The sequence below is a fragment of the Thiohalophilus thiocyanatoxydans genome, from assembly GCF_004366735.1.
Classification (GTDB): Bacteria; Pseudomonadota; Gammaproteobacteria; order UBA6429; family Thiohalophilaceae; genus Thiohalophilus; species Thiohalophilus thiocyanatoxydans.
The window spans coordinates 56,897-105,221 of the sequence record NZ_SOQX01000009.1 but is presented as its reverse complement, the minus strand read 5'-3'; the positions used below and the strand labels follow the sequence as shown (position 1 = coordinate 105,221).

The 48,325-nt window shown below is 54.8% G+C and carries 38 protein-coding genes and 2 pseudogenes (1 of these 40 only partly in view); 14 read left to right on the top strand and 26 right to left on the bottom strand.

Translation table 11 applies throughout. The features are described from left to right. Positions 1–117 precede the first annotated feature (117 nt). The 21 genes and pseudogenes from EDC23_RS13260 to EDC23_RS13165 all read right to left on the bottom strand — a co-directional run bounded on the left by EDC23_RS13260 (position 118) and on the right by EDC23_RS13165 (position 19,156). Positions 118–1,671 carry a nitrite reductase gene (locus tag EDC23_RS13260; RefSeq protein ID WP_134085245.1) on the bottom strand — a complete coding sequence of 518 codons (1,554 nt, stop codon included), beginning with the start codon at positions 1,669–1,671 and terminating at the stop codon, positions 118–120. 16 nt (positions 1,672–1,687) lie between these two features. Further along, positions 1,688–2,911, bottom strand: coding sequence for a heme d1 biosynthesis radical SAM protein NirJ (gene nirJ, locus EDC23_RS13255; RefSeq protein WP_134085244.1), 1,224 nt, complete (start codon positions 2,909–2,911; stop codon positions 1,688–1,690). Between the two features lie 9 nt (positions 2,912–2,920). Then, complete coding sequence (gene ahbB, locus EDC23_RS13250; protein ID WP_243830795.1) at positions 2,921–3,427, bottom strand: siroheme decarboxylase subunit beta; 507 nt, start codon at positions 3,425–3,427, stop codon at positions 2,921–2,923. Between the two features lie 16 nt (positions 3,428–3,443). Continuing rightward, complete coding sequence (locus EDC23_RS13245; RefSeq protein ID WP_243830794.1) at positions 3,444–3,893, bottom strand: Lrp/AsnC family transcriptional regulator; 450 nt, start codon at positions 3,891–3,893, stop codon at positions 3,444–3,446. After that, positions 3,883–4,461, bottom strand: coding sequence for a siroheme decarboxylase subunit beta (ahbB, locus tag EDC23_RS13240; protein WP_208321387.1), 579 nt, complete (start codon positions 4,459–4,461; stop codon positions 3,883–3,885). Before ahbB (EDC23_RS13240) ends, EDC23_RS13245 begins: the two co-directional genes overlap by 11 nt. Beyond that, positions 4,452–4,919, bottom strand: coding sequence for an Lrp/AsnC family transcriptional regulator (locus EDC23_RS13235; RefSeq protein WP_134085242.1), 468 nt, complete (start codon positions 4,917–4,919; stop codon positions 4,452–4,454). Before EDC23_RS13235 ends, ahbB (EDC23_RS13240) begins: the two co-directional genes overlap by 10 nt. After that, positions 4,916–6,094 carry a cytochrome D1 domain-containing protein gene (locus EDC23_RS13230; protein ID WP_134085253.1) on the bottom strand — a complete coding sequence of 393 codons (1,179 nt, stop codon included), beginning with the start codon at positions 6,092–6,094 and terminating at the stop codon, positions 4,916–4,918. The genes EDC23_RS13235 and EDC23_RS13230 overlap by 4 nt, the downstream gene beginning before the upstream one ends. A 5-nt stretch (positions 6,095–6,099) precedes the next feature. Next, on the bottom strand, positions 6,100–6,435 hold the full coding sequence (locus EDC23_RS13225) for a c-type cytochrome (RefSeq protein ID WP_134085240.1): 336 nt from the start codon (positions 6,433–6,435) through the stop codon (positions 6,100–6,102). Next, a complete protein-coding gene (cobA, locus tag EDC23_RS13220) occupies positions 6,425–7,216 on the bottom strand; it encodes a uroporphyrinogen-III C-methyltransferase (RefSeq protein ID WP_134085239.1) in 792 nt (263 codons plus the stop codon). Before cobA ends, EDC23_RS13225 begins: the two co-directional genes overlap by 11 nt. Before the next feature lie 136 nt (positions 7,217–7,352). Beyond that, positions 7,353–9,005, bottom strand: a complete 1,653-nt coding sequence (locus EDC23_RS13215) for a nitrite reductase (RefSeq protein WP_134085252.1) — start codon at positions 9,003–9,005, stop codon at positions 7,353–7,355. 354 nt (positions 9,006–9,359) lie between these two features. Beyond that, a pseudogene (locus EDC23_RS14445) lies at positions 9,360–10,295 on the bottom strand (4Fe-4S binding protein); the annotation flags it as partial. 105 nt (positions 10,296–10,400) lie between these two features. Beyond that, positions 10,401–10,874, bottom strand: a pseudogene (locus EDC23_RS14440) (FMN-binding protein); the annotation flags it as partial. A gap of 312 nt (positions 10,875–11,186) precedes the next feature. Beyond that, a complete protein-coding gene (locus EDC23_RS13205; protein WP_134085237.1) occupies positions 11,187–13,034 on the bottom strand; it encodes a nitric oxide reductase activation protein NorD in 1,848 nt (615 codons plus the stop codon). A gap of 226 nt (positions 13,035–13,260) precedes the next feature. Then, entirely contained in the window at positions 13,261–14,265 is a 1,005-nt protein-coding gene (locus EDC23_RS13200) for a 4Fe-4S binding protein (RefSeq protein ID WP_243830793.1), read from the bottom strand. Positions 14,266–14,293: 28 nt separating this feature from the next. Continuing rightward, on the bottom strand, positions 14,294–14,695 hold the full coding sequence (locus tag EDC23_RS13195) for a hypothetical protein (protein ID WP_134085234.1): 402 nt from the start codon (positions 14,693–14,695) through the stop codon (positions 14,294–14,296). Then, positions 14,676–15,494: a CbbQ/NirQ/NorQ/GpvN family protein gene (locus tag EDC23_RS13190; RefSeq protein WP_208321385.1), complete on the bottom strand. Its 819-nt coding sequence runs from the start codon at positions 15,492–15,494 to the stop codon at positions 14,676–14,678. The genes EDC23_RS13195 and EDC23_RS13190 overlap by 20 nt, the downstream gene beginning before the upstream one ends. 10 nt (positions 15,495–15,504) lie before the next feature. Beyond that, complete coding sequence (locus EDC23_RS14185) at positions 15,505–15,765, bottom strand: cytochrome C oxidase subunit IV family protein (RefSeq protein ID WP_166668877.1); 261 nt, start codon at positions 15,763–15,765, stop codon at positions 15,505–15,507. 55 nt (positions 15,766–15,820) lie between these two features. After that, on the bottom strand, positions 15,821–16,408 hold the full coding sequence (locus EDC23_RS13180; protein ID WP_134085232.1) for a cytochrome c oxidase subunit 3 family protein: 588 nt from the start codon (positions 16,406–16,408) through the stop codon (positions 15,821–15,823). A 68-nt stretch (positions 16,409–16,476) separates the two neighbouring features. After that, positions 16,477–17,865 (bottom strand): cbb3-type cytochrome c oxidase subunit I, encoded by a 1,389-nt coding sequence (locus EDC23_RS13175; protein ID WP_134085231.1) that lies wholly within the window; start codon positions 17,863–17,865, stop codon positions 16,477–16,479. 14 nt (positions 17,866–17,879) lie between these two features. After that, positions 17,880–18,314 (bottom strand): c-type cytochrome, encoded by a 435-nt coding sequence (locus EDC23_RS13170; RefSeq protein WP_134085230.1) that lies wholly within the window; start codon positions 18,312–18,314, stop codon positions 17,880–17,882. Positions 18,315–18,472: 158 nt separating this feature from the next. Continuing rightward, positions 18,473–19,156 carry a Crp/Fnr family transcriptional regulator gene (locus EDC23_RS13165; protein ID WP_134085228.1) on the bottom strand — a complete coding sequence of 228 codons (684 nt, stop codon included), beginning with the start codon at positions 19,154–19,156 and terminating at the stop codon, positions 18,473–18,475. Positions 19,157–19,265: 109 nt separating this feature from the next. On the opposite strand from EDC23_RS13165, the gene EDC23_RS13160 reads away from it, so the two are divergent. Further along, positions 19,266–19,520: a thioredoxin family protein gene (locus EDC23_RS13160; RefSeq protein ID WP_134085227.1), complete on the top strand. Its 255-nt coding sequence runs from the start codon at positions 19,266–19,268 to the stop codon at positions 19,518–19,520. A gap of 113 nt (positions 19,521–19,633) precedes the next feature. Next, on the top strand, positions 19,634–20,122 hold the full coding sequence (locus EDC23_RS13155) for a DsrE family protein (RefSeq protein ID WP_134085226.1): 489 nt from the start codon (positions 19,634–19,636) through the stop codon (positions 20,120–20,122). A 47-nt stretch (positions 20,123–20,169) separates the two neighbouring features. On the opposite strand, the gene EDC23_RS13150 is transcribed toward EDC23_RS13155, so the two are convergent. Together EDC23_RS13150 and EDC23_RS13145 are read right to left on the bottom strand one after the other, a co-directional pair. Beyond that, positions 20,170–20,958, bottom strand: a complete 789-nt coding sequence (locus tag EDC23_RS13150) for a sulfite exporter TauE/SafE family protein (protein ID WP_134085224.1) — start codon at positions 20,956–20,958, stop codon at positions 20,170–20,172. Between the two features lie 3 nt (positions 20,959–20,961). Beyond that, a complete protein-coding gene (locus EDC23_RS13145; protein WP_134085223.1) occupies positions 20,962–22,206 on the bottom strand; it encodes an APC family permease in 1,245 nt (414 codons plus the stop codon). 105 nt (positions 22,207–22,311) lie between these two features. Here EDC23_RS13145 and EDC23_RS13140 point away from each other — a divergent pair, with 105 nt between their 5' ends. Continuing rightward, positions 22,312–24,000 carry a sensor domain-containing protein gene (locus EDC23_RS13140; RefSeq protein ID WP_134085222.1) on the top strand — a complete coding sequence of 563 codons (1,689 nt, stop codon included), beginning with the start codon at positions 22,312–22,314 and terminating at the stop codon, positions 23,998–24,000. A gap of 271 nt (positions 24,001–24,271) precedes the next feature. Here EDC23_RS13140 and EDC23_RS13135 read toward each other — a convergent pair whose 3' ends face one another. Then, entirely contained in the window at positions 24,272–25,639 is a 1,368-nt protein-coding gene (locus tag EDC23_RS13135) for an NAD-dependent succinate-semialdehyde dehydrogenase (RefSeq protein ID WP_134085221.1), read from the bottom strand. A gap of 165 nt (positions 25,640–25,804) precedes the next feature. Between EDC23_RS13135 and EDC23_RS13130 the strand changes: the two genes are divergently transcribed. The 7 genes from EDC23_RS13130 to EDC23_RS13100 all read left to right on the top strand — a co-directional run bounded on the left by EDC23_RS13130 (position 25,805) and on the right by EDC23_RS13100 (position 33,605). Further along, on the top strand, positions 25,805–26,770 hold the full coding sequence (locus tag EDC23_RS13130; protein WP_134085220.1) for a complex I NDUFA9 subunit family protein: 966 nt from the start codon (positions 25,805–25,807) through the stop codon (positions 26,768–26,770). Between the two features lie 130 nt (positions 26,771–26,900). Further along, positions 26,901–28,124 carry a multifunctional CCA addition/repair protein gene (locus EDC23_RS13125; RefSeq protein WP_134085218.1) on the top strand — a complete coding sequence of 408 codons (1,224 nt, stop codon included), beginning with the start codon at positions 26,901–26,903 and terminating at the stop codon, positions 28,122–28,124. Between the two features lie 2 nt (positions 28,125–28,126). Next, positions 28,127–28,972 (top strand): class I SAM-dependent methyltransferase, encoded by an 846-nt coding sequence (locus EDC23_RS13120; protein ID WP_134085217.1) that lies wholly within the window; start codon positions 28,127–28,129, stop codon positions 28,970–28,972. A 676-nt stretch (positions 28,973–29,648) separates the two neighbouring features. Next, on the top strand, positions 29,649–31,004 hold the full coding sequence (gene rimO / locus EDC23_RS13115; protein WP_134085216.1) for a 30S ribosomal protein S12 methylthiotransferase RimO: 1,356 nt from the start codon (positions 29,649–29,651) through the stop codon (positions 31,002–31,004). Between the two features lie 267 nt (positions 31,005–31,271). Next, on the top strand, positions 31,272–31,532 hold the full coding sequence (locus EDC23_RS13110) for a hypothetical protein (RefSeq protein WP_134085215.1): 261 nt from the start codon (positions 31,272–31,274) through the stop codon (positions 31,530–31,532). A gap of 217 nt (positions 31,533–31,749) precedes the next feature. After that, entirely contained in the window at positions 31,750–32,496 is a 747-nt protein-coding gene (locus tag EDC23_RS13105; protein ID WP_134085213.1) for a hypothetical protein, read from the top strand. A 143-nt stretch (positions 32,497–32,639) separates the two neighbouring features. Next, the gene (locus tag EDC23_RS13100; protein WP_134085212.1) at positions 32,640–33,605 is read left to right on the top strand and encodes an MBL fold metallo-hydrolase; all 966 of its coding nucleotides are present in this window, start codon (positions 32,640–32,642) and stop codon (positions 33,603–33,605) included. Positions 33,606–33,804: 199 nt separating this feature from the next. Here the strand turns inward: EDC23_RS13100 and EDC23_RS13095 are convergent, their stop codons facing one another. Both EDC23_RS13095 and EDC23_RS13090 read right to left on the bottom strand, forming a co-directional pair. Next, on the bottom strand, positions 33,805–37,551 hold the full coding sequence (locus EDC23_RS13095) for a translocation/assembly module TamB domain-containing protein (RefSeq protein WP_134085211.1): 3,747 nt from the start codon (positions 37,549–37,551) through the stop codon (positions 33,805–33,807). After that, entirely contained in the window at positions 37,551–39,290 is a 1,740-nt protein-coding gene (locus EDC23_RS13090) for an autotransporter assembly complex protein TamA (protein WP_134085210.1), read from the bottom strand. The genes EDC23_RS13095 and EDC23_RS13090 overlap by 1 nt, the downstream gene beginning before the upstream one ends. A gap of 833 nt (positions 39,291–40,123) precedes the next feature. Between EDC23_RS13090 and EDC23_RS13085 the strand changes: the two genes are divergently transcribed. The 4 genes in view from EDC23_RS13085 to EDC23_RS13070 are tightly spaced (at most 25 nt apart) and all read left to right on the top strand, a layout consistent with a single transcriptional unit that may run on beyond the window. Beyond that, entirely contained in the window at positions 40,124–43,582 is a 3,459-nt protein-coding gene (locus EDC23_RS13085) for a PAS domain S-box protein (RefSeq protein ID WP_134085208.1), read from the top strand. Positions 43,583–43,602: 20 nt separating this feature from the next. Beyond that, entirely contained in the window at positions 43,603–45,030 is a 1,428-nt protein-coding gene (gene kaiC, locus EDC23_RS13080; RefSeq protein WP_134085207.1) for a circadian clock protein KaiC, read from the top strand. Between the two features lie 25 nt (positions 45,031–45,055). Continuing rightward, complete coding sequence (gene kaiB, locus EDC23_RS13075) at positions 45,056–45,376, top strand: circadian clock protein KaiB (RefSeq protein ID WP_134085206.1); 321 nt, start codon at positions 45,056–45,058, stop codon at positions 45,374–45,376. Between the two features lie 18 nt (positions 45,377–45,394). Beyond that, positions 45,395–48,325, top strand: partial view of a bifunctional diguanylate cyclase/phosphodiesterase gene (locus EDC23_RS13070; RefSeq protein ID WP_134085205.1) — the 5' portion only. 141 nt of this gene lie beyond the right edge of the window; the window shows 2,931 of its 3,072 coding nt (coding positions 1–2,931); the start codon lies at positions 45,395–45,397; its stop codon lies beyond the right edge, outside the window.

The window sequence follows — 48,325 nt, the reverse complement described above, 5'->3', positions numbered from 1 at the left end:
TTCCTCGCAATGACCCCAATATTTTCGGTCATTGCGAGCGAAGCGAAGCAATCTTTTGAAGCACGTGACCTGGTATTCGGAACGCTTATTTAGCCCCTAGCATCTAGTCACTGTTCGTTAGTGACTGGTGCCTTCGGTATAGCGGGTTTTGTTGTAGACGTTATATTTGCCCGACGGCTTGTTCATGGGCAGGCGCTTGACCTCTTCGAGTGTTTTCGCATCGTACACGATGACATAGCCTTCCTCGTCCCAGATACTCAGCAGCGCGTGACGGCCGTCGCGGTCGAATTCGACATGGGCGGCGGTCTTGCCCGGTTCGGGCTTCAGGGTTCTGACGATCTCCAGCGTTGCCTTGTCGATGATATGCACTTCATCCTTGTTCGGACCGAAGAAGACATCGACCCAGGCGTAGGGGCTGTTTTTATGACTGCGCATGAAAAACCCCGGACCATGGGTCTTGATCCGCTTGATGGTCTCCCAGTTCTGCATATCAATAATACTGACTTCCCCTTTTTTCAGGTTGGGTGTGGCCAGGACGGTTCGGCCTTCATATTCCCAGCTGATACCCGAGCCCAGGTGCGGCAGTCCCTGCAGATCAATATCGGCAATCTTGCGCCCCACGATCAGATTCACCACCTGTCCGTTGTTGGCATTGCGTGCCGCGCCGATCAGGTGTTTGTAATCCTGGTCGAAAAAGAAGTCATCCAGATAGTCGTCCAGCACGATGCGCCGCAGCGGGAACGGACCGCGGTCCATATAACCTTCTTCGTAACGATAGTCATGCATATACCCGGTGGCGACCGGTTCCGGTTCATCCAGGTAGCTGATCTCCCAGACTTCCTTGACGTCTTTCAAAGCCGCGATGAAACTGCCCCGTGGCGGGGCCGTATACACGGCGCTGACCCGGGAAGAGCGGCCCTGCTTATCCTCCACGTCGAAAATCCGGATCGGCGTCAGATCCTTCGCATCCAGCAGCACCAGGGTATGCGGCAGATAGTTGCCGACCATGACATAACGGCCGTCTGCCGATACCGCAAGATTGCGCGTATTGATGCCGGCGCGGATCTCGGCCACGGTTTTGAGATTGTACATATCGAACTTGCTGATCCAGCCGTCCCGGGAGGCAAAATAGACAAAGCGACCGCTGGGTGAATACTTGGGACCGCCATGCAGGGCAAAGCGGGTTTCGAAGCGGTGGATTGGCTCAAACGTATCACCATTCAGTACGGTCGCGTGATGATCGCCCAGCTCCACCACGATGAACAGATTCAGCGGGTCCGCATCGAATACCGGCTTGTTACCCAGTTTCGCCTGCTGATGGTGAATCTGGTGCGACTGTTCGATCTCTTCCTGACCCCATTGCGGCGGGCTGGGCAGCGGCGTGTAAATATAGTCGACCAGTCCCTCAATCTGCTTTTCGCTGAGCTGGTCGCCAAATGCCGGCATCTGGCTGGCGGCTCGCCCGTCACGGATCACCTCGGCCGCCTCGCCGGTTTTGAGACGCTTGAGATTACCGGGCAACAGGGCCGGTCCCATTCCACCCAGGCGCGTGGGCGCATGACAGCTGGCGCAATGTTGCTGATACACCTTGTCGACCGGTGCGGCTGACGACAGGCCCGTGATGAGACCCAGGGTTGTGACAAACAGAAAACGACAGACAGCAGGCAGCATTATGGTGTTGGAAGACCTATAGCTTCTGTTTGGCAAGATTGCCGCTCCTTGAATAAGGATAGAGCTGCAGTCGTTCGTGTAACCCGGTGTAGCCAATCTCTTCATCGCTCAGATAGCAGGCCGGATCTTCCTGCCAGGGATCGCCGCTCAATTGCCAGGCGCGTACCCGGGTATTGCCGCCACACACGGCCAGGTGCTTGCACTGGGCGCAACGGCCCTTGAGGGGACGCTGTTCGGCCTTGAGACCGGCCATCAACGGATCGCTGGTGTCGTCCCATATTTCAGAGAAGGGGCGCTGTTTGACATTGCCCAGGGTGTAATCCCACCAGAAGGTGTCGGGATGGACATTGCCCAGGTTGTCGATGTTGGCAATATTGACGCCCGTGGCATTGCCACCCCACTGTTCCAGACGGGCCTGCATGTATTCCAGATGCTGCGGGAAATTACGCGCAATCCAGAACAACAAATAGACACCGTCGGCGTCGTTGTTGCCGGTGACGAATTCACGTTCGACGCCGTTCTGAATATTTTCCCAGCAGGTTTCGAATAACAGATCCATCGCATCCCGGGTCAACTGATGTACCACATCATCCTTGCGGTTCTTGTTACCGCGGCCGGCATAGTTGAGATGTGACAGATAGAACTTGTCGATATTTTCCTGTTCCATCAGCTCCAGGAGCCGGGGAAGCTCGGTAGCGTTATCCATGGTCAGCGTAAACCGCAGTCCGACCTTGATGCCATGATCACGGCACAGGCGAATACCGTTCATCGCCTCGTCAAAGGCGCCCTGTTTGCGCCGGAAATAATCATGTGTCTCTTTGACACCGTCGACACTGATACCGACATAGTCATAACCCACGTCCGCGATCTGTTCGATATTCTCTTCGCTAATCATGGTGCCGTTGGTGGACAGCCCCACGTAGAATCCCATGGCCCTGGCGCGGTGCGAGATATCAAAAATATCCTTGCGCATCAGCGGCTCGCCGCCGGATAGAATCAGAACCGGAACGCCATATTGTTTCAGATCGTCCAGCACGTTGTAGACCTGTTGCGTATCCAGTTCGCCGGGGAAGTCCTTGTCTGCCGAAATGGAGTAGCAATGTTTACAGGTCAGGTTGCAACGCCGAATCAGATTCCAGATCACCACGGGCCCCGGCGGCTGACGCCGGGGAGGCAATATAGCATCGGCACCCTTGACGAGCTTGTCCAGCTCCTTCATGTATTGGGTTATTCTGAACATAATGTCCTCCTAGGGTGTCAGCCGCATCCCGGTTTTTTTCAGAATGCGACGACTGAATAATATGTCGTGGCCTTGATCATTGTCGCCCAACAGACGGGCTATTTCCGCCACCTTTTCCAATGCCTCGTCACGACTGGTGGCATGCACCATGGCAAACAGGTTATAGGGCCAGTTCGGCAGATGGCGCGGCCGCCGATAGCAATGGCTGACAAACTCCAGCGCGCCGATCCGTTTTCCCAGTTTCTCTATAGACTCATCGGGTACATTCCAGACACTCATGGCATTGGCGGTATAACCCAGCTGGTAATGGTTCGGAACGGCGGCAATACGCCGGATGACTCCGCTATTGAGCATACGTTGCAGACGCTGCATGACTTCCCCGGCACTGATTCCGATGTTCCGCGCAATGACTGCGTAAGGCCTGGGGTCCAGCGGCAGCCCCTCCTGGGTAGCCAGAATGAGCCGGCGATCGGTTTCATCGAGCATTGCCGTGTCTTCGTGCTTGATTGCCTGCATTAATTTCATTTCCGGTTCAAACCACGAGTTTCAGTTTGACAAAATATTCGTCCTGCTTGGGCATATTGTAGCAACTATACCCGCTATCCAGCTCAATTTCGGTTAACACGTCATTAATACGTTTCGGATTATCCGTTGCCACCACAAACCACATATTAAAATGGTGTTCACGCTCGTAATTATGCGCAACTTCCGGAAAACTGTTGACAATATCCGCAACCCGCTCAAAGTCATCATCCCGGACGCTCATCGCTACCAGGGTAAATGCGCCGCCCAGTTTTTCCGCCTGAAACATCGGTCCGAAGCGGGTCAGAACCCTGTCGGCCAGGAGCCGTTCAAGGCGCGCGATCAGTTCGCTCTCACTCAGTGACAACCGCTCCGCCACCTCGGCATAGGGCTGTTCCGTAACGGGAAAACCTTCCTGCAGGGAATTGATAATCTGCCTGTCAATCTGATCAAGTTGCACAGTGTTTTTCCTGTCTTTTCTGCGTATGACGCATATTGTCCGCTCGGTACACCGCGCCGCGCTGTTTAAAACGGCGGCGACTGAACAGGACATGATGCGGCAATGATTCCAGATGACACTGCTCGATCAGCCAGTCGATACGTTGCAGAACATCCTCCCGGGACTTGCCATGGATCATGCAAAACAGATTATAGGGCCAGTCGGGCAGGACCCGCGGCCGGCGATAACAAAGCGTAATGAAATCGTACTGGCTCAGACAGCGCCCCAGCTCCGAAACCCGCTCGTCGGGCACATCCCAGACCAGCATGGCATTGGCCCGGTATCCCAGCTCCCGATGACGTACGATAACGCCCATGCGCTTGATCACACCCTGTTGCTGCAACCCGGCCAGGCGGGCCAGTACTTGCTGCTCATCGATCCCCAGCTGGCGGGCAATTTCCGCGTAAGGACGGGAACACAGCGGCAGTCCGTTCTCAATAGCCCGGATCAGGGCATCGTCAATCGCATCGAGCTGGGCCAGATGCTGGTTGATGCTTTGCAGCTGTTTGCTGAAGGTTTTCATGTCCATTGAAGATCAAACCCCAGATCAATGTGGTAGTCCTCGAGGAGCGGAAGTGCAAGGATGGAATGGCTGGTTCTCTCTTCCATCTCCCCGAGGACTGAACACAACTCGGCTTCACTACTGGCGGTGGCGACAAACCACAGATTGAACTCGTGTTCACGTTCGTAGTTATGATTCACATGCGGATAGCTGCTGATAATTTCAGCAATCGACTCCAGCTCACTCTCATCGACCGACATCGCGGCCAGGGTGCTGGCGCCGACCCGATTGGGCCGAAATACGGCACCAACCCGGCTGATCAGCCCGTCGCGATGCAACGTATCCAGGCTCTCCAGTACCTGCTTCTCGCTGACCCCGAGCTGTTCGGCCATATCGGCATAGGGTGTCGGTGACAACGGCAGGTCGTGCTGATAATCGTTCAGCAAGTGGCGTTCCAGTTCGGTCAGATGACGAGTGTCTGTCATAAACCTATCCGATGCGCTCTGTTGGTGAGAAAAATCCCGCTCGGTGATTCCATCTCAATGCTGGTGATCTCGCGCCGCGTATAGACATCATAGACCCGAATCCGGTTCGCGTCGCGTACCGAGACCCACACCTCCTCGCCACGAGGGGTGAATTCCATATGCAGTACAGCCGGCCCCGGCTTGAGCGTGTCGACCACTTCCAGGGTCGCAACATCGATTACCTGAATCGTGTCGTTGTCCGGATGGGCGAAATTGACCCAGACACTGCGCTTGTCCGGACTGGCCATGACAAATATCGGCTGGCTATGCACCGGGATACGCTTGACCAGTTGCCAGTTCTCCCGCTCTATGACCAGCACTTCGTGTCCGCCTACTGCCGGCACCAGGGCATAATTACCGGCCATGGCCCAACCTTCCAGATGCGGCATCTTGTAGACGGGCAGTTTTTCCTCGCCGCGACCGTAATCGCCCAGAATTCGTTTGACGCCGGCCTGCGGTTGCCACAAATCGAGTAGCGCCAGTCCATCCTCGCCAAACAGGCCCGCGATGTAAAATCGCCCCTCGGCCGTGATCAGCGCATCATAAGGCTGTTCACCCACGTCCCGGTAACGGGTGATCTCCGGCTTGTCCGATTGGCGCATGTCGGCAACCCAGATTTCATCGGAGTCATAAAGACTGAAGACAAACCGTTTTTGCGGGGCGTCCACCAGTCCCACGACCTTGGAACGTTTGCCGTTTTCTCCGACAGCCGGAATATCGGCCACCAGATCCAGCGTTTGCGCATCAAAGACTTTGACGCCACCGGGCTCGTAATTGGAGACGGCGATGAGTGAACCATCCTGGGAGATCGCCCCGCCGATGCTGTTACCGGACTGGATGATGCGCTTGTCGATCCGTTGCAACAACATATCCACTTTGGTCAGGCCGCCATCACGCCCGAACACATAGGCATAACGCTCATCCCGGGAATAGACCACGGAAGCGTGAGAGAGATCGCCCAGCCCGTCGATCCGGGCCACCGCGCTCCGGCTGCCGGTGTCGATGATCTGTACACTGCCCGTGGCTCGCTCGATCACCAGGCCGAGATCACCAGTTGCCCGCGGCGCCAGATTCTGACACCCCGTCAATAACAGGGTTGCCAGCACCAGCAGATAAACACGATAGCGGGGTAACATCCGACTCATGGCTCAACTCCCCGATACAGCAGTTCAACTATCCAGCGGGCTTCTTCCCGGCTCAACAGGTTGGACCAGGGCGGCATGGGTGTACCGGGTCGCCCGTGCAGTACGGTCGCGAGCATGGCATCTTTCGGTTTGTCACCCAGGGCCTGCGGGGTCAGCGCCGGCCCCAGACCGCCTTTGAGCGTCATCCCGTGGCACGAGCCGCAATCCTGAATCACCATGTGACGCAGTTCGTCCGCGCGCTTGTCTGAAATCGACTCGGTGCTCCAGCCGGTGGTGGTTATGGTGAACATACCGGCAATCAGCAACACGCCGAGCGAGATTCTAGAGAACATGGTGTGCATCCTCTTTCACATGTGTCTGTTGCCGGGGCAGATACCAGTCCATTTGTTCGGCCAGCGCAACCACCTTGCCAATCACAAACAGCACCGGCGGTTGAAACGCCTGTTGTTGTGTCTCCTCCGCCAGCGTAGCGAGCGTGGTAATCAGGCGGCGCTGCCGGGGCGTGGCCCCGTCCTGGATGGCGGCCGCCGGCGTACTCGCGGGCAGGCCGGCCTCGATCAGCTTGCGGGTAATATAATGAACATTGGCCAGCCCCATATACACCACGAGCGTGGAATCTCCGTTAGCCAGCTTCTCCCAATCGTGCTGCAGATCAAGATTGTTGCGGGAATGACCGGTAATGATCTGCACCCCGGTTGCCAGACCCCGGTGGGTCATGGGAATACCCGCATAGGTGGTAGCCGCGGTCGCGGCGGTCACGCCGGGCACGATTTCAAAATCGATATCGTGTCTGGCGAGATAGGTCGCTTCCTCGCTGCCGCGACCGAAGACCAGCGGATCGCCGCCCTTGAGGCGGACGATCGTTCTGGCCTTGTGGGCCATTTTCACCAGCAGGGCATTGATTTCGTCCTGCGGCAGGGTGTGATGATCCGTGGCCTTGCCGACAAAGATACGGCTGCTGCCGGCGGGAATCTGCTCGAGAATCGGTTCGGATACCAGCCGGTCATAGACAATCACATCGGCCTGTTTGATCAGGCGCAACGCCTTGACCGTCAGCAGGTCCGGATCGCCGGGTCCGGTACCGACCAGATACACACAGGACTTGTTTTTCATGACGCACCAGCCTTTGGTGTTTCTTACAAACCTTGCAGGTCGGGATTCAGGCCGTTTGACGGGGATGAACCCCGAACTGCAATTTCTGTAAAGATGGCAGGCAGAGCCAGTTGGCCCTGCCTGCCGTTTTCAACGTTTAGTAAACGTCCTTCATGGTGTTATACACATTGAACTTGCCGGTCGGGGTCACAAGGCTCTTGTCCTTGATGACCTCTTTCAGCTTCAGGGTCTTGTCATCCACGATTACCAGCGCGGACTCCTGCTCCTGACCGTTCCAGACCGAGAACCAGACCTCGTCGCCCGCCTTGTTGTACTCGGGCTGAACAACACGCTTCGGCCCTTCGCCAAGGTCGGCCCATTCGGCAATCGGCAGTACCTTGAAACCTTCATCCAGATTGCGAGTATCGAATACGGCAACCGACTGGCTGATTTTCTCTTCCGGATTCAGTGCCGTATCCACATACAGATGATGCGACTCGGGATGGGTCTTGATAAAGAGCGAACCGCCCCCCTGGCCTTTCAGCGTCCGAACCACCTTCCAGGCATTGTCCTTATGGTTCTTGGGATCGGTACCGATCAACGAGATAGTATCGTCACCCAGGTGACTGGTCGCCCAGACCGGACCGTGTTCGGGGTCAACAAAGTTGGCGCCACGACCGGGATGCGGAATCTTGCCGACATCGACCATCGCTTCCAGCTTGCTATCCTTCGAGTCGATTACCGCAATCTTGTTGGAATTGTTCGCCGCTGACATGAAATACCGTTCATTGGCATCCCAGCCGCCATCATGCAGGAAGCGCGCGGTAGCAATATTGGTGATCTGCAGGTTATCGAGATCCTCGTAGTTCACCATCTTGACTATGCCGGTTTCCTTGACGTTGACGATAAACTCCGGTTTTTCATGCGAGGCAACGATCGCCGCCACACGCGGTTCCGGATGGTATTCCTGGGTATCGACAGTCATACCACGGGTGCCAACAACCTTTTTCGGCTCCAGCGTATTGCCGTCCATGATGACAAACTGCGGCGGCCAGTAGGTTCCGGCGATCGCGTACTTGTCTTCATAGCCCTTGTACTTGGAGGTTTCTACCGAACGTGCTTCCATGCCGACCTTGATTGTGGCCACGGTATCCGGCTTCTTCATCCAGAGATCAATCAGATTGACCTTGGCATCACGCCCGATAACGAAAACATAACGACCTGAATGGGACATACGCGAGATGTGCACCGCATAGCCGGTATCCACCGTCGTTATAATCTTCTTGCTGTCGCCGTCGATCAATGCGACCTGACCTGCATCGCGCAGGGTAACCGAGAAGACATTATCAAGATTATACTTGTTCTGTTTCTTGTTCGGCCGTTCTTCCGGTGGCACGATAACTTCCCAGGTGTCCTTCATATCGGCCAGGCTGAATTCCGGCGGAGTCGGCGGCTCATGCTGCAGGAAGCGCGCCATCATGTCGATCTCTTCTTCACTCAGTTCTCCGGACGTACCCCAGTTGGGCATCCCCGCCGGTGAACCATAATTGATGAAGGTCTTCAGATACTCCGTCCCCTTCTTCCGCGTCTCATCCACGGTCAAAGGTTTACCGGTCGCACCTTTGCGCAGTACCCCGTGGCAACCGGCGCAACGCTCAAAGTAGATCTGCTTGGACCGGGCGAATTCCTGCTCGGTAATTTTCGGGCCTGAAGCACCACGGGTGTCCCCGGTTTCCGACTCCGGAACCGGTGCGCCCTTGTAGCGCATCTCTTCCTCGGGCGTACCGGGATGGCCGCTGTCTTTGGCCATCAGCGGTCCGGCGGTGAGTGAAAGGGCAAGTGCCGCGCATACGGTTGCGACAGCTTTGCCTGTGTTGAGGTGTTTCATGGTCGTCCCCTCCTGAGTGATAATTTGGCTTCACTGTTGTTTTATGACTTTCACCACAATGGCGCCTTGACATCGATCAAACTGTGGAATTTCGATTACGTCCGCTTATTCTGTTCAAGGCTAGTTGGCTATTCATGCATTTCAAGCTGCGATTAAATTCATTAATCCATTCTGCTTTCCTGCTGGAACAAAGACCACAAAACGGATGATTAAACTGCCTACAGCAAATAGCCTTTTTTGACCTCGGCTGTACAGAAAATATACGACCACGGCCGTTCAGGTTGGCGGATCAGACGGCGTCACCTTGGTCACCACCCCTCCCGCCTGGCGGCGGTGTCGATCCTGTCGACGGCGCTTGTCGATCAGCGGCGGGCATTTCTGAGTATTCCAGTAGGTTATTTGGCAGGCGAGACAGTAGTGACATTCGGTCTCGATGATCTCGCCAGTCCCGCGAATGGAGCCCACTTCGCACTCGTTGCGGCATATCTGGCAGGGATGGCCGCACTCCTTGCGCCGACGCAGCCAGTCGAAAATGCGGAATCGGGAAGGAAAAGTGAGGGCCGCACCCAGTGGACAGACATAGCGGCAAAAGAATTTGCGATTGAACAGACTCACCAGCAGCATCAATAATGCATACAGAACAAAGCCCCATTCCCGTTGAAAACGCATTGTAACGGCGGTCTTGAACGGCTCCACCTCGGCATAGGTTTCCGCCAGGCTCATCGAATGCAGTGACAATCCGAACAGTCCCATCAGGATAATGTACTTGATCGCCCATAACCGTTCATGCACCACTTCCGGAAACTCGAACGAGGGGACTTTTAAATAGCGTCCCAGGCGAAAGACAAACTCCTGCAGGGCACCGTAGGGGCACAACCAGCCGCAATAGACCCCGCGTCCCCACAATACGATAGTGACAGCCACAAACGACCAGAGAATGAACATCGCCGGGTCGATGAGAAAACTTTCCCAGCTGAACTCCCGGAACAGGGAGCGTACGAAGGTCAGCACATTGACAATGGACAGCTGGGCCAGGGAATACCAGCCGATGAATAACACCGTATAAGCCAAAAAGCCGGTGCGCAGCCGCTGCAGCAGGCGTGGATGCCGTGCCAGCCAGTCCTGCATGATCAGGATAAACAACAGGACAAGCAGCCCCAGTGCCAGTACAACGATTTGAAAAATACGGTCCTGCCAGACCTGCACCCAGATAGATGCATAATCCCCTGACGTTGCCCCGACTGCGCCCGCCTTATCAGAGGGACTCACCCCGTCCGACAGAGTCAGGGATTTGCTCACCTCTTCCAGGGAGCGCGTGATACTCGCGTTAAGCACCATCACCGTGATGGTCGCACCGCTTATACCATCGAGCACCGTCGTTCCCTGCCGCGAGCGGCCGCCTATCTTCAGGGTGTCATCAACACTTTGCCCGACGTATTGATCGATAAACTGCTGCAGATCCTGCTCCGTGATCCCGACCACCAGGATCGGTTCCTCGTGCGCCAGTATCCTGACCCCCGTAATCGTGCCCGCAGTATCAATTACAACCAGTGTATGAATCGGCTCGCCGGAATAGGCCGGGATGGGAACGATATCGGTGGTGACAAAGGCATAACCCAGCAACACATCGCCCCGGTAGATTTGTGTAACCGGCGGCTTCCCTTCCGACTCGACAAGCCGATCGGCAACCGGAAAAAACTCCCGCACCTGCGACAGCTCAAACTCCGCGCTGTCCGCCGACAGCGGCCCGACGACAAGCAACAACAGACAGGCGACAACCGTTTGTTTCATCACTGCCAACAATTCCGCCCCCGGTTTTTAAATGGCAAGATCTGGTACCTTCAGGCACGCTTACAGTCTAGTCAAAATCCCGCAAATGTCGCCTTGATACGAATCAACGTCACCGGTTCATCTCTCAAACACCGGAAACTAACGCGGAGTTCGCAGAGACGCGGAGGCGCAGAGAAACACAATGCAACTTTGAATTCTTAGTATTGAATTAATACACACTCACAATTCAAAATTTAAAATTCAAAATTATATCTTTCGTCTTTGCGTCTCCGCGCCTCCGCGTCCTCCGCGTTGATTCCCAGTAAATTTCTATTAAACGCTGTGCTGGGTGATGCGGGCGTAGAGCAGCGGCAGATCGCGGGGGAGTTCGGCCGGTTTACGGATCACCACGAAGGCGTCGTTGCCGAAGATATAGGGCAGATAATCGTTGCCCTGCTCGTCGATGGTCACGCAGAACGGCTGGATACCCTGCTTGCGCGCTTCGATGATGGCCATGCGGGTATCCTCGATGCCGAAGCGGCCTTCGTAATGATCCAGGTCGTTGGGCTTGCCGTCGGTCAGAATCAGCAATAACTGATCATGGGCGATCTGTTTGCCCAGAGTCCGGCTGGCCTGGCGAATCGCCGTCCCCATGCGGGTGTAAAACCCGGGCTTTATTACGTTGATACGGCCCCGTATCGCGGCGTTGTGTTTCTCGGCGAAGGTCTTGATCGTGTGAAAGCGGACATGATCCCGGTAGCGCGAGGAGAAGCCGTAGATGGCAAACCGATCGCCGCTGGCGGAGAGGGCCTCGGAAAACAGCATCAGGCTGTCGCGAATGATGTCGATCACCCGGGACTCGTTGTTCACCCAGGTATCGGTGGAAAGAGAGAGATCGGCGAGCAGCAGGCAGGAGAGATCCCGGCGGCCGCCGCGAAAATCACGATACAGGCGCTGTTCGGCCATGGCCTGGCCGCGCAGGCGCTCGCTGGAGTGCTCCAGATAGGCGTGCAGATCGATCTCGCTACCGTCGCTCTGCTGATTGAACCAGACCCGCTGCGGTACCAGAGACTCGAACTGTTGCTTCAGACGCCGTGCCGTGGTGAGAAGATGGTCGGGTAATTCGCAGGCGGCGGCATCATTGGCGATCATCGGCAGCACACAGCAATGGTCCGCCAGCCAATCCTGTTTGCGGTAGTCCCATTCCGGCAGCAGTATGCCTTCGCCGATCGCCCGGTCATCGTCATCCTCGCCCGGCAGATCCAGATCGAAACGCAGCCGCTTGGCGGTACTCTTGCTGTCCCGGGCGACGCTCACCACTTCCATATCATCCAGAGTCTGCTGGGCGCCGTCGATGTCGTCATCCTCCTCGGTGCTGCGATCCACCTTGACGTATTCGGCCCAGCTGAGAATATTCTCGAACCGGTCCAGTACCAGCCCCTTGTCCCCGTCCGGCATATCGACCTGCTCGGCCCGATGCCGGCGCTCGTCGTCCAGTTGTTCGACTTCCCCTTCGGTCTCGGGCAGATCGTCCTGCGCCGGCTGTTGCCCGGTGCGCCGATCCAGCGCCCGCGGCGGCGCGGGATGCAGCCACAACAGGACCGGGTGCGGCGGCTTCCCGGCCTCGGGCAGATCGGCGATCTCGCCGGGGCTGATCAGGGCCGTGCGAATCGCCTGCTCCCGGGCCGCCTCGTCACGCGGCAGACTGGACGGCTCGGGACGCCGCGCCAGCTCGGCCTCCACCAGCCGCCGATAACGGGCCGCCAGGCCCGGAAAACGCTGCAGAACCTGGCGGGTCAGCCACTGGCTATAGGTAAACCAGGCCTCGTCAGTCGGCCGGTATTCGGCCGCCAGGGCCGCCAGCCAGAGATAGAGATCACGGTTCAGATGGCGTTCGGGGTAAGCGTCGACCCGGGCCGGCAAAAACAGCGACTCCTCGGTGCGCCAGCACAACTCGATCTTGTCGCCGCTGCCGGCGATACGCTCCAGCAGACTGCGGCGCCCTTCGTGCTCGGTAGCACTGGTCGCCTCGATCCGCAACCCGCCCTCACCGCCGGAAGCGCGGAACAGTATGCCGATGATCTTGTTAACCTCGGCCAGCGTCACCGCCTGTTCGGGATAGCTGCGCTGCGCCGAACGGGTGATGAAGCGATGCCACAATTTGCCGACAAATTCTTCCATTATTTTAAAAGCCTCACCGCAGAGACGCAGAGTACGCAGAGTACGCAGAGATAAAAATTATTTGTCACCACCTGCCTGAAACCTGACTTGGGTTGTACTACTAACATTCCGGAAGATCACAATTTAAAATCGACAATGGCATTGTTTTCACCCCGGTCCTATATTGCTTTTATAAAAAAATAAACCTCTGCGCCCTCTGCGTCTCTGCGGTGAATGCTCTTGATCTCTAACGCCGGTAGCAGTCACCCGGTACGTTGGGTTTGATGCCGAAGTCGCGCTCGGAGGTATCTTTCGCACATTCGTCCTGGATCCATTGCAGCAGCGGGGTCTGGATCTTGCCGCTGTTGCCCGGCCCGCCGGCCTGGACCTGTTCGCAGGCTTCCAGGCACTGGGCGCATTCAGTGCAGGTGAACATGTGGCGCTTGATGTCACGTGGCTTGAGTCGCATCGGGCAGGCCTGCTCACAAGCGGCGTTGCAGGTGCGACAATCGGCGGCGCGGCTGCGATCGAAACCGACCACCATGGCCTTCTTGTTGGCCATCCAGACGAAGCTCTGGAACACGCCTACGGCACAGGCGAAACGGCAGAACAAATGACGGGCAAACAGAAACTCGATGCTCAGGACGATTGTCGCCGCACTCAGGAAAATGGTTTCGTTGCGGGTCAGTTCGAAACTGACTAAATGGGAATAGACCTGCGCCGGCGGCAGCAGGTAGGTGAGAAACACCACCGCCCATAAAAAGGCAAAACCGATCGCCGCCAGCCAGACCAGCGGCCAGAGGTTGCGCCGGGTGGGAATATAGCGGCCGTCGGGGCGCAACTCGTCGGAGCGGGTCTTGTCCCAGATGCTGAACTTGCCGCTGGCGCGACGCATCAGGTTGTTGATGGTTTCCACCACCGAGAAATGGGGGCACAGCCAGCCGCAATAGAGGCGACCGTACTTCCAGGAGGTATAGGCAAACACGGTCACAATCAGCGCCAGCGGGATCAGACCGCGCCAGATGAGATTCCAGGTCGCCTGTGCCGTGCTCAATTCACCGCTCTGCCAGGCCGCCAGGCCCAGGGTCCAGTCCTGACCGAACAGGATCAAATGCCCCAGGGTCAGGTCGATGCGGAAAATGTCGAACACCGGCGCCAGGATAAACAGTACGAAAAAACCCACCTGATACAACCGGCGTTTACGCTGAACATGCGAATAATGGCCGTCACGATTCAGTGCGTCGAACTGCACAAACTGTGTATTACCCTGATTTTTTACTCTACAGTCCATGACACTTTTTACCAAGCAGAGGGTATTCAAACGGTTTGCCGGCCATGGCCTTGGCCAGCCCGATGGTACCTAGAATAACCAGCGTCGTATGCACGGCGGTGAAATAGAGCACCAGTACCACCCAGGTATAGGCGGCGTCATAGCCGCCGAGTAACAGAATGGCGATATTGGCCAGAATCAGCAAAACCCCGGCCCAGAGACTGGCAAACAGTGTCTGCTCCAGATGACAACGGGCCAGCGGCGAGGTCTGGCCGATATGCCGCCAGTAAAGCAGCAGCAGGGCGATAAATGCGAACCCCGGCAACAGCAGCAGATTCACCAGATAGAGTGATTCGGCTACGACGGCCAGTGACTGGCCCGGCGGAGGTTGTTCATTGTCCGTAGGTTGCATAAACCACTTCCATTAACGCTTCGACGGTCTCCTCGTCATCGGTCAGTGGCTCGATCATGGCAGCACGACAAGCCTCGGCCGGCTCGAAACCACTGCGAATCAATGTGGCGGTATAGACCAGCAATCGCGTGCTGGCGCTCTCTTCCAGATCATGTTCTTTCAGCTTGCGCAGGGAGTGGCCCAGCGAGACCAGGCGTTTGGCGTTGAATTCGTCCACCCCGCCTTCCTGCATGACAATCTGCTGTTCCTGTTCAAACGGCGGATAATCGAAACGCATGGAGACAAACCGCTGGCGGGTGCTGGGCTTCATACCCTTGAGCAGGTTCTGATAGCCCGGGTTATAGGAGATCACCAGCATGAATTCCGGCGGCGCCTCCAGTTCCTCGCCGGTACGTTCGATCGGCAGAATGCGCCGGTCATCGGAGAGAGGGTGCAGCACCACAGTGGTATCCTTGCGCGCCTCGACCACCTCATCCAGATAGCAGATGCCCCCCTCGCGTACCGCGCGGGTCAGCGGTCCATCAACCCAGTAAGTGGAGCCGTCACCGATCAGATGCCGCCCCACCAGATCGGCCGAGGTCAGATCGTCATGGCAGGAGACCGTATATAACGGCCGACCCAGCTGCGCCGCCATATAACTGATAAAGCGCGTCTTGCCGCTTCCGGTCGGTCCCTTGATCAGTACCGGCAGCTGGTTCTTCCAGGCATGCTCGAACAGGGCGATCTCGTTGGCGGTGGGCAAGTAGAACGGCTCGTCGTTCTGACTCTGTCCGGCCATCTGTTTTGCAAATTCACTCATATCGCCTCTCCTATACGTTTCCCAGCCACCAGGCCAGCCCGATCAGGCCAATCACGCCGACCAGGTAGACAGTGACTATCATGCGCCATAACAGCCGGCTTTGTCTCAATCCCATGAATATATCGGCTACCAACTGGGTTTTTATGAGGGTTGCGACCAGCAACAGGGCCACCACGTTGCCGCCTGACAAACCCATCTTCCCGACCACCAGCATCGCCAGGGTCAGCCCGACCAGTGCCAGCCACACCAGTGTGCAGGGACGCAGCGTCATGCTCCCGCGGTGTGAGACAGAGCTTTCGTTATGTGGCTGATTCATTGGCCTTTTCTCAGCGTATGACATAGACCAGTGGGAACAGAATAATCCAGACCAGATCCACCATGTGCCAGTAATTGGCGCCGGTTTCCATGCCATCATGTTCCTGCGCGGTGTAATCACCATGACGAATTTTGGTCGCCATAATGGTAAGAATAACCAGTCCCAGTATGACATGCATAAAATGGAAAAAGGTCATGGACAGATAAAACATGTAGAAAGTATTACTACTCAGCGTAATACCTTCATCGTATTTGGTATAAAACTCGAACAGTTTTATGACAATAAAGATACTGCCCAGCCCGATCGCCGCCCACATCCATCTGGCCGCCTGTTTTTGCAGGTTTTCACGGATTGCCGCGATGGAACGAACAACAAAATAACTGCTGGTAATCAATACGAGCGTATTGATCGCACCGGCGGTGCGGTTTAGCTCCAGCTGGGAAGCATTGAAAAGTTCGACATTCTGACTGCGCGCAAAGGCATAGGATAAAAAGAAAATACCGAATGCCAGTAATTCAGCATAAATGACAATCCAGATAACAAAATCGCCCGGCGGATAATCCTCTTTGCCTGCTGTCAATGCTGTCGTTTGTTGCATAGCCTGTTTGGAGAAAGTCAGGGCCCGGCCAACCGACCGGGCCCTGATTTTTCGGGACTTGCCCGACCTTATGCCTTGGCCGGCGCAGTCCGCTCCTCGCCTCCTATAAAGAAGCTGATGACGTACAGAACCAGGCCAATGAGGAAGATTACACCGGCCACTTCACGCATCCAGTAGAACAGGGAGATTTTTTCCTGTACCACCATGAAGGACTGGGGATTTTCACCGATCCGTTGCAGCCAGATCTGTAGAATCCCGGCCCCGGTCAAAAACAGCGTGATGAATACCATGGAGACGGTCATCAGCCAGAACGACCACATCTCGATAACCTGAGACTTGTCGCTGTTGGCGGCCGCCCGGCCCCGCAGCATCGGCATGGCGTAGGAGATAATCGCCAGGACGATCATCACATAGGCACCGTAGAAGGCCATGTGGCCGTGGGCCGCGGTGATCTGAGAACCGTGGGTGTAGAAGTTCACCGGCGCCAGGGTATGCAGGAAGCCCCACACGCCCGCACCGAGAAACGCCATTACCGGTGTCCCGATGGCCCACAGCATGGCCGCCTTGTTGGGATGCTGGCGACGCCGCTTGTTGGCCATATTAAAGGCGAAGATCACCATCATGAAGAACGGAATCGGTTCCAGAGCGGAGAAGATAGAGCCCCACCATTGCCAGTATTCCGGTGTGCCGATCCAGTAGTAGTGATGCCCGGTCCCGATGATCCCGGTCAGCAGGGTCATGGCGATGATGACATACAGCCATTTTTCCACCACCTCGCGGTCCACGCCGGTCAGCTTGATCAGGACAAAGGCCAGGATCGCGCCCATGATCAGCTCCCAGACACCTTCGACCCAGAGATGGACAACCCACCACCAGTAGTACTTGTCCAGTACCAGGTTGTGCGGATTATAAAAGGCGAACAGGAAGAAGATGGCCAGGCCCCACAGACCGAGTAACAACACCCAGCTGACAACCGTTTTACGCCCCTTGAGGATAGTAATGGTGGTGTTATACAAAAAGCCCAGTATCACGAGCACCAGCCCGATCTTGATAATGGTTGGCTGTTCCAGGAACTCGCGCCCCATGGTCGGCAATATCTCGTTACCGGTGATTCTGGCCAGCGTGGCATAGGGCACCAGCAGGTAACCCAGCACGGTCACAACGCCGGCTCCCAGAAAGATCCAGAACAGTATATAGGCCAGCTTGGTGCTGTGCAGCTCCGTTTCCGCTTCTTCAGGGACCAGGTAATAGGTTGCCCCCATAAAGCCGAACAACAACCAGACGATCAGCAGGTTGGTGTGCACCATACGCGCCACGTTGAAGGGAATCTCGGGAAACAGAAAATCCCCGATGACGTACTGCAACCCCATGATCAAGCCGAACACGATTTGCCCGACAAACAGAAGGATCGCGGCAATAAAGTAAGGCTTTGCCGCCATTTGTGATTGATATTGCATAATGGATTCTCCCCTTAACCCTCAATAGTCGGCGGCCAGCCGGCAGCATCAATTTCCGAGGCATATTTCAAAAATGCGGCCACGGCCTTGAGATCCTCTTCGGACAGATTGAACTGCGGCATACTGCGTCGTCCGGCAATACCATCCTGAGGTCGACTCTTGATAAAGGCGATAATTGCCTCTTCGCTGTTGCCGAAACGGGTATAGACATTCCCCAGTTCAGGGGCGAAATAAGCCCCTTCACCCAATAGGGAATGACAGCCGACACAGTTGTTCTCTTCCCAGACCGTTTTGCCTCTGGCAACCTCGGTGGTAATCGCCTCGCGGTTATCCCGTTCAGGCAGTGCCTTGCTGGTATCGAATGTCAGGGCCAGGAACAACAGGAAGAAAAATACGGCACTTCCATAAAACATGTTCCTCGCCATGGACTTGGTGAATTTTTCGCTCATGGTTTATCCCCTTCCTCCATCGAGTGGCGGTTGTATTTATACCTGTAGGGTATAGTCAAGAACCTTGATCTGCGTCAAACCGAAATTGCCATTTCGGTTAACAACTTGGTATAAAAAAACAAATATATGGGGCGGGGATCAGATATATGGGGCAGGGATCAGAGCAGATCGCGAAGTCCCGGCACGTCCAACAGGCTGATATCATTGCCTTTCACCTCGATCAGGCCCGCGGCGGACAGCCGGGTCAGAATACGGGAGAAGGTTTCAGGTTGTATCGAGAGCCGCGACGCGATGACACTTTTCGGGGTACTGAGATGGATTTCCGCCAGTTCGATGGCGTCCTCCGGAATTTGCTCCAGCAGGAACACCACCAGTCGATAGGTTGCATTGTGCAGGGTGAGATTGCTGATCTCGTTGATCCGGGCGTGGAGGCGCCGGCTCATTCCGGCCATCAGGCGAAAACAGGTCTGCTGTGACTCTTCCAGGATCTGTCGAAAGCCTTTCATATCGAAGCTGTACAGCACCGTATCCCCCAAAGCCTGTGCCGAAACCGGATAGCGTTTGGCCTGCATGAACATGATAGCTTCGGCAAAGGTATTGCCCGGATAGAGGATTTCCATGACTTTTTCATCCCCGTCGATGGAAAGGCTGAAAAGCTTGATCTGGCCCTGGTGAACCAGGTAAAAGCGATCGGCCGGCTGCCCGGCCTCGAACAGAAGGGACTTGGCCGGCAGGCTGACCCGCTGCGAATTACGCAGTACCCGCGTCAATTGCTCATCATCAAGCTCTTCAAACAGATACACATGATGCAGTTCGTCAAGTAGTGCCTGATCCGCTTCCATCAGGTAGGGCTCCTGTCGCCAATCGGGAATTGATCAGGGTCAAAGCCTAGCACACCTTATCCGGCCCAGAATAGCCAATCGATTTATTACAGGCCGGCATGACACGACTATGAAGCTGCAGCTGCTTATTGCCGGACAACTGCCCAGTTGTCTGGAAACCCGGGATGTCTGGCAATCTGTCTGTGCCCAGCACGGGGTTGGGCTGGAGATCATCGAGGTTGAAGATGAGCACGGTCAGGCGATGATCGACAAGCTCGGTATCAAGAGTTTTCCGGTTCTGCTTGCCGATGGCAAAATCAGGGCGGTCGGACGACCGGATCCGCAACACGCCGCCGACATTCTTCAGAATTTGCTAATATCTTGAACTAGCCTCCCCGGCCGAATTAAACCGGATTACTGAACTTTTTCTGCTCTTTGGCGACTTAATCTGGTATACCTTGGATCTTCAAGAGTTGCCATGCCTTGCCGGAGACCCTCATGCCATCTCTACGACACGGGTTGTTGCTTGCCATTGTGCTAATTCCCGTCACCCTGTCGGCCAACAGCGAACGGGCCGTGACGCATATTCTTCAGCAAAACGAAGCCCCCGAGGGGGTGGTTTTCGAGATCGTGACGGCCGACAGCGGGGGGCTGGAATGGGCATTGCCGCTGACCCGCTCCTATATCAAACGCTTGCACGAACAGTTTCCCGACCTGCCGGTTGCGGTGGTGACCCACGGCCAGGAGCAGTTCGCCCTGCAAACCCGTCACAACGACAGTCAGGAGACGGTACACGACCAGGTCCAGTCGCTTACCGGCAACAAGGATATTCCGGTGTATGTCTGTGGGACGTATGCCGGCTGGCGGGGCTTGAGTGACGAGGACTTCCCCGAGTATGTCAATGTCGCCGCCGCCGGGCCGGCGCAGATCAACGACTATATCGCACTGGGTTATACCCGGGTGCTGGTTCGCCAGCGACCGGATTAACCCCCCTCCCGACTGATAAAGCTGCCTGTCAGAACGACCGACGGGACTTATCCCAGCAACATCCGGATTCCCAGCGCGTATAACAGCAGGGCAAAGATCCGTTTCAAATGCGCCTGCGGCAAACGGTGCGCCAGGCGCGCGCCAAGTGGCGCAAACAAAACGCTGGTGACCACGATACCGACAAACGCCGGCCAGTAGACATAACCGCTGCTATAGGCCGGTAATCCCGCCTCCCCCCAGCCGTTGATCACAAAGCCCGCCGCCCCGCCCACGGCGATGGGCAGACCGCAGGCGGCGGCGGTCGCCACCGCCTTGCGCATGGCCACATTGCACCAGACCAGAAACGGCACACTCAGGGTCCCGCCGCCGATACCCACGATAGCCGAAATCGCACCGATCAGGCCTGAGGCCAGCGTCAATCCCGGTAATCCCGGCAAAACCCGGTGCGGATTCGGTTTGTAGGCCAGGATCATCTGGGTAGCGACGGTCAGCTCGAAAATCCCGAACACCCATTTAAGTATCCCGGTCGGCATCCAGTCGGCAATCACCGAGCCGAGCAGGGCACCAGCGACGATCCCCGGCACCATCCGCCTGAATACCGGCCATAACACGGCACCATGACGGTGATGGGCACGCACCGAGGAGAGAGAAGTCAGAACGATCGTCGCCAGCGAGGTACCCACCGCCAGATGCACGATAAGCCCGGGGGCGAATTGTTGCTCCTCGAAAATAAACACCAGCACCGGGACGATGATCAGACCGCCGCCGATGCCCAGCAACCCGGCAGCAATGCCGGCAATCATCCCCAGCAGCAGATAGAGCAGGTAGTAATCCATAAGTCAGTCTATGACGAATTCGTAAACCTGGGCGACCAGAAATAACACACTGACCACCGCCCCGATGCCCGGCACCCAGAGCGGGACCGTGAATCCCTGATAAGTCTGTTCCCCGCGCCGCTTGATTCGCCACAGGGCAAGATTCATCAGGATAAAAATAATCAGTGTCACGAAACTGGTCAGCCTGGCCAGGCTCAGCAACGGTAATATCCAGGCAAACAACAGAATTGCCAGGATTACCACCAGGATAGCCGGTAGCGGCGTACGGGTACGCGGATAGACATAACCGAGCCCTTCGGGCAGCCAGCCCTGCCGACTCAGGCCGTACAAGACCCGCGAGGCCATGATGATCTGGATCAGTGCCCCGTTGAGCACCGAGACCAGACTGATCAGGGTAATAAACAGCGGTGCCCTGCCGGTCGCCTGCTGGTAAACCAGCGCCAGCGGTGCCTCGGTTTGCGCCAGCCGTTCGGGCGCCACAGTCAGTATGCTGGCCAGCGTCACCAGCAGGTAAAAGAGTGTCACGATCGCCAGCACCAGAACAATCGCACGCGGCAGATTGCGGGAAGGCTCGACAACCTCCTCGGCCACATTCACCATATCCTCGAAACCGATAAATGCATAAAACGCGATGAAAGCCCCGAGCAGCACACCGAACCAGACAAAGGGTTCGCCCGGCGCCAGCAGTTCCGGTACACGGACGGGAAGCTGGGCAAGGCTGTCGCCGGCCACCCAGATAATCAGCAACAGACCGCCTATTTCAAACAGTGTCATGATCACCGCAACCCGCACCGACTGGGCTATCCCCCAGATCACCACCGCGCCCAGTATCAAAAGCATGACCAGAATCACCAGCCAATCTGGAAACTGAACATAGACCTTCAAATAACCCGCAAAACCGTGCATCAGGGTGGCGGTGGAGACCACCCCGACCAGCACCATCAGCAATCCGACAAACAGTGACAACCGGGGCCAGCCGAATCCCGCCTGGGCGTACACCGCCTCGCTGGCACTTTTGGGCAGGCGTGCGGCCAGCTCGGCATAGGAAAACGCGGAAAAACCGGCAATCGCCGCCGCCACAAGAAAAGCCAGCGGTGTCAGCATCCCGGCAATGCCGGCCACCTTTCCTATCAGTACGTAAATACCGGCGCCCAGAATGGTGCCGATACCATAGAATGTCACCAGCGGCAATGACAGAGTGCGTCTGAGCGTCGCAACTTCCTGCGTGCGGAATTTGTCATTTCTCATGCGGATATTCTATGCTTGAAACAGCAGTAACACATCTATAATAGCCAACGTTTCTACTGGGAATTTAACCCCCGGCGCAGGGCAGCGCCACACCGGAGAGCAACTGTGTCGGACAGCGTTCGAGACAAACCCGCGCGCCCCTATATCAGCAGCGAACAACTGCTTAATAATCTCAGTGACGGGGTTATCGGGGTAGATCGTGAAGGTCGCGTTACCTTTATTAACCAGGCCGCCTCGCTATTACTGAACCAGCCCCGGGAGCAGGCTTCAGGGCAGACACTCAGCGCTATTTTCCAACCGCAACCCGATAATCAATCCCTCGATACCGATTTTATTCGGCTATCTCTGGCGAAAGAACAGCCGCGTACCTCTTTTACCTCCCAACGGGTGAAGACTGCTGATAATCAATCGAGGCTGTTCGACTACAGCCTTATCATACTTGACAAGGATACTCTGGCGATCATGTTCCATGATCTCAGCCATATGGAAGAACAAGATTACATCCAAATCGAGCCGCATGGTTATGACCCGCTTACCAAACTTGCCAATCGCGACACCATTCATCAAACCCTGGTTCAGCTGCACGATCAACACAAAAAAAACTGGACACCCTACACGGTTCTAATGATTGACCTGGATCGCTTCAAGCTGATTAATGACAGCCATGGGCATGCTACCGGGGACATTATGCTGCAACAGTTTGCCGACTACCTGACCCGGCTTGTCACGCAGCCTGAACTTGTGGGGCGCTGGGGTGGCGAGGAATTCCTGTGCATACTTCCGCAGATGGATCTTGAAGCCGGCATGAAAAAAGCCGAACAAATACACAGGCATATCGCCGACTTTTCCATCCATTCCGGAAAACAGGATATCTTCACGACCTGCAGTATCGGTGTCGCAAATTATCCGCAAGACGGTAAAGCCGTATCCGACATTCTAAGAAGCGCCGATGCCGCGCTGTACGAGGCCAAACGAGGTGGTCGAAACCGCATCGCCAGCAGCCTGGAAAATCGCGGCTCGTTTTTAGGTATTGCGACACAGCTGGAAAATGCGTTGCAGGAAAACCGGATTATTCCGGCCTATCAGCCCATTGTTAACCTGCAAACCGGTCAGGTAGTTGCCGATGAAGCACTGGCCCGGATTGTAAATCCCGGCACTGCCCCCGTTCCCGCCAAACAGTTCATCGATGCCGCTGTCCATCTCCAGCTGGCCCATCGTATCGATTTCGAAGTAAGCCGGCAGGCGATTATGCACTGCAGTGACAGTGTTCGCCGAGGCAATAACCCCCATCCGCACTTCGTCAACATATCGGCCGAGTTACTCAGACATCCGGACCTGGTCCAGGGCATCCTGAATACCGCCCTGGAACAGTGCAAGGTCTGCGGGACGCGAATTGGCAGTGAGAAACCGCTGACCATCGAAATCACCGAACAGGCCCTGCTGCACAATCTTGGCGACACGAGAGAGATTCTTGCACCGTTTCTCGATTTCGGCCTGCGCCTGGCAATCGATGATTTTGGCGTCGGTTATTCATCACTCAATTACCTGGCCGATCTGCCGGTCTCTTTTCTCAAGATAGACGGAACACTGATACAACGCGTCGCCAGCGAGAGCCGTATACGCGCCATCATCAAGGGCATACAAAGTATTGCCAATGATCTCGAGCTGATCACCATTGGTGAATATATCGAGAATCAGCAAACCCTGGAAACCTTGCGCGAAATCGGTGTCAACTGGGGGCAGGGATACTACTTCGGCAAACCCCAAATCCTCCACGAAAGGTTCGACATCTGAACCTGGCTCTTTTCAGCGTACTGGAAAATAACGCGGAGACGCGGAGTAATTTTTATTGCAGTTCTGTTAACACCAGTAACACTGCATAACCTTGAAACCACTGAAACACTTATGAATCGATTTATTAGTTTGTTCCGTGAATTCAGTGCTTTCAGTAGTTTGAATTTATCAAACCTGTCCTTTTTTCAGCTTTTCTCTGCGCCTCTGCGCCTCTGCGAACTCTGCGTTATCCAGACCTGCAACGAAAAGAGACTCGCGGGAAGAATAGCCGCTATTTAATCCACACGGTCTTGGCATTGACGAATTCGTGGATTCCGTGGTGGGACAGTTCGCGGCCGTAACCGGAGTTCTTGATCCCGCCGAACGGCAGGCGTGGATCGCTTTTGACGAAGCTGTTAACGAAGCAACAACCACAGTCCAGTTGCCGGGCCAGTCGTTCACCCCGATCACTGTCCCGGGTCCAGACATTGCCCCCCAGTCCGAAGGTGGTGTCATTGGCAATCCGCAGGGCGTCGGCCTCGTCCCGCGCCCGGATCACGATCGCCACCGGCCCGAACAGCTCTTCGCTATAGGCGCGCATGCCGGGACCGACCTGATCCAGAATCGACGCTTTATAATACGCCCCGGGCATATTCTCGTAGAGATCGCAGCCGGTGACATTGACCGCGCCCGCGGCCAGGCTGTCGACCACCTGCTTGTGCATCTCCTCGCGTAAATCGCTGCGCGCCATCGGCGCCAGGCTGGTATTTTCATCCAGCGGATCACCGGGTTTCAGGCTCTCGACCCCGGCCTTGAAGCGAGCAACAAAGTCCTCGGCAATCGCATCCACCACAATAAAGCGCTTGGCGGCGATACAACTCTGCCCGGCATTGAGAAACCGGGAAGCCACGGCATTTTTGACCGCTTCATCCAGATCCGCGTCCTCCAGCACCACAAAGGCATCGGACCCGCCCAGCTCCAGGACGCTCTTTTTCAGGGCCGCCCCGGCTGTTGCCGCCACCTTGCGCCCGGCCGGTTCGCTGCCGGTCAGGGTAACGGCCTGCACCCTGGGATCCTCGATAACCTTTTCCACCTGTGAAGCACGGATCATTAATGCAGTAAAAACCCCATCGGGAAAGCCCGCTTCACGGAATATCGCTTCGATGGCCTGCGCACACTGCGGCACATTGGAGGCGTGCTTCAGCAATCCAGTGTTACCGGCGCAGAGTGCCGGCGCCGCAAAACGAAACACCTGCCAGAAGGGGAAATTCCACGGCATCACCGCCAGCACGGTGCCCAGCGGTTGGTAGGCCACATAGCTTTTGCCTGCATCGCTTTCAATTGGCTCGTCGTGCAGGAACTCGGGGGCCTTGTCCGCATAATAGTCGCAAACCCAGGCACATTTTTCGATCTCGCCCCGGGCCTCGTTAATCAGCTTCCCCATCTCCCGGGTAATCAGGGTGGCATACTGCTCCTTGTTGTCGCGCAGTACTCGCGCGGCCCCGCGCATCAGTTCACAACGCTCGGTAATGGTCAGGGCACGCCATTGCGGCGCGACCTCGGCCGCCTGTTCCAGCGCCTGATCAATCCGGGCGTCCTCCCAGGCCGAAAATTCACCTTCCTTCTCGCCAGTTGCCGGGTTGATGACTTCGAAACTCATGCGGACTCCTTTATCGTTCGCGTCTGTCGTTCATACATATTAAAGTATAGACGCCATATTATCGCCCATACTCTGGTTATATGTGCTCTCGCATTTGAACCATTGCCATGCCTATAATAGGGACAAATAATGACAATGCAACCGGACAACAAAGGTGGTACATCCATGAGACGACGCATCTGCATCCTCGGCGGGACCGGATTTGTCGGAAAGTATTTGATCAACCATCTGGTCAGAGAGGGGCACAGCATCCGGGTCCTGACCCGGCGTCGCGAGGCGCATCGGGAACTGCTGGTCATGCCGACCGTTGAAGTCTTCGATGCCAATGTGCATGATGAAAATGCCCTGAACCGATTTTTCGCCGATCAGGACGCGGTGATCAATCTGGTCGGTATTCTCAACGAGCCCCGCGACAACGGCAAGGGCTTCTATCGCGCCCATGTCGAGCTGAGCGACAAGGTCATCCGGGCCTGTCGCAAGCACGGCATACAGCGCCTGCTGCATATGAGTGCGCTCAACGCCGATCCGGGCACCGGCAGCAGCTATTATCTGCGCAGCAAGGGCGAAGCCGAAAACCGGGTTCATGCCGCCCCCCAGCTCAATGTCACCTCATTCCGGCCTTCGGTGATCTTCGGCCCCGAAGACAGCTTCATCAACCGCTTCGCCTCGCTGCTGAAGAAAACACCCTGGTTGTTTCCCCTGGCCTGTCCCGACGCCCGCTTTGCCCCGGTTTATGTGGGCGATGTGGCCACCGTCTTTACCCGGAGTCTCAACGATCCGGCCACCTACGGTCAGCGTTACGACCTGTGCGGTCCCCACGAATATACCCTGCAGCAGATTGTCGAACGCATTGCCGATACGCTCGACATCAACCGCCGTATTATTCCGCTGGGTCGTATCGCTTCCACCCTGCAGGCCAATCTGCTCGAATATGCCCCCGGCAAACCTTTCTCCCGCGACAACTACCGTTCCCTGCAGATGGACAGCACCTGCCCCGAAGGCGATAAAATCCTGCGCGAGGTATTCGGGATCGAGCCGGCCGCACTGGAGTCCGTCATTCCCCAGTATCTGCGTCACAAGACCTACCGCGATCGCTATCAGGTTTTCCGGCGCAAGGCGCGGCGGGAGTGATACAAAAAAGATTAACCACGAAGACACCAAGACACGAAGTCAAAAAATTCAATTGTGTCTCAATACCCCGTCTTAAAACCTTGCTCGAAACCGGTTCGAATTTGTCATCGGGCGGGAGTATGATCGCGGTATGGAAACGTATCAGGTAGGCGGCTGCGTCCGCGACAAACTGCTGGAGCTGCCGGTCAAGGACCGCGACTGGGTGGTGGTCGGCGCCACGCCACAGGAAATGCTCGACGCCGGCTATCGACCGGTGGGCAGGGACTTCCCCGTTTTTTTACATCCCGAGACCCACGAGGAATACGCCCTGGCGCGCACCGAGCGCAAGACCGGCCCCGGCTATACCGGCTTCAGCTTTCACGCTGCCCCCGAAGTTACCCTGGAGCAGGATCTGGCCCGCCGGGATCTGACCATCAACGCCATGGCCGAAACCGACACAGGGGAGATCATCGATCCCTTCGACGGCCGGCAGGATATCAAGGATCGCCTGCTGCGCCATGTCTCGCCCGCTTTCGTCGAGGATCCGGTGCGCATCCTGCGCGTGGCGCGCTTCGCCGCCCGCTTTGCCGGGTTCGGCTTCCGCGTGGCCGACGAAACCCGGACGCTGATGCAGCAGATGGTCGACAACGGGGAGGTCGACGCCCTGGTTCCCGAACGGGTCTGGCAGGAAACCCTGCGCGCCCTGCAGGAGGACCACCCGGAAACCTTCTTTGAAGTGCTGCGCGAGTGCGGCGCACTGGCCAGACTGTTTCCCGAAGTCGATCGCCTCTATGGCGTGCCGCAACCGGAACAGCACCACCCCGAAATCGACACCGGGGTGCACACCATGCTGGTACTGCAACAGGCGGTCAAACTCTCCGATGATCCGGTGGTACGCTTCGCCGCCTTGGTGCACGATCTGGGCAAGGGCACTACGCCTGCCGAGGAGCTGCCCTCGCACATCGATCACGAGGAACGCGGCGTGCCGCTGGTCGAGGCATTATGCGATCGCTATAAAATCCCCAACGAGTTTCGCGAGCTGGCGGTAATGGTGACCCGCTATCACCTGCACTACCACCGGGCCGGCGAACTCAAGGACACGACTTTATTAAAAACCCTGGAAGCGCTGGATGCCTTTCGCCGGCCGGAGCGCTATGAGCAATTCCTGCTGGCCTGCGAGGCCGACTCCCGCGGGCGCCCCGGTTATGAGGACCGGGTCTTCGATCAGCCCCGCATCATGCGCGAAACCTACGCCGCCGCCAGCGCCATCGAAGCCGGACCGTTCGTCGAACAGGGCCTGCAGGGCAAAGCGATCGCCGAGGCCCTGCACAGGGCGCGGCTGACCGCGATCAAACAGGTGCACCGCGCGGCCTGAGCATGGCCTTCGCCGATCACTTCTCCCAACAGGCGGCGGAGTACACCCGCTACCGCCCCCACTATCCGCCCGAACTGTTTGATTATCTCGCCTCGCTCTGTCCGCAGCATGAACGTGCACTGGATGTGGCTACCGGCAATGGCCAGGCCGCTGTTGCATTAGGCGACCACTTTGGGCAGGTCATCGGTTGCGAACCGAGTCTGGCGCAACTGCGCAACGCGCAAACCCAGCATGCTATTACGTATGTTTGCAGCACCGCCGAGCAACTACCGTTTAGTGATAACTCGCTTGATCTAATCAGTGTCGCGCAAGCCGCGCACTGGTTCGATCACATCCGCTTCAATCGTGAGGCCACCCGCCTGCTCAAACCCGGCGGCGTACTGGCGATCTGGGGTTACGGCCTGTTCTCGATATTCCCCGCGATCGATGCACTGATTCACGACTATTACACCAACACACTGAAAAATTACTGGCCCGAAGAACGCCACTGGATTGAACAAGGCTACACCGACCTGCCCTTTCCCTTCCCCCGGCTCGACACCCCGGCCTTTCATATCCAGGCCCAATGGACCCTGACCGAAGTTATCGGCTATCTCGCCACCTGGTCCGCCACCCGGCGCTACCTCGCCGACCACGATCACAACCCGCTGCCCGATCTCGAACAACGGCTTGCCAAACAGTGGCCCGATCCCGCACAACCCAAACCGATCCAGTGGCCGATCTACTTGCTTGCTGGACGCAAGCAAGTGGAGGGCCGAGGGACGAGTAACGAGGCAAGTCCTGAACCACGAAGACTCGAAGACACGAAGAAAGATTTCAGCTCACAATCCATGTCGCCACGGGGGTAGGCCGGACATAGCAAAGCGGTGTCCGGCACCCGGAGCATTGCCCGATACCGCGGAGTTTATTCCCGCAGGGTGCTATATCGGACCTACCTGCTTCCTGCTTGCTGGACGCAAGCAGGAGGGCCGAGGGACGAGTAACGAGGAAAACCCTGAACCACGAAGACACGAAGACACGAAGCAACATTGTAGGCCAGGTTGCGTACAGCGCTACTTGGCGCCTCTACCCCAAGGTGAATGTCACGCAGGTTACCACCAGCGTGACCTACGCGACTGCCCGAACTCGAACAACGGCTCGCCAAACAGTGGCCCGATCCCGCACAACCCAAACCGATTCAGTGGCCGATCCACTTGCTTGCTGGACGCAAGCAAGAGGGCCGAGTGACGAGGGACGAGTAACGAGGAAAAACCAAAACCACGCATCAGGTAGGCCCGATATAGCGCAGCGGTATCGGGCAATTCCCTGGGTGCCGGACACCGCTTTGCTATGTCCGGCCTACCCCTGAAACTGTCAATATGGATATCTGCTGCGCGGGAATAACGATCAGAGCAGAATTTTTACCTTCGTATCTTCGAGTCTTCGTGGTTCAGTTTTTTTACTCGTCCCGCGTAACTCGTCCCTCGGCCCTGTCTAATAAATGGTATGATCCCACCCCTCGCAACCACAGCCCCGAATACCCCTATGTCAAACCCCGTACCCAAAGTCGGTTTTATCAGCCTCGGCTGCCCCAAGGCGCTGGTGGACTCGGAGCAGATCCTTACCCAACTTCGCGCCGAGGGCTATGACATTGTCTCCAGTTACGACGACGCCCAGCTGGTGCTGGTCAACACCTGCGGCTTTATCGACAGCGCGGTGGAAGAGTCGCTGGAGGCCATCGGCGAGGCGCTGGATGAAAACGGCAAGGTGATCGTCACCGGCTGCCTGGGCGCCAAGGGTGACATCGTGCAGCAGACCCATCCGCAGGTGCTGGCGGTGACCGGCCCGCATGCCCTGCAGGAAGTGATGGACCATGTGCACCAGCAACTGCCCAAACCGCACGATCCCTATACCGATTTGATCCCGGCCGAAGGCCTGAAGTTAACGCCGCAGCATTATGCCTATTTAAAGATCTCCGAAGGCTGCAACCATCGTTGCAGCTTCTGCATTATTCCGTCGATGCGCGGCGACCTGGTCAGCCGCCCCATTGGCGAGGTCATGCAGGAGGCGGAAAACCTGTTCAAATCCGGCGTGAAGGAGTTGCTGGTGATCTCCCAGGACACCAGCGCCTACGGCGTGGATGTCAAATACCGCACCGAGTTCTGGGGTGGACGGCCGTTAAAAACGCGTATGACCGAACTGGCCGCCGCGCTGGGCAAGCTGGCCCGCGAGTACGGCGCCTGGGTGCGACTGCATTATGTCTATCCCTATCCGCACGTGGACGAAGTCATCCCGCTGATGGCCGACGGCTTGATCCTGCCCTACCTGGACGTGCCGTTTCAGCACGCCTCACCGCGCATCCTCAAGTTGATGAAGCGCCCCGGCAATATCGAAAAAACCCTGCGCCGCATCGAAGACTGGCGCGCAATCTGTCCGAATATCACTCTGCGCAGCACCTTCATCGTCGGCTTCCCCGGCGAGACCGAGCAGGAATTTGAAGAGCTGCTGGAATTTCTCGAAGAGGCACAACTGGATCGGGTCGGCGCCTTCGCCTACTCGCCCGTCGATGGCGCCACCGCCAACGACCTGCCCGATCCCGTCCCGGAAGAAGTGCAGCAGGAACGCCTCGAACGCTTCATGCAACTGCAAAGCGCGATCAGCGCCGAAAAATTGCAAAACAAGATTGGCCAGACGATGCAGGTCATCGTCGACGGCTTCAGCGAGGACAACCTGCTGCTCGGCCGCTCCAGTGCCGACGCCCCCGAGATCGACGGCGCCGTGATTCTGGATCAGGTCGAGGACGAGGTCACGCCGGGGCAATTCATGGAAGTGAAGATCGTCGCGGCCACCGAGCACGATCTGATCGGGGTGCCGATCGAAGATGCCACTATCGACGATTGACCGCTGGGCGGTTTTGTTTTCGCTGTAAATCAGGTTTAAAGGCCGTACCCATCCTGCTCAGGGCACTATACTTTACAGAGGTCAACGCGATGCGTTTATCTGACCCCGTTCGATACTGAATCTGGAGAGCACATTGACTCAACCCGTCTATTTCAGTCTAACCCGAAAAATCCTGGCGCTTATAGCAGTGACTTTTGGTGTGGTAACGGTTTTTGCAGGCAGTCGTGTCCTGACCGGCTCTGACCCGGGGTACGTCGTCTTTTTCCCTTGCTCGTCTATAATACGCTGATGGGATTTATTTATATCGGTGTAGGCGTTGTCGCCTGGCGCAACGTTCATTACGGACGAAACGGCGCTGCGGCGGTCTTTATACTTAATCTGCTGGTCCTTGCCGCCATCTGGCTGCTTTACAACCCGGGCGGTGCCGTGGCGATTGATAGTCTTCGCGCCATGACTCTGCGGACGATTGTCTGGCTGCTGATTTTTATGGGTTTTGGCTGGCTCAGTCGTCGCGTCCCCGGAACTTGAGACCGGATCTAAAAGTTCCACTGGGCGCGACCGGAATGCCAGCAAGTCAAAATCGCGGGGTCGCAGTCGTTCAGAACTTGCCGACAATGAAAACCCGCAGTACCCTGATTAACGTCTTCAGTTAAATATCCTGCCGGTAATAATGTCATTGCGAATCATTACCGCTGATTGCTGACTTTTACATCCGCATACCAACCGGCAGCCACACGCTATGGCGATGAAACTGAAAAAATTTCTGGGTTATGAGTGGGACGCTATAGCGGGGATCCTCGCCGCGGTGATTGCCGTTATCCTCCATCTTCTGCATGTAGTGGATGAGAAGGTAGTGCTCCCGATTCTTTTTGCACTGCTGGGCTTGCTGTTTATCAACTTCATGCGCCACACCCGTAACAATGAACTGACCGCCGAGAAAGTCGAATCCACGGCACAGACGGTAGAACGTATCCAGGCCTCTCTCAAATCGCCCGATGTGGTGCTGGTCGGGCCGCGTCGCCTGCGCACGGTGAATGAACATTTCGTTCGCAACATGAGCGAAGACACGATCTGGTTCAATGTCTGTCTGTCCATGTATATTCCGCAGGCCCTGTTCGATGCATTACTCAAACCGGCTATCGACAATCCGCTGGTAAGTTCCATCCAGTTTGTGCTGGACACCTCACAGAAGGATTTATGGCAAACCCTGCAGCCCCGGATCGCGGACTGTTCCGGAGGATTCAAGGTCAAGGAGCCGCGCTGGTGCCAGCTAAGCAAGACCACCTCGTTTATTCTGGCCGACAGTCAGTCAAGCGGCGGGACCGAGGCGCTGCTCAGCTTCTGGGGCGAGCCTTTCATGGCTCAAAGCACCGAACAGGATGTGCCGCGCTTTATTTTCCATATCCAGAAAAATTCCGAACTCTTGCCTCACCTGGTCGAACTGCAGCGCGCACAATCCCGCTCATCCACACCCTCTCCCGAGAGAAAATAGAACACTGCCTGCGAGGTTTTTCTCCCAGATCAATAAATTAAATAAAATCACGCCAGTGTGCTATAACAATTAGCACAGGCTGTAACATCCGGAATTTAAAAAGCCATCCTGTCTGAATCTCACTCCCACACAGGAAGTGCATAATGAAATATCTTATCAACCTTGCTTTTGTACTTGTTTTCAACCCTGTGACAATATTTGCCCACGAACCACAACTGCCGCTTGATTTTGAGCAACACACGCTCGAAAAGGTCAGCCAGCATATTTATATAGTTCATGGTACACAGACACTCCCCAGCCCCGAAACCCGCGGTTTCATGAACAACCCCTCGGCAATTTTAACTCATGGTGGGATCATTATTGTCGACCCGGGAAGCAGCGCTGAAATCGGCCGGCAACTTCTGGCAAAGCTTCGCCATATCACGGATAAACCTGTTATCGCTGTTTTCAACACCCATATCCATGGCGATCACTGGCTGGGTAATCAGGGTATTCGTGAGACCTACCCCCGAGTGCCAATCTATGCACATGCGCGAATGCTCGAACGCGTTGAGGCCGGCGAAGGTAAAACCTGGATTCAGTTATTCATGGGCATGACCAACGGCGCGGTTGAAGGCACCCGGGTAACTGGTCCGAATATAGGGCTCAGTGGTGGGGAGGTTCTAAAACTGGACGGTATTACACTGAGGATCCATCACACCGGCCACGCGCATACCGACCATGATCTTATGATAGAAGTTGTCGATGACAAGGGATTGTTTTTTGGTGACATTGTCTCATCCCGTCGTGTCCCAAACTCGGACGTCCCGCAAGATGCCAGCTTTAAGGGTTCTATCGCCACGATAAAAACCATGCTGGATCACGACATCGCTGTTTATATCCCTGGCCATGGTCGTAGCGGTGGACGGGAGATCCCCGAATCATCTCTTCGTTTTCTTGAAACGCTATATGCTTCAGTCACCCATCACTTTAACCGGGGATTACAAAGTTACGAGATGAAGGACAAAGTGATTGACGATCTTTCTGATTATCAGGACTGGAATAACTTCAACGAGATAGGTCGGGTGATCAACTTTGTATTCCAGGAAGTGGAGCAGGATAATTTCTAAATAACTGTTCCGAACAGGTCCAGGTCAAGTAGCGCACCGCGCTACCTGACAATTTTCTTATTCCAACGAATTGCGCCTGGGCCCTGCTACTTGAGTTACGTAGGCTTCGCCAATATAACTTGCAAGGCTGGACAGCGTATAAGGTACGCAGGAATCTGGATAAATTATTTAGATATGTTTAGTCTTGAATGACCTTTCATCATCGGTCAATGGTATACAGGATATCCGCGCTCTGGTGTTCTCCACTTTCTCCCTTTATGTACCAGTGGTCGGATAACTGATAACGCACTGTGAAGGTATTGAATGACTGGATAATCCCGACGCCGTAACTGACATAGAGTTTGGGCGCCAGGTATCGCCCCATGACCAGCGAAGCCTGTTCGCCGCTGTCACTGGCCTCGACCCGCATCTCATCCAGTCCGAAACGATCCCCGATCTGACGTGCCAGGCTGTCGCCGCCACTCAGGCTCAGTGCCAGTGCCGCCCTGGCCATCATGCTCCCCTCCTCGCCGGTTGCGGTCTCCAGCGGACGGCCCAGCATCAGATAGGCGAGCACATCGGTCTGGCCCATGACCGGGATGGAGAACAGTTCCACGTCGGGATGATTGAGCGTACCGCGCACCCGGATCCCCGCAGTGACGTCATTGACATAGCGCACCGCGCGCAGATCCAGACCGGGATTGTTGACCGGCCCGCCGGTATACAGCAGACGTCCGTGTTCCACGGTGAGGCGCTGGCCGTAGGCGGTATACCGCCCTTCAATCACGTGAATTTCACCGGTGGCGGTCGTCAACTCGCCGGGGCTATCCATCAGCAGCAGATCGCCGCCCAGTCGTCCCTCGAAGCCAAAACCGTAAACACTGACCCGATCACCCAGCGTCACCCGGACCCGGCTGCTGATTTGCCATTTCTTCTCGTCCACTTCCTCGCCACCGACGATCACCGCGTCCTCCGACACCTGTGCGGCCGTGGTGACATCTTTCGGTTGCAGTCGGGCGTAGGGCACATGAACCTTCCCGCTGATATCAATGCTGCGCCCCTCCAGCTCGAGGCGTAGATCGGGGGTGACGGCAACCCGGGCCTCGGGAATCCGGGCCACTTCGAAGTTTTCACCTTTCAGGCTGATCGAGGTTGGCCAGCCGGCCCGGTTGTCCAGCACGGTCTCACCCTCGACTCGCATATCACCGTCGCCCGAGCGGGCAGCCAGTTCATAGCCCAGCCTGTCCAGACCTTCACTACGGGCATCCACGCGAATTTGCGTCAGTTGCAGGCCGAGGCGGGGTATACGCAGGCTGCCCTGATCCAGACTCGCCTTGCCGTTGTAGTGTGGTTTTGCCAACGTCCCGTCGACATCAAGTTGCATGGCCAGCTTGCCGTCGAGGTCCTGCACGTCGGGCAACAAAGCCTCAATAATGCCGGGCTGGTTAATCGTTACACTGGCGCTTCCCTGCACCGGCTGGCTGTCACGCTCAAGGTTGAGCAGTTGCGCACCGGGCAAGGCCAGTCTGGCCTCGAGTTGATCGCCGTTGTCCATGGCCAGGCGGGAGGTCGCCCGTACCCCCTTCTCATCCACACTCAAATCAAGGTTGCCCGTGCGGTACTCCCAGCGCTCCGATTCCCCTTCCAGCACGGGATAGACGACCGCACCCGCCGGCAATTCCACGTGGGCCCGGCCGCTCAATTGCCCGGGGCTATCCAGCTCGAATGTCGCATCGGCATGGGTCACTCCCTCAATGACCAGTCCCCCCGGCAACCAGGGGCTGAACAGCTGCAGCGGGAAGTTCACCAGCTCCAGTTCCGAGCGCCAGTTTTTCCCGGTTTGTTGCAGTTGCCCGCACAGACTGGCGGTTTCACTTTGCACACAGAACGGCGCTACGGAGAGGTTATCCCGGGTCAAATTCAGGGCGACGGGTCGTTGCAGCTGCCAGTTGCCCGTATTCTCTCCCTGCAAATCGATCGCTTCGATCTGCCCACGCCAGCCTTCGGCATTGGCCTCTCCCTTCAGTGCAATCCGGGCACTATTTCCGTCGGCCTCTGCCGTGAGTTGCAAGCCACCCGGGTCCGCATTGATCGCCAGCGTATCAATCCGCTGTTCATGAATGCCGAGCTCCTGTGCGGCGAGATCGATATCGATCTGTTGCCAGCGGAACAGATCCACGCCCAGCCTGCCGGACAGCTTGCCAATGCGATAATCCGACAGACTCAGCTGCTCGCCGTTGAAAGTGGTCCGGATTACCGGCTCGGCCCGGGTGCCGCTGATGTGTCCCGAGGCCTGCAGCTGCCCTCCGGCCTGCGGATAAAGCTGCGCCAGCTCGGCGGCGTCGATGGACCAGTCAAGGTTCATGCGTTCGCCAAGCGTCCCCTGCGCGTCCACTTTTGCCGAACCGGATTTCAGTTCAAACTGTTTAACCTCTAACTGTGCCCGTTGCCAGCCCAACTGGCTGCGCAGAGTCACCGGCTGGCCGCGCAACTCGCCGCTGACGCGGGCAATATCCGCCTCTGCGATGACCTCGCCTTCCTCTATATACCCGGTCGAGCTGAGACGGGCATCGAGCCGGCCGGGCCATTGTGGCCACAGACCGGCAGGATTGATCGCCTTGCCGCTGGCATCCACATCCCAGGCAAGTCGGGGCGACCAGTCGAGCCGGCCACTCAGGATGGTTTCGCCATCCAGCGCCGTAATCCGCAGGCTGTCGAGATCGAGCCCTTCGAGATCGCCGCTCGCATTGGCATGCCAGGTCGAGGGTGGCGCCTGTGGCAGAGGGCGATCGGCCCTGAGCGAGAGCCGATAGTGATCCGGAGTGCCTTCGACGCGCCCCTCACCCTCGGCACTGTCTATCCAGGCGTTACCTGCCAGCGGCCAGCGCAGGTTTTCCCAGTCGAACGCCAGAGCAAGCTCGCCGCTTTTGAATCCGTCGCTGCCGGGCGTCCACTGTCCCCGGGCATTAACTTCGGTCTTTGTGGGCGGTGAGCGCATTGACAACTGTTCAATCTCCAACGCGCCATCCCGCGCCACTTGCAACGTGGTCTCAGCCTCGAAGGGGCCCTGTTCAGGATACTCCCCCGAAAGTTGTCCGCTGAGTGACGCGCTATGTCGATCTCCCTCGCCCTGCACTTGCAGCTCGCCCCGGATTGCCGGCCACGCTGTGTTGAGTCGTGCAAGGTTAACCTCGCTCACATCCGCCCGGGCCTGCCAACGCAACTGACTTAACAGATCACGTGCTTCAACCTCGAGACCCAGTTGCAGTGGCCCACTGATCTGCTGCTGTAATGCAAGTTTGTCCAGATTCCCCCGGCTTCGGCCCTGGCCTGTGAATTCAGGTTGATCCGCCAGCCCAAGTCGCCATTGCATATTCAGCGTGTGTTGATAATCGCCGACCGGCTTCAACGTACCGTCGATGTGCAGATCAAATTCTGTTGCGCTGACATCGAGCGCATCGATATGGATCTTGTTGCCCCGGCTGCTGGCGTCGAGGGTGACCTGATGCAGGGCAAATTGCTGCGCATCCCGCCTGATATGGATGTCATCGAGCCGGATATCCTCGAGTGTCACATTGACCGGCAGGCGAATGTCCGGCAGTTCGACAGCCTGCTCCGCCTTGCTTTGCTGCGCGGCGGGCAGCGAGATAGTCACCGACTGGACGTGCAGTTGGCTGACGACCAGATTCCCCGTCAGCAATTCAAAGGGTCGCCACTTCAGTGTTACCCGCTCAAGGGCCACCCGGGTATCCGCTTTCTGATAGACCAGATCGGTGGCGGTAATACGGCCGAACAGCCGCCCTTCGAGTTTGCTGATATGCAACTCGCCGGGAAGGAACTTGCCGCTCTGTTGATAAATCCAGCGCAAGCCGCTTTCGGTTGCACCCAGCCAGAACAACCCACTGCCTGCGAGCAATAACAGCAGCACGAACATCGCGAGCAGGTTTTTTTTCAACTCCGGGCGCATCAGAGATCCGGTCCGATATTAATATGGAGTCGCCAGGGATCACCCGGTTGCGTGATCGCGGAAGCCACATCGATGCGTACCGGACCGATGGGCGACTTCCAGCGCAACCCGAAGCCGGCGCCATGTTCGAGTTCATCATCCAGATTGTTGATGGCATTGCCGGCATCATAAAACACCGCCATGCCCCACTTGCCGCCCAGGTTACGTTCAAGTTCAATACTGCCGACCATCAGGTGCTTGCCACCCACCACCTGGCCGGTGTCATCAACCGGCCCCAGCGATTCGTAAGCATAGCCGCGCACGCTTTGCGAACCACCAGCGAAGAAGCGTACCGAAGACGGTAACTGGTTGAACTCATCGGTTCGGGTACTACCCAGACGACCGCGGCCAATAAGCCGGGTTTTACTCCCCAGCGAGGTAATCCCCTTCAGGCCGCCCTGTACCTGAAAAAAATCTGTATCGGAGATCAGCTTCTCACTTGCGCCGCGAAATTCAATATCGAATCGCAGACCATCCAGCACATTCACAAACCCCTGGCCCCAGGTGCGGCTCCAGTCCACACCGGGAATCAACAGGGTCGAATCACCCTCGTCGCCTGCAACGATGAACTCCTCCTGTTGATAATTCAGCGCCATCGACTCACGCCACTGCCCCCGACTCCGGTTCAGGGCAACACCGAGGGTGCGAAGGGTGCTCTCGCTGGTGTCGGTCTCTTCATTGATCACGCCGGCACTATAGATCAGTTGATCGGTTCGTGGATCGAGCACCGGAACCCGGTAACGAGCGCCGAAACTGTATCCTATCTCGGAAACGCCGACCTCGGTGTTGATACGATGACCCGACTTGTTCAGACGCGGCATCTCCCAGCCGAATCTGGTACGGGCGCCGGTATCCGTCCCGTAACCCACCCCTAACGTATAGCGATGTGGCTTGCGCGGGGTCAGCTTGACATTGACTGGCACTTCGCGCTGCGTCTCGTCTATCTCACCGGGGGATACCTCGACGCGGGAAAAATAGTCGCTGTCATTGAGCGCATACTGGAGATCGATAACCTCATTGAGGTTGTAGGGATCGCCCCGTTCGAACGGGATATAGCGTTGTAACAGTTGTGGATCGAGCACATCCTGTTGCAGGGATACATCGCCAAACCGATAGCGGGGACCACTCTCATAATGAAGGTTGACACGGGCCTCGTAGGCGTCAAGATCAATCTTGACCTGTTTTTCGACAAAGCGGGCCTGGAAGTAACCCCGCTCCGAAGCCAGCCTGGTCAGGTCGCTCTTAATGGACTCGTATTGAATATGATTGAATACGCTACCTTCCTGCAATGGCAAGTCGGCGATCAAGTTCGATAAAGCCGGGTCCTGTCGTAGCTCTCCATCGACCAGAAGACGAAATTCAGTGACGCGCAGAGGCGGCCCTTTATCAATCGTATAGGATGCCTGCCACTGCCCGGCATCCGACTTTGTCAGCTCGCTGCTGACTTCGGATCGGTAGTAACCATAGGGCTTTAGTGCGTTGCTGATTTCCTGCGACGCCTTGTCATGTAGCCGTTTGACACGGCCTTCAGTCAGCAGAACGCTTTCTTTTTGCTGTTCGAGACTCAGGTAAAGCCTGACGTTCTTTTCCAGGCTGTCGTCAACACCCCGGATATTAACCACAAGGTCAACTTGCGCAAAGAGTGTATTGCAATAAAAGCAGGCCACCAGAGCCAACAGCCACTGCTGCGTCTTGCCCATCAAGATTCCTTGTCGCGTCCGTGTAGCCGAGCTAGCTATCGCCAAAAGCCGGCCTATACAAACATTGTATATTATATAGTCAATAAAAGGCTGGCTCCGGTTCCCCTGGTAACTCGCGAACCGGCAGCTGGTTATTCAATTCTACGGATTAACCTTGCCCCCAGGCATGCCTCTCTCGCTATCAGGCGATCTATTAGTTTGTTCACAAACACACCAACTCGGGTATGATGAACCTCTTTTCGATTCGCAACGGGTTTTCCTGTACATATCCTGGATGACATCCCCCCTCACATAAACCCAGACAGTCCGATTCGCGCGAGACAGAATGCTTCATTTCAAAACAAGGGGTTTTCCCTAATATTGTGCAGGACAGACCGCCTTAATCCCGCTCTGAATGTAGGGTTTTGGCTAATCCAATCCGGAGGAGATTACCCAGTCGTACCTGGCAAGTGGGCTACGTAGAGCAATTTCAATCTGACCCTGATAATCGTGCCTTGAACAGGGCATATAAGCGTCTTACGACACGTAACTATCTGTTTTTACGGATTTAAGACCTGAATAATTCAGCGACTTTGAGTAGGGATTTATCGGGACCTGATATCCCCGGCGCTAAACAAATTTCTCACACCCGGTATAAGATCGTCCTTCCCGTCTTAAGCACATTTTCGATGTCAATCAAACGTTTAATAAGCACGACTTGACTCAAGATCGACATTGTTCTGGCGCTAATGCACTAAGATTTACTTACAGCGACTGTGAGTAATATACTTGATATTTACAGGGTCTTATTTCTACTTTGTAGGTTAACAATTTTATGGATATTCGAGTTAATAATGTCCCCTCTAAATGACAAGATGAGTCACCCGGCCAAAAGCCCGCTGGCTATTGTCATTTATTATGCGGTTCTCGCTGCACTCTGGATATTACTGACCTCCTACCTGTTCCGCATGAATATCCAGGATCCCCAACTCATCTGGAAATTTGAACTGTTCAAGGGCATCGTTTTTGTCATCATCACCAGCGGATTGCTTTACCTGGCACTCAGAAAGCAACAACCACCGAAATCGGTGAATATTGAGAAGATATCGACTTCGTCCCCTCGCCGGCTACTTCTTCTGTTTATCTCTATCCTGCTGCTGATACCATTGATTGTAACGTTCATTACTTTCATCGAAAAACCCCGTCTCGAGCAAGCGGCTTTTCAGGAAAGGGAAGCCATCGCGGAGCTGAAAGCGACGCAAATAGAAAACTGGTTCAAGGAACGACACAACGACACCCGTATGTTGAGTCAGGATCATGACTTTATCAGCAAGGCACAGAGGCTGATACAAAACAGTGATGTCGCCCGACAAGAACTTGAAGCACGACTAAATGCCTTCCGCAATGCCTACGGTTACGACTCCGTTACCCTGCTACATCCTGATAAAGAACCCGTGCTGCACATTGGCAAACCCCGTGATGTTGAACATACTCACTGGAACGCGCCAGCTACAAATCAAGAAACGCAATCCATACGCCAGTCTATCTATCGCGATGAACAGGGCGAGTTGCACCTCGATTTTATCACACCGCTGATTTTACCCGGTGACAATCCACAGCGCGTCGGCTTTTTACTTCTTCATATGCCGCTCATGGATTTCATCTTCCCTTATGTACAACGCCTGTCACTTGGCAACAAAACCGATGAAACGTTACTGGTGCGCGAAGAGAATGGCAAGGTACAGTTTCTAAGCCGCCCAAGATTCAGTCAGTCTCCCGCCCTTGATCTGAGCAGAGACCTGCTTGATACCGACCTGCCGTCAGCCCTGGCACTACGACAACAGGAACCTGGCAGATACCACGGTATCGACTACCGGGATGTTCCTGTGTTTGCCGCAACGCATCCTGTAGCCAACACCGACTGGCAACTGATCGCCAAGATCGATCGAAAAGAAGTGATGCAACCCCTTTATGAGCTGATCTACTGGGTCACCCTGGTCAGTCTGTTCGCTTTGCTGACCATCGGCATCAGTCTGTTTATGGTATGGCGTCAGCAGTACTGGCTACACAATTTGACTTTACAGGTCGAACGTAGCAAAGCCGATAATCTTCTACAGCTTTTTCACGATATGCCGTTTGTTGGTATTTGTACCGCGTCACCTCAATCCAGGCGTTTGTTGCGTTTCAATGATCGACTCTGTGAGATTCTGGGTTATAGCCGGGTTGAACTTGAAAAATTGACCTGGGAGGAGATGACTCTCCCGGATGATCTGGACCAGGAGCATATTGAATTCGATAAGGTTATACGCAATGAAAGTGATGGATATAAACTGGACAAACGCTATATCCGAAAGGATGGCAGCATCATTTATGGCTATCTTGAGGTTAAGGCTATTCGTGGCGCGGATGGTGAAGTCGACTACTTTATCGGTATGGTCCAGGACATTGACGACCGTAAAAAGATTGAGCTCGCGCTTGAGACGGCTCATCATCAGGCTCAACACTATCTCGACATAGCTGGCACCATGCTGGTTTCGCTCGACACTGGCGGCCGCATCCGCATGCTCAACCGCAAGGCACAGAAAGTTCTCGCTTACAGCGAAGATGAGTTACTCGGCAAGGACTGGTTCGAGCATTGCCTGCCCGAGTCGGTACATGTATATGCCAAAGGCGTATTCAACAAACTGATGCACGGTGATCTTGAAACCACTGAATATGCAGAAAACAGAGTTGTAAGCCATAACGGTGAAGAACGGCTCATCGCCTGGCACAATTCAACATTGTATGACGAAAAGGGCAATATTACCGGCTTCCTCTCATCTGGTGAAGACATTACTGACATACGCGCCGCGCAGGAAGAGCTCGAAGCCAGTCAACTGCGTTTACAAACCCTGTTCCAGACTATTCCGGACCTGATCTGGCTCAAAGACACTGACGGTATCTACCTCCGATGCAACCCTATGTTTGAGCAGTTCTTCGGAGCCAGCGAGGCAGACATAATTGGTAAAACAGATTATGACTTCGTTAATCGGCAATTGGCTGATTTTTTCCGTGAACATGATCGAAAAGCCCTAGCTTCCAACAAGCCACTTCAAAACGAGGAACAGCTCACCTTTTCAAGCAATGGTTACCAGGGTATTTTTGAAACCACCAAAACGCCCATGTTCGACAAGCATGGGGAACTTGTCGGGGTCCTGGGTATTGCCCATGACATAACCGAGCGTGAGAAGGCTGCCGCTCAGGTTGCACATCTATCCAGACTTTATGCCACGCTGAGCCAGACCAATCAGGCAATTGTTCGAATTCAGCAAGAGAGCGATCTGCTGGAACGGATTTGCCATAATGCCGTTGAGTATGGTGGCTATAAAATGGCCTGGATCGGCACCCTTAACCAGCATACCCGAACACTCACGCCGATCGCCAGCGCGGGTGAGGGGACCGAGTACCTGGATGAAATTTTGCTCTCGCTCGATCCGCAAAGCCCTGGTGGCCAGGGCCCAACCGCAACCGCGCTGCGTGAGAACCGCCCTTACTGGTGCCAGGATTTTTTACATGAACCAATTTCAGCACCCTGGCATGAACAGGCAGAAGCCTTTGGATTTGCCGCCTCCGCCAGCCTGCCGGTATGGCGCAATGGCAAACTGTATGGCAATTTCAACCTCTATTCGGAGCAGGCCAACAGCTTTGATGCAACCACTCAGGACCTGTTGCAGGAGATGGCCCTGGATATCACCTTTGCACTGGAGAACATAGATCGCGAAACAGAACGACAAAAGACTCAGCAGCGCCTGGATCTTGTCATCCAGGGCTCCACTGATGCTCCCTGGGACTGGGATTTTGTCAACAACGAGCTCTACTATTCACCCCAGTGGTGGTACATGCTTGGCTATGAGGTTAATGAATTATCTGTTAATTCCGAACTGTGGCGCCGCCTGGCTCATCCAGAGGATATCTCACAGGTTGAACAAGCCCTTTATCGTACCCGGCAACCCATGCACGATCACGAATCGGTTGAATGTCGCTTTCAACACAAGGACGGACATTATGTGCCAACCCTCATACGGGGTATCATCAGCCGTGATAACGAGAGAAAACCCATTCGTATGACTGGCACGATTATGGACCTCACCGAACAAAAAGCCAGGGAAGCACAATTGCAAGAGCAGGTCGAGGAACTTAACCGCTGGTTTGCAGCTACGATTGGTCGGGAGGAACGGATCATAGAACTCAAACGGGAAGTCAATGCCCTGTTGCAAAAGCATCAGCAAGCGCCCCGTTACACCAACCTTGACGATCAGGAAAGCAACATTTAAAACCAACAACGAGTTATATTATGCAATCGACACACTATCTGCATCTGAAAAAAATCCCCACAGGCATTACAGGCCTGGACGAAATAACCGACGGTGGCCTGCCAAGCAACAGACCGACTCTGGTTTGCGGGAATGCCGGCTGCGGAAAAACCCTGCTGGGAATGCAATTCCTGGTAAAAGGAGCGCTGGAGCGCGGCGAACCGGGCGTATTTATCTCGTTTGAGGAGGTTGGAGAGGACCTGGCGGTCAATGTCAGTTCTCTGGGTTATGACTTGCCGGAGCTTATAAATAATAAACAGCTTTACATCGACCACGTGGATCTGCAGGGCACACAGCTCGAACAAGGCGGCGATTATGACCTGGAAGGGTTATTTATCCGGCTGGGCGCGGCCATCGACAAAATTGGTGCCAAGCGCGTGGTTCTGGATACCATTGATGTACTGTTTGCCCAGCTACCGGATCCCAGACGTCTGCGGTCCGAACTCCGGCGCCTGTTCAGCTGGCTGAAACAAAAAGATGTCACAGCGATTGTGACGGCCGAAGCCGGCGAACACACACTGACACGACACGGAATCGAGGAATATGTCTCGGATTGTGTTATTGCTCTTGACCACCGGGTTCAGAACCAGCTTTCCTCCCGTCGCCTGCGGGTGGTCAAATACCGGGGCTCTAGTCACGGGACCAATGAGTACCCCTTCCTGATCGGTAAACAGGGCATTTCAATCCTGCCGGTAACCTCGCTGACGCTTCTCCACGCAGCCCTGGAAGAGCGCATTACCACCGGTATCACGGGACTGGACGAGATGCTTGGTGGCAAGGGTTACTATCGTGGCAGCAGTATCCTCGCCTCCGGTACAGCTGGATCTGGAAAATCAAGCTTCGCGGCACATTTGGCTCAGGTTTCGGTAAAACGTGGGGAGAAGGTCCTGTATTTCGCCTATGAAGAATCCCCCGCACAGATTTGCCGCAATATGGCCTCCATAGGTATCGATCTTGGGCACTGGTTGGACAAGGGGTTACTCCAGATTCATGCCGTACGACCGACAGCTGCCGGCCTTGAGGCTCATCTCCTTGGCATACTGGAAGTTGTCAGGGAATTCGAACCTCAAACCGTGGTCATTGATCCCTTAAACAGTTTTATCACCGGAGGCGACACCGGCGCTATCAAAGTCATGCTCGCGCGATTGCTGGACTATCTGAAGACGGAGGGCATCACCGCTTTTTGCAACAGCCTTACCCAGGGTGGAGAAAATGAGGAACAGACCGAAATCGGTATCTCGTCGTTAATGGATACCTGGCTACTACTGAGAAATACCGAGCTCGAAAAATCACGGTCTCATACGGTAACCATCATCAAATCACGCGGAATGAGCCATTCCAATGCAATACATGACTATCACATAACCGACCAGGGAGTGATCATCAACTCAGACGCCTCAAGTACGTAACTTACTGACATCGAGAATGCAGATCATGAATCATTCATCAGACAATACGGCCACCCCGAATTCCATGCAACCAGATCATTATTTGCTTCGCCTGTATGTCGCGGGTCAGACTCCGAAATCCCTTCTGGCGATAAAGAATCTCAAGGAGATCTGTGAGGAATATCTCAACGAGCGTTATGCACTGGAAGTCATTGATCTCTATCAGCAACCACAACTTGCCGAGGGAGATCAAATCATAGCAGTTCCAACGCTGATCAAACAGGTTCCCGAACCCATCAGGCGTATCATCGGCGATCTCTCCGACACTGACAAGGTCCTTGTCGGGCTGGATATCAAACATCGATAGCTTACGCTCTTAACACATATGTCCTCATCAAAAAAGCATACCAAGGCATCACTCTTAACTGAGAATCAGCGGTTACGGGATAAACTTGCCGAATATGAACAACTAATCAACTCCATACGAAAAGGTGAGGTTGATGCCATATTACAAACCCGAGAGGAGCAATCATATGTTGTTTCATTATTGGATGAAGAAAGTATATATCGCAAGCTTATTGAAGAAATGGGTGAAGGCGCCCTGATTATTTCTGATCAGAATATTATCCTTTATGCCAACCAATATATAGCCAAGATACTACAATCTCCCTTACATAAAATTATAGGCACGGCTATCGACAATTGGATTTTTCCTGATGAACGTGATTATTTAGATAACACACTGCGTAACATGGCAGATTATTATAGTGGCACTGTTCGTCATGAATACTCATTGCGGAGCAATACGGGAAGTCCAATTCCGGCATATCTTACTATAGGCAAGAACAGCAACGAAAACAGCGACTACACACTTAGCATTATTGTTACTGATCTGAGCGAACAGAAACGTAACAAGGCAATCGCAGCTGACGAGAAGCTTACGCGCACGATTCTTGAACAAGTCACCGAGGCAATTGTTGTATGCGATTCTTCAGGAATAATCCTTAGATCCAATGCGACCTCCAGACGTCTGAGTGAAACCGAACCAACCGGCCTGTCATTCGATGCCATATTTCAGCTTATAGATAAAAACGACAACTTGTATCAGCTCAAAGACATACTTGATAACACTGTAAGTGGCCAACTTGAACTGTCTTTGCGAGGTAAAACAAGGCATTTCGACCTGCTAGTCGGTTCAAGTTACATACGAGATATTGATTCTTACAATGATATTATCGGCAGCGTTATAAGCTTGACTGATATTACACATATAAAAAATACTGAGCGCGATGCCGTTAAGGCCAATGATCAGCTGCAACAACAACTACAAATTGCGAAACGATCACGGCGCGCGTTGTTAAATGTGGTTGAAGACGTCAAACAATCAGAGAAACGTCTTAAAAATATTGCCAGCCGCCTTCCTGGAATGATTTACGAGTACCAGTTATTTCCCGATGGCAGCCATAGAATGCCGTATGTGAGCGATGCGATTTCATCGCTCCTCGGAATAGATCCTGAATCTGTTCACCTGGACGCATCCCCTGTTTTTGAATCAATTCATCCTGACGATTTGGCCAGGATAAATATATCTATAAAAACCTCTGCCAGTGAACTGAGTATCTGGAGAAACGAATGGCGCTCAATAGATAAAAACGGAAACATACGCTGGTTCAATGCTAACGCTACTCCGGATAAACAATCCGACGGCTCTGTTCTTTGGCATGGATTTCTTACCGACGTCACCGAGAGAAAGGCGCAAGAATCAAAAGTCAGACTTTCCGCGCATGTTTTTGAGAACAGCCGAGAAGGAATTGTTATCACCGATAAAAACAACAATATAATCATGGTTAACAAGGCATTCACCAGTATCACTGGCTATCCTGAAGAGGAGGTGCTTGGAATAACTCCAAACGTTCTTTCCTCCGGTCAACATAAATCTGATTTCTATCATAACATGTGGGAAACAATCTCTTCTCAGGGATATTGGGAAGGCGAAATATGGAACCGACGTAAGGACGGTTCGATTTACCCTGAATGGCTCAGTATTATACAAACCCATGACCCGGAATATAATGCTACTGTTTATATTGGGATTTTTGAGGACATAACTCAACGCAAGGAATATGAACAACATATACAGTGGCTCGCTCACTACGATCCCTTGACCAAGCTCCCAAACAGGGTGTTACTCAGTGAACATGTCGAGTACGCCATCTCCCAGGCACAACGTCAGAATAAGAAAATAGCGATACTCTATTGCGATCTCGATAATTTCAAGAATATCAATGACAGCCTTGGTCACAAGGTTGGCGATCTTCTTCTAACAGAAGTAGCACAACGCCTGTCATCCTTACTCCGTAACCAGGACACGATTTCTCGCCAAGGCGGCGATGAGTTTATTATATTATTGCCTGATACTAACGCCGATGGCTCTGCACATGTCGCAGAAAAGATTCAAACGGAAATTTCCAAGCCATACAACATCAACAACTATGAAATGACAGCAACCCTGTCAACAGGCATCACCATATACCCGGATGATGGTGATGATTTTGACACCCTTTCCAGGTATGCTGATATTGCCATGTATCATGCGAAGCGCCTTGGAGGGAATAATTACTTTTTTTATAGCACTGAACTCCAAACCATTACTGCTCGTACACTCAAACTTGAAAAAGATATTCGCTTTGCGATCGATAACCAGCAGCTCGATATTTATTATCAACCACAGGTCTCTCTGATCACGGGTAAAATATCAGGACTGGAAGCGTTGTTACGCTGGAACCATCCAGATTTCGGCATGATATCGCCACTTGAGTTCATACCAATAGCAGAAAACAGTGGTCAAATTCTTCGCATCGGGGGTTGGGTTACACGAACCGCCACTCTGCAACTGAAAAAATGGCAGGCCACTGGAATAGATCCTATTAAACTCTCAATCAATCTTTCCGTCAGAGAATTAAAACAATCGCAGTTGGTAGAAAAACTCGAAAATATTCTAACAGAGACCGGTTTTGAACCAGGCCTTCTTGAACTTGAAATAACTGAAAGTATGCTAATGGAAGACCAGGAAAATATTATCAATACCCTAAACCGGATAAATAGCCTGGGTGTACATCTTTCCATTGATGATTTTGGTACAGGTTACTCATCATTAGCCTATGTCAAACGATTACCCGTCAACCAACTCAAGATTGATAAAAGTTTTGTTCAGGATATAATGAACGATCCTGGCGATGCTATCATTGCCCAGGCCATCATCAGTCTTGGGCACAGTCTTGGCATGGAGGTCATAGCGGAAGGTGTTGAAGATACA

Excerpts from the sequence above, each read along its gene's own strand:
- EDC23_RS13260 (WP_134085245.1), bottom strand. The coding sequence starts at position 1,671 with ATGCTGCCTGCTGTCTGTCGTTTTCTGTTTGTCACAACCCTGGGTCTC.
- nirJ (WP_134085244.1), bottom strand. The coding sequence starts at position 2,911 with ATGTTCAGAATAACCCAATACATGAAGGAGCTGGACAAGCTCGTCAAG.
- ahbB (WP_243830795.1), bottom strand. The coding sequence starts at position 3,427 with ATGCAGGCAATCAAGCACGAAGACACGGCAATGCTCGATGAAACCGAT.
- ahbB (WP_208321387.1), bottom strand. The coding sequence starts at position 4,461 with ATGGACATGAAAACCTTCAGCAAACAGCTGCAAAGCATCAACCAGCAT.
- EDC23_RS13235 (WP_134085242.1), bottom strand. The coding sequence starts at position 4,919 with ATGACAGACACTCGTCATCTGACCGAACTGGAACGCCACTTGCTGAAC.
- EDC23_RS13230 (WP_134085253.1), bottom strand. The coding sequence starts at position 6,094 with ATGTTACCCCGCTATCGTGTTTATCTGCTGGTGCTGGCAACCCTGTTA.
- EDC23_RS13225 (WP_134085240.1), bottom strand. The coding sequence starts at position 6,435 with ATGTTCTCTAGAATCTCGCTCGGCGTGTTGCTGATTGCCGGTATGTTC.
- cobA (WP_134085239.1), bottom strand. The coding sequence starts at position 7,216 with ATGAAAAACAAGTCCTGTGTGTATCTGGTCGGTACCGGACCCGGCGAT.
- EDC23_RS13215 (WP_134085252.1), bottom strand. The coding sequence starts at position 9,005 with ATGGCCAAAGACAGCGGCCATCCCGGTACGCCCGAGGAAGAGATGCGC.
- EDC23_RS13205 (WP_134085237.1), bottom strand. The coding sequence starts at position 13,034 with ATGGAAGAATTTGTCGGCAAATTGTGGCATCGCTTCATCACCCGTTCG.
- EDC23_RS13195 (WP_134085234.1), bottom strand. The coding sequence starts at position 14,695 with ATGCAACCTACGGACAATGAACAACCTCCGCCGGGCCAGTCACTGGCC.
- EDC23_RS13190 (WP_208321385.1), bottom strand. The coding sequence starts at position 15,494 with ATGAGTGAATTTGCAAAACAGATGGCCGGACAGAGTCAGAACGACGAG.
- EDC23_RS14185 (WP_166668877.1), bottom strand. The coding sequence starts at position 15,765 with ATGACGCTGCGTCCCTGCACACTGGTGTGGCTGGCACTGGTCGGGCTG.
- EDC23_RS13180 (WP_134085232.1), bottom strand. The coding sequence starts at position 16,408 with ATGCAACAAACGACAGCATTGACAGCAGGCAAAGAGGATTATCCGCCG.
- EDC23_RS13175 (WP_134085231.1), bottom strand. The coding sequence starts at position 17,865 with ATGCAATATCAATCACAAATGGCGGCAAAGCCTTACTTTATTGCCGCG.
- EDC23_RS13170 (WP_134085230.1), bottom strand. The coding sequence starts at position 18,314 with ATGAGCGAAAAATTCACCAAGTCCATGGCGAGGAACATGTTTTATGGA.
- EDC23_RS13165 (WP_134085228.1), bottom strand. The coding sequence starts at position 19,156 with ATGGAAGCGGATCAGGCACTACTTGACGAACTGCATCATGTGTATCTG.
- EDC23_RS13160 (WP_134085227.1), top strand. The coding sequence starts at position 19,266 with ATGAAGCTGCAGCTGCTTATTGCCGGACAACTGCCCAGTTGTCTGGAA.
- EDC23_RS13155 (WP_134085226.1), top strand. The coding sequence starts at position 19,634 with ATGCCATCTCTACGACACGGGTTGTTGCTTGCCATTGTGCTAATTCCC.
- EDC23_RS13150 (WP_134085224.1), bottom strand. The coding sequence starts at position 20,958 with ATGGATTACTACCTGCTCTATCTGCTGCTGGGGATGATTGCCGGCATT.
- EDC23_RS13145 (WP_134085223.1), bottom strand. The coding sequence starts at position 22,206 with ATGAGAAATGACAAATTCCGCACGCAGGAAGTTGCGACGCTCAGACGC.
- EDC23_RS13135 (WP_134085221.1), bottom strand. The coding sequence starts at position 25,639 with ATGAGTTTCGAAGTCATCAACCCGGCAACTGGCGAGAAGGAAGGTGAA.
- EDC23_RS13130 (WP_134085220.1), top strand. The coding sequence starts at position 25,805 with ATGAGACGACGCATCTGCATCCTCGGCGGGACCGGATTTGTCGGAAAG.
- EDC23_RS13125 (WP_134085218.1), top strand. The coding sequence starts at position 26,901 with ATGGAAACGTATCAGGTAGGCGGCTGCGTCCGCGACAAACTGCTGGAG.
- EDC23_RS13120 (WP_134085217.1), top strand. The coding sequence starts at position 28,127 with ATGGCCTTCGCCGATCACTTCTCCCAACAGGCGGCGGAGTACACCCGC.
- rimO (WP_134085216.1), top strand. The coding sequence starts at position 29,649 with ATGTCAAACCCCGTACCCAAAGTCGGTTTTATCAGCCTCGGCTGCCCC.
- EDC23_RS13105 (WP_134085213.1), top strand. The coding sequence starts at position 31,750 with ATGAAACTGAAAAAATTTCTGGGTTATGAGTGGGACGCTATAGCGGGG.
- EDC23_RS13100 (WP_134085212.1), top strand. The coding sequence starts at position 32,640 with ATGAAATATCTTATCAACCTTGCTTTTGTACTTGTTTTCAACCCTGTG.
- EDC23_RS13095 (WP_134085211.1), bottom strand. The coding sequence starts at position 37,551 with ATGCGCCCGGAGTTGAAAAAAAACCTGCTCGCGATGTTCGTGCTGCTG.
- EDC23_RS13090 (WP_134085210.1), bottom strand. The coding sequence starts at position 39,290 with ATGGGCAAGACGCAGCAGTGGCTGTTGGCTCTGGTGGCCTGCTTTTAT.
- EDC23_RS13085 (WP_134085208.1), top strand. The coding sequence starts at position 40,124 with ATGTCCCCTCTAAATGACAAGATGAGTCACCCGGCCAAAAGCCCGCTG.
- kaiC (WP_134085207.1), top strand. The coding sequence starts at position 43,603 with ATGCAATCGACACACTATCTGCATCTGAAAAAAATCCCCACAGGCATT.
- kaiB (WP_134085206.1), top strand. The coding sequence starts at position 45,056 with ATGAATCATTCATCAGACAATACGGCCACCCCGAATTCCATGCAACCA.